This window comes from Streptomyces sp. NPDC002156, from assembly GCF_053593675.1.
Window position 1 is genome coordinate 1 of the sequence record NZ_JBSFDA010000043.1, and the last position, 57671, is coordinate 57671.

The window sequence follows — 57671 nt, forward strand, 5'->3', positions numbered from 1 at the left end:
GTCCTCGAGGAGCGCCAGGCTCTTCGGCACCCGCACGAGCAGCACGTCGACGAGCTCCGGCGGCGGATCCTGGGTGGTGAGCAGCCGTACGGAGTGCCCCCTTCACACGTAGCGCTAGGCTCGCTGTCTCTTGCCGCGCATCGACGAGTACGCCATGTCCCCCAGGAACACGACCACGACGGCCGCCGCGAGCTGGAGCGCATGGCGGCCCCAGTCGATGCCGCTCGTCTCGTCGATGCCGAAGCCTCGTGCGATCGCGTTGCCGATGACGGCGCCGATGATGCCGAAGACGGTCGTCAGCCAGAGCGGGCAGTGCTGCTTGCCCGGGATGATCGCCTTGGCCAGCAGGCCCAGCACGAATCCCACGATGATCGCCCACAACCAGCCCATGGATGCCTCCTCGTACGGCTCTACGCGAGCATTACGCCCAGTGTCGGTCCGTTCGCGCTACGGCGCATGTCGGGGACCTCGGTACGCGGTACGGCGCAGATCGGTCACCCCGACGGAAGGTGCCCCGGTCTCGTAGGCGACGCAGGCGCGGCGTAACGTGGAAGCCGTCCGGATCCTGGTTTCCCGACCGGGTTCGGCGCGGGTACGGGCCGGGGCGTGTCCGATTCGGGTGGACGGTGGAACGTGATGCGGAAGCAGAGCAGCAGTGGCGGCGCCCAGGTCTTCCGGATCACCGGGGCCCGGCAGGGGCTCGCGGACGATGTGCGCGCCAGACAGCGCCGGTACATCATCTCCATGTCCGTGCGCACGGTGGCCGTGATCCTCGCGGCGGTGCTCTGGAACGTCGAACGGCACGTCGCGTTCGTGGCGTTGGTGCTGGGCATGGTTCTCCCCTATATCTCCGTGGTGATCGCCAACGCCGGCCGGGAGAACGCGCCGGGGCTGCCGTCGACGTTCGTGACGGCTCCGGTGCGGCCGATGATCGCGCCGCCCAGGCCGGATGAGGGGTTCGCGGAACCCTCAGCGGAAGACTCCGGGAGCGATCAGGGGGCCGACATGCGGGACAATCCGCGCGAGCGGGCCTGACCGAAAGTCAACGCCGACGGCTTCGCCAAGCTCAAGAAAAGCTCAGATCAATCATGTTGTTCCAGTGCCGGTCGGACGCTTACCCGTGACATACTTCGTACGCGCTCCGCATCCCCCGTCGGAGCGACAGACCGACGCCGGGCAGCTCCCCCCGTGGCTGCTCGGCGTCGCCTTTTGAGCGCTGTTTCCGCCGGGTTTTCGGCCGGGTTAGGGTCAACAGATGATCGGCCCTGACCCTGACTCCCCCATCTGTTCCGCCAAGGCATGCCGGGCGGACGCCGTGTGGGTCCTTGCCTGGAACAACCCGAAGCTGCATACGCCTGACCGGCGGAAGACGTGGCTGGCGTGCGAGGAGCATCGCGAGCACTTGTCGCAGTTTCTGGGGGTGCGGGGGTTTTTGAAGGACGTCGTACCGCTCAGGGAATGGGAATCCGGAGAGCGGGAAGACTGACCGCTCAGCCGCCGATCGCCGACATAGGCCTGTCCGGCTGGACGAAGGACGGGTCGTCCAAGCCTGCGCCTGCCTTCTTGCCCCACATCGCTTCGCGCCAGATGCGGGCTAGCTCCTCGTCGGGGGCGTCCGAGCGGAGGGCCGCGCGGAGGTCGGTTTCCTCGCGGGCGAAGAGACAGGTGCGGATCTGGCCGTCGGCTGTGAGGCGGGTGCGGTCGCAGGCCGCGCAGAACGGGCGGGTGACCGAGGCGATGACACCCACGACATGCGGGCCGCTGTCCACCAGCCAGCGCTCCGCCGGGGCCGAACCCCGCTTCTCCGACCCCTCCTCCGTCAGCTCGAAACGGGTGCGCAGGGACTGCAGGATGTCGCCCGCCGTCACCATGCCCTCGCGCTTCCAGCCGTGCTGGGCGTCCAGCGGCATCTGCTCGATGAAACGCAGCTCGTAGTCGTGCTCGACCGCCCAGGCCAGCAGGTCCGGGGCCTCGTCGGCGTTGAGGCCCGGCATCAGGACCGCGTTCACCTTCACCGGGGTCAGGCCGGCCTCACGAGCCGCTTCGAGGCCCGCGATGACGTCCTTGTGGCGGTCGCGGCGGGTGAGCGTCTTGAAGACGTCCGGGCGCAGGGTGTCCAGGGAGACGTTGACGCGGTCCAGGCCCGCCTCCTTCAGCGCCGCCGCCGTACGGACCAGGCCGATGCCGTTCGTCGTCAGGGACATCTGGGGGCGCGGGGCCAGGGCCGCGACCCGCTCCACGATGCCGACCAGACCCGGGCGCAGCAGGGGCTCGCCGCCGGTGAAGCGGACCTCTTCGATGCCCAGCAGGCGGACGGCTATGTCTATGAGGCGGACGATCTCGTCGTCCGTGAGCAGGTCAGGCTTGGCCAGCCACTGCAGGCCCTCCTCGGGCATGCAGTACGTGCACCGCAGGTTGCAGCGGTCGGTCAGCGAGACGCGCAGGTCGGTGGCCACTCGGTTGTAGGTGTCGATGAGCACGTGGGCCCCCTCCCTCGTAGCGGATCCCGTGCGGATCGCGTGACGGAGCACAGTTTCTCCGACACCTGCGAGCCTACGTGACCCCACTGACATCGAGACCGCCCCGATGCCACAAGACGTGGAGCGGGGCCGCCGTAGATCCCTACGACGGCCCCGCTCCGTGTGCGCGGCGGAACGCCTAGTGCGCGCCGGTTCCTGTGAGGGACCGGACCTCCAGTTCCGCGTACTTGCCGGTGTCGGGCTCCTCCTTGGAGAGGACCGTGCCGAGCCAGCCCATGAGGAAGCCGAACGGGATGGAGATGATGCCGGGGTTCTTCAGCGGGAACCAGTGGAAGTCGACGTCCGGGAACATCGCCTTCGGGTCGCCGGAGACGACCGGCGAGAACAGCACCAGGCCGACCGCCACGATCAGACCGCCGTAGATCGACCACAGGGCGCCCTGGGTGGTGAACCTCTTCCAGAACAGGCTGTAGAGGATCGTCGGGAGATTGGCCGAGGCGGCCACCGCGAACGCCAGTGCGACCAGGCCGGCCACGTTGAGGTCGCGGGCGAGGGCGCCCAGGGCGATGGAGACGACGCCGATGAGGACGGTGGCCCAGCGGACCGCCTTCATCTCCTCCTTCTCGGTGGCCTTCCCCTTGCGGATGACGTTGGCGTAGATGTCGTGCGCGAAGGACGACGACGAGGCCAGCGTGAGGCCGGCGACGACGGCGAGGATCGTCGCGAAGGCGACCGCCGAGATCGTCGCGAGCAGGACCGCGCCCCAGGCCGAGTCGACGCCGCCGAGGTGCAGGGCGAGCAGTGGCGCGGCCGTGTTGCCCGATGGGTTGGAGTCGGTGATCTCTTTCTGGTCGATCAGCGCGGCGGCGCCGAAGCCGAGCGCGATCGTCATCAGGTAGAAGCCGCCGATGATGCCGATCGCCCAGATCACGGACTTCCGCGCGGCCTGCGCCGTGGGCACCGTGTAGAAGCGGATCAGGATGTGCGGCAGACCGGCGGTGCCGAGGACCAGGGCGATGCCCAGGGAGATGAAGTCCAGCTTGGAGGTGCCGGTGGCGCCGTACTGGAGGCCCGGCTCCAGGAACGCGTCGCCCTTGCCGCTGCGTTCGGCGGCGGTGCCGAGCAGATCGGAGATGTTGAAGTTGAACTTCAGCAGCACCAGGAACGTAATCAGGATCGTGCCGCTGATGAGCAGCACGGCCTTGACCATCTGGACCCAGGTGGTGCCCTTCATGCCGCCGATGGAGACGTACACGATCATCAGGACGCCGACGAGGGCGACGATGGCTACCTTGCCCGCGTCGGAGGTGATGCCGAGGAGGAGCGAGACGAGGACGCCCGCGCCGGCCATCTGGGCCAGCAGGTAGAAGATCGAGACGACGATCGTCGACGTACCGGCGGCCGTGCGGACCGGGCGCTGGCGCATGCGGTACGCAAGGACGTCACCCATGGTGTAGCGGCCGGAGTTGCGCAGCGGTTCGGCCACCAGGAGCAAGGCGACCAGCCAGGCGACGAGGAAGCCGATGGAGTACAGGAAGCCGTCGTACCCGAAGAGGGCGATCGCGCCCGCGATGCCGAGGAAGGACGCGGCGGACATGTAGTCGCCCGAGACCGCGAGGCCGTTCTGGAAGGCGCTGAACTGGCGCCCGCCGGCGTAGAAGTCGGCGGCGCTCTTGGTCTGGCGGCCCGCCCAGACGGTGATGACGAGGGTCGCGACGACGAACACCGCGAACAGGGAGATGATCAGCGGCCGGTGCTCACTGGCCTCACCCGCCGCGAGAACACTCTGCTGTACGGGGCTCATGCGCCGCCCTCCATCCGGGACTTGATCGCCTCACCCTTGGGGTCGAGGTTCGCGGAGGAGTACCGCGCGTACCACCAGGCGATGAGGAACGTGGTGACGAACTGGGCGATGCCGAAGACGAAGGCGACGTTGATGTGGCCGAAGAGCTTGGTGCCCATGAAGCCGCCCGCGTAGTTCGACAGCAGGACGTACAGCAGGTACCAGGTGATGAAGCCGACGGTCAGCGGGAAGGCGAAGGAGCGGTGGGCACGGCGCAGTTCACCGAACTCGGCGCTCTCCTGCACCTCGACGAACTCCGCCGTGGACGGGGAATGGGGCTCTGTCTTCGAGGGGGGCGGTGCGTCGGTAGCCACGGAGTCTCCTCGCGTTGCGGGTGCGGTGACGACAGCGGACGGGGGTGAGTGGTCGTTCGGGGACGGGGTCGGGCTGGGTACGGACATGGCTCTTTTCTGACCTCGCGGTGATCTGGATCACGGGGTCGGCTCGCGATGGTAGGGCCCACACGCGTGATCCGACAGGGGGCTCGATGGTGCTCGTGCTCCCTGTCCAAGGTCACGGCGCCACGCGAGGGCCGGTTCAACTCCCCGCGCTTCTTTCCGAACTGGTCTCCGGAAGTCATTGCTGGCCAGCGACGACGCGGGATAGCTTCGGCCTGTACCACCCGTCATGTACCTGCAATATCGGCGGTGCGGGCCATGCGCCCGTGCCCGCTTTTTCGCGCGTACTCAATTGTTGTCCATCCCTGCTACGCGCCTGCCCGGCAACCATCCTTGTCCGGGCCGGCCTCGTTTCCGGATGATGTGGAGATCCCATGGCTCATCTGCGCTCCAGACGTCGGCTCGCTCTCGCGGTGCCGGTCGTGCTGTCCCTGACCGCTTCCCTCGGCTTCCTGCCCGTGGCCGCGTCGGCCGCCGAGCCGGCCGTCTCCGCCGCCACTGCCGCGGAGGGTCCGAACCTCGCGTATGTCGTCAACACGAAGAGCACCGACCGTCACACGATCGGGGCGGTGACGAAGGCGATCTCCGCGGCCGGCGGGACCGTCGTGGTCACGTTCAAGAAGATCGGTGTGATCGTCGTCCACTCCACCAATCCCTCCTTCGGGGCGGAGATCCGCGCGGTGCGCGGGGTGAAGTCCGCGGGTGCCACGCGGACCACGCCGCTGGTGGCCGCCGGGACGACCGACGAGGGCGCGGCGGACTATCTGACGGCCGCCGAGGCAGCCAAGGTCGAGGCCGCGTCGGCCACGGTCCCCGAGAGCGAGCCCCTCGAAGCCGACCAGTGGGACCTGCGGTCGATCGGCGCCGACAAGGCCGCGAAGATCAACCCGGGCAGCAGCAAGGTCACCGTCGCCGTGATCGACACCGGCGTCGACGACACCCACCCCGACCTCGCCCCGAACTTCTCCGCGGCCCAGTCGGCGAACTGCGTCGGCGGCGTCGCGGACACCAGCGCGGGTGCGTGGCGCCCGTACACCGCCGGCGACTACCACGGCACCCACGTGGCCGGTGAGATCGCCGCCGCCCGCAACGGCATCGGGGTGGCCGGTGTCGCGCCCGGTGTGAAGGTCTCCGGCATCAAGGTGAGCGACCCGGACAACGGGCTCTTCTACCCGGAGAGCGTCGTCTGCGCCTTCGTGTTCGCCGCCGACCACGGCGTCGAGATCACCAACAACAGCTACTACGTTGATCCATGGCTGTACAACTGCATGGACGACCCCGATCAGCGGGCCATTGTTGACGCGGTCAACAGGGCGCAGCTGTACGCGCAGAACAAGGGCACGCTCAACCTGGCGTCGGCGGGCAACTCCTCGCACGACCTGGCCTCCGACGCGATCGTCGACGACTCCAGCCCCGACGACTCGACGCCGGTCACGCGCACGATCGACCCGCACGAGTGCTTCGACGTACCGACCCAGCTCCCGGGTGTCGTCACGGTGAGCGCCACGGGCGTCGACAACGTCAAGTCGTACTACTCCACCTATGGCAACGGCGTCATCGACATCGCGGCGCCGGGCGGCGACCGCCGGTACCAGATACCGGACACGCCGTCGCGGGACGGCCGCATCCTGTCCACCATGCCGAACGGCGCGTACGCCTTCCTGCAGGGCACCTCGATGGCCTCGCCGCACGCCGCGGGCGTCGCGGCGCTGCTGAAGTCGAAGCACCCGTGGGCGACCCCGGCCCAGCTCCAGAGGCTGCTGAAGGTCCAGGCGGACAACCCGGGCTGCCCCGAGTCGTACGACCAGGACGGTGACGGCACGCAGGACGCGGTGTGCGAGGGCGGCGCACGGGTCAACGGATTCTTCGGGGCCGGGATCGTCAACGCGCTGCGCGCGGTCCAGTAGCCCGCGAGGCCCTCCGAGTCTTCCCGCACGGCCCGTATGTCCCACGAACGAAGGAACTGGAGACCCTTATGACAGCGCCTCACCCGCGCTCCCGTCGCGCCGTGGCGATCCCGGTCGGTATGGCCATGGCTACGGCGTTCGCCTTTCTGCCGAACATCGACGCCGTCGCGGCCGACGCCACGCCCGTGGCGGCCACCGCCGCCGACGCGACATCGCTCAGCTATGTCGTCAATGTGCTCCCCGGACTCGGCCATGCCCGGTACCTGAAGAAGGCCATCGCCGAGGCCGGCGGCACGATCGTGACGTCGTACGACCGGATCGGCGTGATCGTCGTCCACTCGGCGAACCCCGACTTCGCCAAGATCGTCCGCGAGGTGCCCGGCGTGCAGTCGGCCGGCAACACGCGCAACGCGCCGCTGCCCGCGCAGTCGACCACCGACATGGGCGCCCCGAAGGTGCTCTCCGCGGCTGAGGTCGCGAGCGCCACCGCCGACGCCACCGCCGCCCAGGATCCGCTGGAGCCGTTGCAGTGGGACCTGCCCGCCATCAAGGCGGACAAGGCGCACGAGAAGTCGCTCGGCAGCTCCAAGGTGACCGTCGCCGTGATCGACACCGGCGTCGACGACACCCACCCCGACATCGCGCCGAACTTCGACCGCGCGGCCTCCGTCAACTGTGTGACGGGCAAGCCCGACACGACCGACCGGGCCTGGCGGCCGACCACGGGCGAGAGCCCGCACGGCACGCACGTCGCCGGTGAGATCGCCGCCGCGAAGAACGGCGTCGGCGTCACGGGCGTCGCGCCGGGCGTCAAGGTGTCCGGCATCAAGGTGTCGACCACGGCCGGCTACTTCTACACGGAGGCCGTCGTCTGCGGCTTCGTGTGGGCGGCCGAGCACGGCGTGGACGTCACCAACAACAGCTATTACACGGACCCCTGGTACTTCAACTGCAAGAACGACCCGGACCAGAAGGCCCTGGTCGACGCCATCACGCGGGCCACGCAGTACGCGGAGCACAAGGGCGTCGTCAATGTCGCGGCGGCCGGCAACGAGAACTACGACCTCGCGGCCGACGAGATCACCGACCCGGTCTCCCCGAACGACGCGACGCCGTCGGACCGGGTCATCGACCCCTCCGAGTGCTACGACATCCCGACCCAGCTCCCGGGCGTCGTGACGGTCGCCTCGACGGGCGCCAAGGGCATCAAGTCGTCGTTCTCCAACCACGGTCTGGGCGTCATCGACATAGCTGCCCCGGGCGGCGACTCGACCCGCTACCAGACCCCGGCCCCGCCGGCCACCAGCGGTCTGATCCTCGGCCCGCTGCCCGGCGGTACGTGGGGCTACATGGCCGGTACGTCGATGGCGTCGCCGCATGTCGCGGGCGTGGCCGCCCTGATCAAGTCGACGCACCCGCACGCCTCCGCCCGCCTGGTGAAGGCGCTCCTGTACGCCGAGGCGGACGCCACGACGTGCACGGACCCGTACGACATCAACGGCGACGGCAAGGTCGACGCGGTGTGCGAGGGCCCGAAGAACTACAACGGCTTCTACGGCCACGGCATCGCGGACGCACTGGACGCGGTGACGAAGTAGCTCCTCGGTATTGATCCTCTGCGGCGGGCCGGACAGCGTTGAGCTGTCCGGCCCGCCGTGTTGATCCCGTACATATGTTGATCCAGTACACGCGGCATAGTGACCGTATGACTGTGTTGAGCACGGAGTACACCTGGGCCGCGCTGGGCGGTGATCCCGCCGCCCCCGCCCGGGTCTCGTCCGTCGCCCGCACCGGAGTGCTCGCATCCCGGCTGCCGGTACGGGAGTTGGCGCGGGCCTGCGTCGGCTGCTGCGCGCTGGCCGCTGCGGAACTGGGCGTCCTCCGGGCCGGACTGCCGGAGCTGCCCAAGGTCCGCGTGGACGACGGCGCGGTCGCCACCGCCCTCGTCAGCGAGCGGCATCTGCTGGTCGACGGACGCGCCCCGGTCACCTTCGCGCCGCTGTCGCGCTTCTGGCGGACGGCGGACGGCTGGGTGCGCACGCACGCCAACTACCCGCACCACCGGGCACGTCTGCTCACGGCCCTGGGCACGTCCGAGGATCCGGCGTCCGTCGCCGCCGCGTTCGCCGAACGCACCTCGGCGGAGGCCGAGGAGACCGTGTACGCGGCCGGAGGTCTCGCCGTCGCGCTGCGTACGGCGAAGGAGTGGGCCGCGCACGAGCAGGGCGCGACGGTGGCCGCGCGCCCTCTGGTCGAGCGCGGGCGGCTGGACTCGGCACCCGCGCGCGTGCTCGCGCCGATCGGCACCGCTCCCCTGCTGCCCGCCGCCGGAATCCGCGTCCTGGACCTGACCCGGGTCATCGCGGGCCCCGTCGCCACCCGCACCCTCGCCCTGCTCGGCGCGGACGTCCTGCGCCTGGACGCGCCCCAGCTGCCCGAACTCCCGGACCAGCACGCCGACACGGGCTTCGGCAAGCGGTCGGCGGTGCTGGATCTGGCGGCCGACCGGCGTGCCTTCGAGGAGCTCCTCGCCGGTGCGGACGTCGTCGTCACCGGGTACCGGCCCGGCGCCCTGGACCGGTTCGGGCTGTCACCGGAGGCACTGGCCGAGCGCAGGCCCGGGGTGGTCGTGGCCCAGTTGTCGGCGTGGGGCGCGTACGGGCCCTGGGGTGAACGGCGGGGCTTCGACAGCCTGGTGCAGGTCGCCACCGGCATCGCGGCGATCGAGGGGTCGGCGGCGGAGCCGGGTGCGCTGCCCGCGCAGGCGCTCGACCACGGCACGGGATATCTCCTGGCGGCGGGGGTCCTGCGGGCCCTGAGCGACCAGGTGCGGGAGGGCGGCAGCCGGTTCGTACGGCTGGCGCTGGCCCGGACGGCGGGGTGGCTGATGAGCGGGGCGGAGCAAGGGCAGCAGGCGCCTGTGAGCGGCTCCGCGTACGACGACGCGTACGACGGGCCGGAGGCATGGCTCGCCGAGCGGAACAGCGCGCTGGGGCGACTGCGGTATGCGCTGCCGCCGGTCTCCTTCGCGGGCGGACCGGTCGACTGGGCGCGGCCTCCCGGGGTTTGGGGGACGGATCGGCCGCACTGGGTGCATTGAGACAAACATTGGGATAAACACAGCGTGGGCCCTTGGGGAGGGGCGCCGGGGTGAGTCGCCGGGCGACCGGAGACGTACCTACGGCTGGTGAGGACCTTGGGGTGGGCTTGATACGACCGACTGACGGGGCGTCCGACGAGGGCGGGCCCGCGAGAAAGCCCGGTGCCGGGCAACCTGACAACGGACGACCCGGTACCGGGCGGGCCGTCGCCGTGCTCGTGCTGGTGGCGCTGGCCGCGCTGATACCGCTGCTCGGCCCGTCCGCCGCGCTGGACGGCACCGGGGAGGCCTCCGCGCCCGGCGTCGCCGGGATCGCGCTCCTGCGGACGGTGCTGTTCGCCGCGCTGTGCGTTCCGGTGGGCGAGCTGTTCGTGCGGCAGCTGGCCGGAAGGCTGCCGGGGGCGCCGCCGGAACGGGCGCGGAGTTGGGCGCCGTACGCGGCCGGTGTCGGTTTCGTCGCCGCGCTGGGGCTGGCCTCGGTGGTGTCGACCGGCAACCTCGTGCCGCACAGCCTCGCCGCGATCGATGTGGGCGGACTGTACGAGTCCCGGGACGGCAAGCTCGCGCTGCTGGAGGTCAACGGGTTCGCGGCGGCCGGCCTGTGCGCCCTCTCGGCCCGCCCGGCCCTGCAGGTCTGGCCGTTGGCCGCCGTGGCCGTGGCGGAGGCGCTGCGGGCCCATCCGGCGCCGGAGCTGGATCCACTGACCGGCTCGGCTCTGACGTTCGTGCACCTCACGTGCGCGGCACTGTGGGTGGGCGGACTGCTGTACGTCCTGCGGACGTTGCCCCTCTGGGGAGCGGCGAGTGAGGCGCGCGTGGCGTTGTTGGGCCTCTACGCGCGCGTGGCGGCCGTTCTGCTCGCCCTGATCACCGCGACGGGCGTCTGGAGCACGCTGCGCCGGATGCCGGCGGACACGGTCCTGGAGCAGCTGACGTCGACGGCGTACGGCCGCACCCTGCTCGCCAAGGTGATCGTCGTGGCCGCCGTCGCCGCACTCGCCCTGTGGGCGCGGCTGCGGCTGGGCCGGGCGGCCGACCCGCTGACGGCCTGCACCCCCGCGCGCGCGGAGGTCGTCGCGCTGGGGCTGGTGGTCACGGTGTCGGGGCTGCTCACCGCGCTGCCGGTGCCGATCCGCTGGACGTGACGGGTGGATGCGGCGCGGTTCTCGCCGCCGCCGCGAGTACGCCGCCGGTCAGGAGGCTCTGGGCCGCGAGATACGTGAGCATGATCCAGAGGTCGGGGTTCGGGAGCTGGGGCAGATCCGCGACTCCGGTCGCGATGAGCGTGTCGGAGAGCAGGAAGAGCGCGCCGCCAGTGCCGGCCAGAAGGCCGAGTGCGGTGGCCCGCCATGCCATCGCGGTCAACAGAAGGCTGTAACCGGCGACGGGGACGCCGAGTTCGGCGGGGAGGCCTGGCCAGAGGACGGCAAGGGTGACGGCCAGCGCCAGGGCGTAGGCGCCCGCGAGCCCGTTCCGGTTCCAGCTCCTGTTCCGTGCGGCACGCGCGCGTGGGGTGCCGTCCTGGGTGCGGTCCTCGTTGCCGTACGCCCTGAAGAGGGCGAGGTAGCAGACGTGACCGGCCGCGAAGGAGGCCATGCCTGCCAGGAACGCCGGGTCGGTGTCGGCGAGGAGCAGGACGTCGCCCGCCCAGCCGAGGAGGAGGGCGGCGGTGAGGAGTCGGGGAGCGCCGCGCAGTTGGGCGTGGGCGGCGAGGAGGGGCATCAGGAGGGGCTTGGCGAGGGCGTGGCCGGTGTCGGAGCCGACGGCGAGGGAGATCAGGTCGGCGGCTGCGGCGAGGGCGAAGGCGGCCAGGAGAACGCGGGCCGGCCTCACGCGACGACGGTCTCTTCGGCCGGCTGCTCCCGCCGCACGGACGCGGGCTGCCAGCCCGGCCCCCGGAACACCCGCCCGGCGCGCTCGCGCCAACTGCCCGCCGCCTTGATGTCCTTGACGATCGCGACGTACTCATGAGTGGCGACCTTGACCGGGTTGAACGTGTTGATGTTCTTCGTCAACCCGTAGACAGGCCGTTCGGTCTCCGCGACGAACGAGCCGAAGAGCCGGTCCCAGACGATGAGGATCCCGCCGAAGTTGCGGTCCAGATAGCCGCCTTGGGAGGCGTGGTGGACGCGGTGGTGGGAGGGCGTGTTGAAGACGTACTCGAACCAGCGGGGCATGCGGTTGATCCGCTCGGTGTGTATCCAGAACTGGTACACGAGGTTCGCAGAGGAGCAGAAGGCGAGCGCGGCCGGGTGCACACCGAGGGCGACGAGGGGGACGTAGAACGGCCAGACGGTGAGCGTGGTCCAGGGCTGGCGCAGGGCAGTCGTGAGGTTGAACTTGCGGCTGGAGTGGTGGACCACGTGACAGGCCCACAGGATGCGGACGACGTGGTGCCCTCGGTGCGACCAGTAGTAGAAGAAGTCCTGGCCGAGCAGCATCAGCGGGACGGTCCACCACAGCACCGGGACGCGGAGCGGGGTGAGTTCGTGGATGGCCGTGTAGACGGCGACGATCGGGATCTTCCAGAGGAAGTCGAAGGCCAGGCTCCCCAGTCCCATGCCGACACTGGTCGCGGCGTCCTTCGCCTCGTACCCGGCGGCGGCCCCCTCGGCGGCAGGGTGTATTCGGACACTGATCATCTCGATGACGGTGAGCAGTACGAAGGCGGGTATGGACCAGGCCACGACGTCGGGGAGGTTGGGCATGGCTGCACGTTAGGACGGCTCACGGGTGGCGCATAGACGTTGTTACTGACAAGTATTCAGGGCAGTACGCGCTTGCTTGTTGGTGGTCTCCACCAACCGGGCGGCCGACGGAGTGTCAGTCGCGGCCCGTATTCTCTGTGACCATGCTCGAAGACCTCACGCCGACGCCGTCCCCAGTACCGTGGCCGACCGCATATCCCCAGGGATACGCGGTCGTTGACGTCGAGACCACCGGTCTGTCCCGGGACGACCGGATAATCTCCGCAGCCGTCTACCGGCTCGACGCGCGCGGTGAGGTCGAGGACCACTGGTACACGACCGTCAATCCGGAGCGGGACCCCGGGCCGGTGTGGATCCACGGGTTGACGAGTGACGTGCTGGAGGGCGCGCCCCTCTTCGTCGAGATCGCCGAGGAGTTCGCGTCCCGGCTCGCCGACCGCGTGCTCGTCGCGCACAACGCGGTCTTCGACTGGTCGATGATCGCCCGGGAGTACGCGCGCGCGGAGCGCGAGGCGCCGGTGCGCCAGCGGCTGTGCACCATCGCGCTCTCCAAGGAGCTGGGGCTGCCGCTGCCCAACCACAAGCTGGAGACGCTCGCCGCGCACTACGGGGTCGTCCAGCAGCGCGCCCACCACGCCCTGGACGACGCGCGCGTGCTCGCCGAGGCGTTCCGGCCCAGTCTGCACGCGGCTGCCCGGGGCGGCGTACGGCTGCCGCTGCTGGAGTGCCGGCCGCTGACGGAGTGGTCGGCGTCCACGGCCGGTGCCGCGCGGCCCCAGATCGGACGGCAGGCCTCCGGGGGCTACGGCGGCTACCAGCCGACCAGTTGGCGGCCGTCCCGCAAGCGGCCCGCGTGTCCGTACCCGAACCCGGGGCGGTACGAGGACGGCAGGCCGCTGAAGCAGGGCATGCGGGTGGCGTTCTCCGGGGACACCTCGGTCGAGCGGGACCTGCTGGAGGACCGGGCAGTCGAGGCGGGCCTGCATGTCGCGACGAGCCTGTCCCGGCTGACCAGCCTGCTCGTCACCAACGACCCCGACTCCATGACCTCGAAGGTGGTCAAGGCCCGGCAGTACGGCACCCCGGTCGTCGACGAGGCGGCCTTCGGTCAGCTGCTGCGGGACGTGGAACCGGCGGCGGAGGGATGACCGTACGGACGGGTGATTGGCGCCCGACTCGCCCGGCACGGTCTCGCTCGGGCGCCACCGACGGCCCACCCTGTGGCGCATGGCGACCTGTGAAGTCTGCGGCAACAGTTACGGCATGACCTTCGAGGTGCACGCGCAGGGCGCGGTGCACGTCTTCGACTGCTTCTCCTGCGCGATCCACCGCATGGCACCCATCTGCGAGCACTGCCGTGTCCAGATCATCGGGCAGGGCGTGGAGGCCGACGGCCACTGGTACTGCGGGGCGCACTGCGCCCGCGCGGAGGGGAGGGTCGGGATCATCGACAAAGTCTGAGCCGAGTCCGTACCCCCCTCAATGCACCCCACGGGCGAGTTGTACCGTCAGTGGGGTGTACCGCTTCCTCTTGTCCCGGCAGTGGGTGATCCTCACGCTGGTCGCCCTCCTCCTCATCCCCACGATGATCAGGCTGGGCATCTGGCAGATGCACCGCTACGAAGAGCGCACCGCCCGCAACCAGCTGGTCGCCGACGCGCTGTCCGCCGACCCGGTGCCCGTGGAGAAGCTGACCTCCCCCGGACACACCGTCACCACCGGCGAGCGGTACCACACGGTGAGCGCGAAGGGCCGGTTCGACACCGACGACGAGGTCGTCGTCCGGCGCCGCACCAACTCCGACGACGAGGTCGGCTACCACGTCCTGACCCCCTTCGTCCTCGACGACGGCAAGGTCCTGCTGGTCAACCGCGGCTGGATCCCCGCGGACGGCCCGAGCCAGACCGCGTTCCCCAGCATCCCGGCGCCCCCCAAGGGTGAGATCACCGTCACCGGACGGCTGATGCCCGCCGAGACGACCGCGGCGAGCGGCATCAAGGACCTCAAGGGCCTGCCGGACCGCCAGATCATGCTGATCAACAGCGAGCAGGAGGCCCGCCGCCTCGGCGCCGAGGTGCTCGGCGGCTACATCGTGCTGACGACACCCGAACCGAAGGGCGACACGCCCGAACTGCTCGGCAAGCCGGGCGACGAGAACGCCGCGCTGAACTACGCCTACGCCATCCAATGGTGGCTGTTCTCCGCCGCCGTCCCCCTGGGCTGGGTGATCCTGGTGCGCCGGGAACGCCGCGACCTGGCGGAGGCCGCGGCCGAGTCGGCGGCGCGTGAGGCACAGGAGTCGCCGGACGGCGAACCCGCCGCCGTGTGACGTAATCGAGGACTCTCGGCGAGGGACGGGACGTTCACGCCCGAATGCACATGCCGTGTGCAGGGAACCCGCCCGACGTGCACCCTCACCGGAACCACCGCGATCCCCACATCCCTCGCATCGAGGACTACGCCCTCGTCGGCGACCACCAGACCGCCGCGCTCGTCGGCATGGACGGCAGCGTCGACTGGCTCTGTCTGCCCCGCTTCGACTCCGGCGCCTGTTTCGCCGCGCTGCTCGGCGACGAACGCAACGGGCACTGGCGGATCGCCCCCGAGGGCGCCGACCGATGCGTCCGGCGCGGCTACCGGCCGGGCACCCTCGTCCTCGACACCGAGTGGGAGACCGACGAGGGCGCGGTCCGCGTCACCGACCTGATGCCACAGCGCGACGTCGCCCCCGATCTCGTACGGATCGTCGAGGGCGTACGAGGCGAGGTGACCGTCCGCTCCACACTGCGACTGCGCTTCGACTACGGGTCGATCGTGCCGTGGATGCGCCGGAAGGACGGGCACCGGGTGGCCGTCGCCGGGCCGGACGCGGTGTGGCTGCGCACCGAGGAAGGGGTGCGCACCTGGGGGCGGGACTTCACCACGTACTCGGAATTCACGGTCTCGGAGGGCGAGCGGGTCGCCTTCGTGCTGACCTGGCATCCCTCGCACGAGGCACATCCGCCGTTCGTCGACCCGTACGAGGCGCTGGACACGGCCGTAGCCGACTGGGAGGCCTGGTCGGCGCGCTGTACGTACGACGGGCCGCACCGGGATGCCGTCGTGCGCTCGCTGATCACCCTGAAGGCGCTGACGTACGGGCCGACCGGCGGCATCGTGGCCGCCCCCACCACCTCGCTCCCCGAGGAACTGGGCGGCGTACGCAACTGGGACTACCGCTACTGCTGGCTGCGCGACTCCACGCTCACCCTGAACGCGCTGCTGTCGGTGGGCTATCACGAGGAGGCCGAGTGCTGGCGCGACTGGCTACTGCGCGCGGTCGCGGGCGACCCGGCGGACCTCCAGATCATGTACGGGCTCGGCGGTGAACGCAGGCTGCCCGAGTTCGAGCTGGGCTGGCTGCCCGGGTTCGGCGGCTCGGCCCCGGTCCGGATCGGCAACGCGGCCGTACGCCAGCTCCAGCTCGACGTGTACGGCGAGGTCATCGACTCGCTGGCGCTGGCCCGGCGTTCGGGACTGCCGTCCAAGCCGCACATGTGGCGCGTGCAGGTCGCGCTCATGGAGTTCCTGCGGAAGACCTGGCGGCAGCCCGACGAAGGGCTGTGGGAGGTGCGCGGGCCGCGCCGGCACTTCGTGCACTCGAAGGTGATGGCCTGGGTGGCCGCCGACCGCGCGGTGCGTCAGCTCGAACTCAACCCGAAGCTCAGCGACGGCGACATCGACGGCTGGCGGGCCATGCGCGACGAGGTGCACCAGGAGGTGTGCGAACGCGGGTACGACCCGGAGCGCAACACGTTCACCCAGTTCTACGGCTCCCGCGAACTCGACGCCGCCGTCCTGCTCCTGCCGCGCGTCGGCTTCCTGCCGCCGGACGACCCGAGGATCGTCGGGACCGTCGACGCCGTCCGCGACGAGCTGGGGCAGAGCGGATTCGTACGCCGCTACAGCACGGAAGGTCCCGTGGTCGACGGGCTGCCCGGTGACGAGGGTGTCTTCCTGGCCTGCTCCTTCTGGCTGGCGGACGCACTGCACATGATCGGCCGTACGGAGGAGGCGCGCGAGCTGTTCGAACGCCTGGTCGGCCTCACCAACGACGTGGGGCTGCTCGCGGAGGAGTACGACCCGGTCGCCGGCCGGCAGCTCGGCAACTTCCCGCAGGCGTTCAGCCACATCGGCCTCGTCAACACGGCCCTCGCCCTGTACGGCGAGGACCGGGCAGGATAGGGACCATGGATCTTGGACTGAAGGACCGGGTGTACGTCGTCACCGGAGCCACCCGTGGACTGGGCAACGCCGCCGCACGCGAGCTGGTCGCCGACGGCGCGAAGGTGGTCATCACCGGACGGGACGAGAAGACGGTCGCGGAGGCGGCGGCTGCGCTGGGCCCCGGGGCGGTGGGTGTCGCCGCCGACAACTCCGACCCGGAGGTCGCGGAGCGGCTCGTCGCGGTGGCCCGTGAGCACTTCGGGCGGTTCGACGGCATCCTCGTCAGCGTGGGCGGACCCGCGCCCGGGTTCGTCGCCGACAGCACGGACGAGCAGTGGACGGCCGCGTTCGAGTCCGTGTTCCTGGGTGCGGTGCGGCTGGCTCGTACGGCCGTGGCGGAGCTGGAGGAGGGGGGAGTTGTCGGGTTCGTGCTGTCGGGGTCGGTGCACGAGCCGATTCCTGGGCTGACCATCTCCAATGGGCTGCGGCCCGGGCTTGCGGGGTTTGCGAAGTCGCTCGCGGATGAGGTGGGGCCTCGGGGGATTCGGGTGGTGGGGTTGTTGCCGGCGCGGATCGATACGGATCGCGTGCGCGAGCTGGACGGGTTGTCGGCGGATCCTGAGGCTACTCGGGTCGCCAATGAGTCGCGGATTCCGTTGCGGCGGTATGGGAGGCCGGAGGAGTTCGGGCGTACCGCCGCGTTTTTGCTTTCGCCTGCGGCCAGTTACTTGACCGGGGTGATGGTGCCTGTTGATGGGGGGATGCGGCACGGGTTCTGAATGGACCTGTAGTTATGCGTCTGCGGGTGCGTCGTGGCTTGTCGCGCAGTTCCCCGCGCCCCTAAAAGCCTCAGCTCACCCTTTCTGCCGAGTGTTTGACCGCCCTCAAGCTGACCTCTGTCGGGAGTGACTTGAGGCCTGCCGAGTCGCGGGCGTTGGTCAGGGCCTCGGCTGTGAGGCGGACTACCGCGTCGCCTGGGGACGCGTGGGGCTGGAGGAGGAGTTGGACTCGGGCCTCGGGGGCCGTGCGGCGGCCCGTGAGGGTTACCTGGGCCCGTGCCACGCCCTCCAGGCGGGCCGCTTCTCCTGCCACCGCACTCTCCATGGCCCGGCCTCGCAGGAGGGCCCCCTCGCCGTCGCCCGTGTCGACCAGGACCTCGGTCAGGCGGCGTCGGCGCAGGACCGCAGCCAGCCACCACAGGGACAGCAGGACCAGCGCGGCCAGGATCGCGAGTACCGTCGGCCACCACCAGCCGGCGTCCCGGTAGTGGGTGCGTTCCGCGCTGCTCAGCAGGACGTCCTTCTTGTCGTCGTGGATCCACCAGGTCGGCCAGCTGCCGCCCAGGCCGATCGCGAGGACCGAGCCGCCCGTCACCATCAGGGCCAGGCCCGCCAGCCCCAGCAGGACGCGGTTGACGATGCGCTGCATCCGTCCTCACCCCTTCTTCCGGCCGGGGCGGCCGACATGCACCGACAGGGCGGGCGGCCGGGACAGGCCGAGGCCCCTGATCGCGTCGGCGAGCACGTCGTCCAGGTCGGCCCGTACGTCGTCGAGTTCGCGGAAGTGGGAGACCGCGCGGACGTCGGCCCTGGTGCGGGTCATCCGGACCTGGACCGACTGCACGCCGGACACCTCCACGGCCCGGTCCCGCAGCACCATCGCGGCGGCGGCACGGTGCAGGCCGGCCCGGACGTCCACGTGGGTGCGCCGCATCGGCAGGACACCGCGCAGGCCCGGCGTGGCCGCGAGGATCAGCAGCCAGGCGCCGAGGGCGACGGCGATCCCGGCACCGACCAGGACCCAGGTGTCGTCGAGGGGACGTTCCGCGAGCTGCCTGGCCAGCGATTTCCGCCAGCTCATGGCCGGGCGGTCGGCCCGTACCGCGGTGATGTCGTAGAGGAACGCGCCCGCGCCGACGAGCAGGAGCAGTGCGAGGACTGTCGCGGGGACTCTGCGCGCCGACCAGAAGCGGCCGTTCCTGTCCTCCCCGTCGGCGAGGGTGGGCAAGGGGTCATAAGCGGCGGCGGACGAGGACTGGCCCAGTCCGGTGGTGTCGGCCGCCGTGTCGCTCTCTTTCTCCAGTACTGGCAGTCGCTGGGTGCTCTCGGAGCCGTCGGAGCCCTGGGGCTCGCTCATCGCGTCCTCCCCTGTGCCTTCCCCGGTGTCACGCCGTGCGTCTGTGCCAGGTGCAGCCGCTCGATCTCGACGGCGACCTCCGGCACCTCCATTCCCGCCAATGCCTCTACCCGCGAAGCGACCCGACGACGCACCGTCGCGCACTGGCCACCGATGTCGGAGGGGTACTGGAGTTCGAGGCTCACTCGGACGCGGGCCCTGTCGTGGTGGACGACGACCGTGGCGTGCGGGGGTACCGCGTCCGGGGGCAGCCCGGCCAGCGCCTCGCGGGCCGCCTGCGTGGCGATCTTCGCGACGACCCGGTCGGCGATCCGGGTGGCGCCGCGCTCGCCCGGCGGCACCGCCATCGTGGCCGTACCGGGCGTACGTGGCTGCCCGGGCTGCTCATCGGTCACAGGACCTCACCGCCGTTTGTCGTTACGGGTGCGGAAGAAGTCGCCGAGGTCCAGGTCGCCCTCCAGGAACCGGCCGATGACGAAGCCGAGGGCGCCCAGGGCGGCCACCAGCAGAAACGCGCCGAAGCCGCCGAAGTATCCGGCGAATCCCAGCGCCATTCCGGCGATCATGCCGATGACGGCGATGCTCATGCTGCCTGCCTTCCCGGTTCCTTCCCGGTCCTTTTGCCGATGCCCCGAATCCGTCATTGCAGACGGAGCTCGGACTCTTCTTCCTCTTCCTCGGGCAGCTTCACGTCGGTCACCGCGATGTTGACCTCGACGACTTCGAGGCCGGTCATGCGTTCGACAGCCGCGATGACGTTCTCGCGTACGGCCCGGGCGACGTCGCCGATCGAGACGCCGTACTCGACGACGATCTCCAGGTCGAGAGCGGTCTGCACCTCGCCGACCTCGGCCTTCACTCCTCTGGTGACGGATTTGGAGCCGCCGCCGGGCACCCGGTCGCGGACCGCGCCGAAGGTCCGGGAGAAGCCGCTGCCCATGGCGTGCACGCCGAGGACGTCGCGGGCGGCGAGCCCGGCGATCTTCTCGACGACACCGTCGGCGATCGTGGTGCGTCCCCGGTCGGCGGGGTCGCCGCCGCCGCGTTTGGTGACGTTCGTCTTACGGAGCTGGGTGGGCGTCGGGTCGTTGCCCTCGCTCTCGGGCCGCTCCGGCCGTTTCCTCGGGGTCGTGTCGGTCATCGCCGTACATCCCTTTCGGTCGTCCTCCACAATCCACAGTAGGCGGGGTCCGACGGACGCGCGCCGGGGATGTGGCAGGCAGGCGAAGCGCGCGGGGGGCCGGGCAGTGCTCCGGCGTCCGTCACATTCCCTTGAGGCCGTGAGCCGTCGCGACCGCCACCACCAGTGAGCCGGGCTCGATCGCCCCGGAGACGCGCGCGTCGGCGACCGCCACCAGGGCCGCCGCGCTGCTCGGTTCGAGTGGCAGACCTGTGCGCCACAGCCGGTGGGTCTCGGCGGTCACCGTGTCGTCGTCCACCACCTGCGCGCGCCCGCCGGAACGCCGTACGGCCTCCACCGCCTGGAGCGCCACGGAGTTGCCCCCGAGGGACGGCATCACGGCGGTCGCGCCCGGGAAGTCGCCGTACGGATCGGCGCCGTCGAGGACGGCCGACACCCTCGGGTACGGCTCGACCAGGCACAGCCGGGGCACCGGACGCTCCCCGCACACCTCGCGGAAGCCCAGATACATGCCCCAGGCCAGATCCCCGCGCGAGGTCGGGACGACCACCCAGTCCGGCCAGGCGCCCGCCAGATCGGTGAGGATCTCGGCGGCGAGCGTCTTGTAGCCCTCGATGCCGAACGCACTGCTGCCGACGGGCGGCAGCTGGAAGTTGGTGACCGGCAGCACGGTCGGCGAACCCACGTGCGCGGCGAGATGCCGCCACCGTGCCGCCGCCCGGGGAAAGGAGACGACATGGGCGCCGAGGTCACGCATCAGTGTGGCGACGCGCTCGGGGATGTCGTCCGTGACGGCGATCTCGCAGCCGAGACCGGCGCGTCCGCAGTAGGCGGCCAGGGACACGCCCGCGTTGCCGGAGGAGGCCGCGGCGACGGCCCGGTAGCCGGCGTACAGGGCCCGGGCGACGGCGAGCGCGCTGAAGCGGTCCTTGTGCGAGCCGGTCGGGTTGGCGCCCTCCCACTTGAGCCGCAGATCGACGTCCAGGTCGTTGTCGGCGCGCAGCAACGGGGTCCGGCCCTCGCCGAGGGTGAAGGGCACGGTGTACGGCAGTTGTACGCCGGACGAGCCCTTGGCGGGTTCGTACACGCAGGCCACGTTGGCGGGAGTGCCGCCCGCGAGACAGGCCGGGCAGCCGCGCGGGAGATCCGCCACGCGGTGGCGGGCGCCGCAGCGGAGGCAGACGAGGGAGCGCAGGGCGGGGTTCTGGGCGACGGTCACCGTGCCGACGGTAGTGCGGTACGCCCATCTCGCGGGCCGCTTCCACGGCCGGAGCACAGTGAGCGCGGGCGCTACCCCGCTACCGCGGACACCGACTGGTGTCCCGGGTAGACGCTGGTCGAACCCCTCCCCCGCGCGCGTGCCGAAGGCCCGGTCAACGTCCTCGGCACCGGCGGCATGTCCCTCTCTCACCCGCACGCGCGCCGAAGGCTCGGCAGTGCGGATGCCGCGGCGGCCCGGTGACGGCACTCACCCGCGCGCGTGTCGAAGGCTCAGCGCGCCCGTGCCCGCCTTCACGTCCAGGACCAGCCCTCACGCGCGCGTGCCGGAGGCTCAGTCGCCGACGCCCGCCAGGTCCCGAAGTCGGCGCGCCTGTGCGGCACGCTCGGCGGTGCGCTGTTCGTCGTACGTCCGGCCCTGGACGCCCCGCAGCAGCGCCTTCGTCTCGATGAGGGCGTCGCGGGGCGCGGCGAGCAGCGCGGTCGACAGGTCGCGTACGGCGTCGTCGAGCCGCTCGGCCGGTACGGCGATGTTGGCGAGGCCCGTGTTCACGGCCTCCTCGGCCGCGACGAAGCGGCCGGTCGCGCAGATCTCCAGGGCGCGGGCGTAGCCGACGAGGCCGACGAGCGGATGGGTGCCCGTCAGGTCGGGGACCAGGCCCAGGCTGGTCTCGCGCATGGCGAACTGCACGTCGTCGGCGACGACGCGCAGGTCACAGGCGAGCGCGAGCTGGAAGCCCGCGCCGACGGCATGCCCCTGCACGACGGCGATGGACACGAGGTCGCTCCGTCGCCACCAGGTGAAACCCTCCTGGTACTCGGCGATAGTGCCGTCGAGCGTGGCGTCGTCGCTGCGCGCGAGATCGATGAACGACGGCTCGCCGTCGAACCCCTCGGGCGTGAACGCCTGCCGGTCAAGGCCGGCCGAGAACGACTTGCCCTCGGCACGCAGCACGACGACACGCACGGTGCCCGGCAGTGACCGCCCGGCCTCCGCCAACGCCCGCCACAGCGCGGGACTTTGGGCGTTGCGCTTGGCCGGGTTGGTCAGCGTCACCGTGGCGATCGAGTCGTCGACGGTGAGCCGGACGCCGTCCTTGTCGAGTACGGGACCGAGGGGGTCCTTTTCGGGCGAAGCCATGGGGGCGCCTCCGATGTGTGCGGTCAGCAGAGCCGAGTAGAGCTAAGTGACTGCACAGTAACCACCCGGCCGGTCAGCCGACCGACCGGGTGGCCACCATCGAAGCCGACGAGTCGCCGGGGTCAGGCCGAAGCGGCCTTCTTGCCCCTGGTCGCCCCGCCCCGCCCACGGAGCGTGACGCCCGACTCGCTGAGCATCCGGTGTACGAAGCCATACGAGCGACCGGTTTCCTCGGCCAGCGCTCGAATGCTCGCACCGGAGTCGTACTTCTTCTTCAGGTCTGCCGCGAGCTTGTCGCGCGCGGCGCCGGTTACCCGGCTGCCCTTCTTCAGAGTCTCGGCCACCCGTGCCTCCTCGTGGGAAGTGCGCTCTGGTTCCTCTCATGATCACCCCTCAAGCGCCTCATGGCCACCCATTCGGCAAGGTCCGTGAGGCAAGGTTTTGACGACAGGAGCGCATCCCCACAAGCGGAATTAGTAATTCCGGAGCGTGTTGTCCGTACGGCCGAACGAGTTGTTTCGCGAATTGCCTGGTCAGGAACGTGCGACGGCCGGGCCCTTGTCGATGAAGGGCCCGGCCGTGAAATGGATGTAGGACACACCTCGGTATGAGGAGATCTCACACAGATGATGGATCACGGATCGGCCGAATGATCCATAGGGAGTGGATCAGCGATTCGATCACGTGATCGTGACCACTGGATCGTGGTCGCGCGGGGGTCAGGCGAGGGCCACCAGGTCGGCGTAGTCGGCTCCCCAGAGGTCCTCGACTCCGTCCGGGAGCAGGATGATCCGCTCCGGCTGGAGGGCCTCGACGGCGCCCTCGTCGTGGGTGACGAGGACGACGGCGCCCTTGTACGTGCGCAGTGCGCCGAGGATCTCCTCGCGGCTGGCCGGGTCGAGGTTGTTCGTCGGCTCGTCGAGGAGCAGGACGTTCGCGGAGGAGACCACGAGGGTCGCGAGCGCGAGGCGGGTCTTCTCGCCGCCGGAGAGGACGCCGGCGGGCTTGTCGACGTCGTCGCCGGAGAACAGGAACGAGCCGAGCGTCTTGCGGACCTCGACCAGGTCCAGGTCGGGGTTGGCGGAGCGCATGTTCTCCAGGACCGTGCGCTCGGGGTCGAGGGTCTCGTGCTCTTGGGCGTAGTAGCCGAGCTTGAGGCCGTGGCCCTCGATGACCTCGCCGGTGTCGGGCTTCTCGGCGCCACCGAGGAGCCGCAGAAGGGTGGTCTTGCCGGCGCCGTTCAGGCCGAGGATGACGACCCTCGACCCCTTGTCGATGGCCAGGTCGACGTCGGTGAAGATCTCCAGGGAGCCGTACGACTTCGACAGGCCCTCCGCCATGAGCGGGGTCTTGCCGCAGGGCGAGGGCTCCGGGAAGCGCAGCTTGGCGACCTTGTCGGAGACCCGGACCGCGTCGAGCCCGGCGAGCAGCCGGTCGGCGCGCTTGGCCATGTTCTGCGCGGCGACCGTCTTGGTGGCCTTGGCGCGCATCTTGTCGGCCTGCGAGTGCAGGGCGGCGGCCTTCTTCTCGGCGTTCTGCCGCTCGCGCTTGCGGCGCTTCTCGTCGGCCTCGCGCTGCTGCTGGTAGAGCTTCCAGCCCATGTTGTAGACGTCGATCTGGGAGCGGTTGGCGTCCAGATAGAACACCTTGTTCACGACCGTCTCGACGAGGTCGGCGTCGTGGGAGATCACGATGAAGCCGCCGCGGTACGTCTTCAGGTAGTCGCGCAGCCAGACGATCGAGTCGGCGTCGAGGTGGTTCGTGGGCTCGTCGAGCAGGAGCGTGTCCGCGTCGGAGAACAGGATGCGGGCCAGCTCGATACGGCGGCGCTGACCGCCGGAGAGCGTATGGAGCGGCTGGCCGAGCACGCGGTCGGGCAGGCTCAGCGCGGCGGCGATGGTGGCGGCCTCGGCCTCGGCGGAGTACCCGCCCTTGGTGAGGAACTCCGTCTCCTGGCGCTCGTACTGCCTGAGGGCCTTCTCGCGGGTGGCGCCGCTGCCGTTGGCGATGCGCTGCTCGTTCTCCCGCATCTTGCGGATCAGGATGTCCAGGCCACGGGCGGAGAGGATGCGGTCGCTGGCGAGCACGTCCAGGTCGCCGGTGCGGGGGTCCTGCGGGAGGTAGCCGACCTCGCCGGAGCGGGTGACGGTGCCGCCGGCGGGCTGTCCTTCGCCCGCCAGGACCTTGGTGAGGGTGGTCTTGCCGGCGCCGTTGCGGCCGACCAGGCCGATGCGGTCGCCCTTGGCGACACGGAAGGTGGCGGACTCGATGAGGACACGGGCGCCGGCGCGCAGCTCGATACCGGAGGCGGAGATCACGGACAGACTCCAGGGCAGGGTTGTTGGCGGGGTGGACGACTGAGGGCGTTCCCGCCGTCTAATGCGCGAGGAGACAGGCCATGGGGGCCAGTCTAACGGGGTCGTGCAAGCACTTTTCCTGCGCTCTGGCGTTCGAGCCGGGAGCGATCTTCGCCGTGGGCTTCCCGACGGGGCGTTGTCAGTGGTCGGTGCCAGACTGGGCGCAGACGATTTTTCCGGATTCCGGCTTCCCGGTCTCCGGTTCCGGTGCGAGGGAGTGATGGGCATGGCAGGCGCGGGCGGCGGGCGTCCCAGCATCTATCCGACGCTGGTGTACGCGGACGCGAAAGCAGCGATCAAGCAGCTCACGGAGGCCTTCGGCTTCACCGAGGCGTCGGTGTACGAGGGGGAGGACGGCTCGGTGCTGCACGCCGAGCTGGTGCAGGGGAACGGCGCGGTGATGCTCGGCTCGAAGGGCACCGGCAGTGTCTTCGACAAGGCGATGAAGGGCGCGGGCCCGTGCGGGGTGTACGTCGTCGTGGACGACGTCGACGCACACCACCAGCAGGCCGTGGAGCACGGCGCGGAGATCCTGATGCCCCCGACGGACCAGGACTACGGCTCGCGCGACTACATGGCCCGCGACGCCGAGGGCAACATCTGGAGCTTCGGCACGTACGCGCCCGAGATACAGGCCTGATCCCGTCCGTCCGCCCCTGACACCTCCTAGCCTCCCGTGTGCACCTGGAAGGCGGCCCTGCGTACGGCCTTGGCGAGGGCCGGGTCGGGGTGGGCGGCGGCGAGGGCGACCAGGACCTGGACGGTGCGGGGGTGGCCGACCGCGCGCACCTCGTCGAGGAGCGCCGGGATGGTGGGCTGCACCGCGGACTCCAGGTGACGTACGAGCAGCGGCGCCTCCCCGTGGTCGGCGACGGCCGCGGCGGTGTCGACCCACATCCAGGTGGCCTCCTCGCGGGTGAGCACCTCGTGGGCGTCCTCCGGGTCGATCCCGTCGTGCTCGGCCAGCCACAGCAGGGCGTACGGCCGCAGCGGGGTCTTCCCCGCGACGGCACGCACATCCGGCTCGGCGGGGCCGCCGACCACGCGGAGCGCCTCGAAGGCGAGACCGCGCAGCAGGGCGTCCTCGCCCCGGGCGGCGTCGAGGAGTTCGGCGACGGCGCTGCCGACGGGGCGGGCGGCGAGCCAGGCGCGGTACTCGGCGCGGGCCGCGTTGGGCCGCAGCTGGGAGCAGCCGCGCAGCATGTCCTCGGCGTTCTGCTCGATGTTGCCGGCCGGGCTCTGCGCGGCGACGCAGATCTGCTCCAGCTTGACCCACACCGCCCAGCTGCCGAGCGGGGTGAGCGTGGCATGGCCGTCGCCGTAGGTGAGGGCGCCGACGGAGGCCAGGGCGTGCAGCGCCCAGTCGAGGAGGGGGGCGAGCGGGGTGTCGACGGCGCCGGCCTCCGGCTGCTGCGGCAGCGGCTCGGGCTGGGGGCCGTACGGGATCTCGCAGCGCTCGGTGCGCAGTTCCGTGACCCGCTGCTCCAGGAGGTCGAGGAGCTGCTCCATGGGGACGGGCCCCGCGGACAGCTGGAGGAAGGAGAGCACCTGGGGCATCGCGGAGACGACCTCGGCGACAGCGGCGGGCTCGTGGTCGGCGGCCTCCGGGTGGGCAAGCGACCAGGCGTCGAAGAGGGCGACCCAGCCGCGCAGTACGGCGCTGTCGTCGCGGTTCCAGGCGCGCAGTCGCCAGCCGGGGCGCGCGGTGTCGCCGTGCACCTCGACGAGGCCGGCGAGCCTGGCGGTGTCCCAGTCGTGGCGGACCTGATCCGGGGTCAACCCCAGTTCGGCGGCGGCCCGTTCGGCGGTGGCGTCGGACAGGGTGCCCCTGCCGTCGGAGGCCTCGCCGTCATGGCCGGGCCGCAGGGCGGGGTCGGCCCAGCGGGCGACGCGGGCCGCGCCGGCCAGACCGGAACGAGCCATTCGGGCCAGTTCCGACGGTGCCGGTGTGCCCTCGGGCGGACGTGGGGCGGGGCGGCGCGAGCGCCGCTGGTTCATCGCTCGTGGGGCGGCGGCCAGGGGTCGCGGGCGGACGAGTCGAAGCCTGGAGTCGCGCGGGATACGGGACGTCACGGGTGCAGTCTTCCGGTTGACGGTCCGAAAACCCAAACGGAATGTCACGGCGGGCCACAGGGCTGGCCAAGGGAGGGGGTTCGGGCGGGGGCCGAGGGGGGTGTTCAAGCCAGTGGTCCAGCCTTAAACGGAATCAGGTTCACGATCGGGCGGCGCATGGGCGAGGCGCTGCGGACCAGGTGTTTCACGGGGCGGATGGCGGTCGGGTCCGCCCGCCGCCCCGGTAACCGGACCGCCCGCGCGGGCGGCGTCGGTTACATCAGCGGGGTGAGAAAACGGCGCAGGGCTTCCTCGTACGTCGCCGGGTCCGCGTTCCACATCGCGCCGTGCGGGGCGTGCGGGACCGGGTGCAGGGTGATCAGGTCGGGGCGGCCGGCCGCGAGGCGCCGGGAGGGGGCCCAGGGGGCGATCGTGTCGGCGGGGCCGTGCAGGATCAGGGTCGGGACGGTGAGCCGGGCGGGGTCGGCGGCCTCGTCGATGCGGTCGCCGTGCAGCCCGGTGCGACCCTGGGCGGCGCGCACCGCCAGCGGCAGCAGCGCGCCCGGGGTGCGGCGGGCCGTGGCGAGGGCGCGCAGGGTGGTCTCCCAGCTGAGCACCGGCGAGTCCAGGACCAGCCCGGAGACCCGGCCGCGCAGCGCGGAGTGGGCGGCGGCCCGCAGGGCCATGGTGGCGCCGGTGGACCAGCCGTACAGGACGACGTGCTCGGCGCCATGGCTCAGGGCGTGCCGCATGGCCGCGTCCAGGTCGCGCCACTCGGTCTCCCCGAGGTGCCCCAGGCCGTCCTGGGGCCGGGGAGCGCCCGGGTCGCCCCGGTAGGCGAGGTCGATGACCGGGAAGCGCTGGCGGTGCAGGAACGGCAGGACGTTCAGGGGGTGCTCGCGGGTGGCGCCGAGCCCGTGCACGGTGATCACCCAGGTGGTGCGCACCCCGGGCACGAACCACGCGGGCAGGGCGCCGAGTTCGCCGGGGATCTCGATGTCCTGGTGGTCGAGTCCGAGGGCGGTACCGGGGTCGCCGACGTGCACGTTCGGGGTGAGCCAGACCTTGTCGCGGGGCTCCAGGGAGCCGAGGGAGACCCGTTCGAGGCGGCGTACGACGGTGTCGGCGGAGTGGGCCGCGTGGTTCAGGACGGCGCCGACGACCGCGTGGGAGCCGTCGCCGGCGAGGCCGTAGGTGCCGGGGCGCTGGGAGGCCAGGGCGCGGGTGAGGGTGACGCGGCCGGCCGCGATGGAGTGCACGGTGAGCCGGGGTTCGGTGGGCAGGGGTTTGCCCGGCGGCGCCTTGAGGGCGGCGTCGCTGGCGTAGCGGCCTGCGGCGACGCTGGCGGCGCCGACCGCCAGAGCTGCGATGACGGCAGCGGCCGTCGCGGTGACTGGGCGCACGGGTCCAGTCTCGGGGTGGAGCGCTTCGGGGGCCAGCGGGAGGACGGGGCGGGCCGGGTGTGGGCGGCAGGGGGTTTTTTCGCCCCCGCCGCCCCTACCCGTCCCATCCCGTTCCTGGGGGCTGCGCCCCCAGACCCCCCTTCGGCCTGAACGGCCTCGTCCTCAAACGCCGGACGGGCTGGGGGGTATTTACTTGGACGTCCTAGTATCCTGATTGCTAGGACGTCCAAGTAAATGGGAAGGCATGACCGTGAACGATCTCCACCGTCCCGTGCACCCCGTCCGGCTGGTCACCGCCTCGGCGCTGTTCGACGGGCATGACGCCTCGATCAACATCATGCGGCGGATCTTCCAGTCCCAGGGCGCCGAGGTGATCCACCTGGGGCACAACCGATCGGTGCGGGAGGTCGTGGACGCGGCGCTCGAAGAGGATGCGCACGGTGTCGCTGTGTCGTCCTACCAGGGCGGGCATGTGGAGTACTTCGAGTATCTGGTCGAGTCGCTGCGAGGGCAGGGTGCCGAACACATCCAGGTGGTGGGCGGCGGGGGTGGTGTCATCGTGCCCGACGAGATCGCCCGGCTGCGGCGGAGCGGGGTCACCATCTTCTCGCCCGAGGACGGGCAGCGGATGGGCCTCGCCGGGATGGTCAACTCGGTCGTGAAGGACTGCGATTTCGATCTCTGGGACAGTAAGGCTGTTGATGCCGCCGCCGTGCTCACCGGTGATCGGTTCGCCATCGCCCGTGCCATCACCGGCGCCGAGCTGGGCAAGCTGCCCGCCGAGCTGCTGGAGCAGGTGCGTACCGCCGCTGCGGCGCGCGTGACGCCCGTTCTCGGAATTACCGGCACCGGTGGTTCCGGGAAGTCCTCGCTGACCGATGAGCTGGTACGGCGATTCCGTGTCGACCAGCAGGACAAGCTGCGGATCGCCGTGATCGCCGTCGACCCGACCCGGCGCCGGGGTGGCGGGGCGCTGCTCGGCGACCGGATCCGGATGAACTCCCTGGACGGCAGTCGGGTCTTCTTCCGGAGTCTGGCTACGCGTGGGAGTCGTGAGCTGCCCCAGCATCTGTCCGATGTCATTGATGTGATCAAGGCTGCCGGGTTCGATCTCGTCATCGTGGAGACGCCCGGTATCGGCCAGGGCGACGCGGCGATCGTGCCGTACGTCGACACCTCGATGTATGTGATGACGCCGGAGTTCGGCGCCGCCTCGCAGCTGGAGAAGATCGACATGCTCGACTTCGCCGATGTCGTGGCGATCAACAAGTTCGAGCGGCGCGGGGCCAAGGACGCGCTGCGGGACGTGGGCCGGCAGCTTGTGCGCAACCGGGAGGCGTTCGGGAAGAAGCCCGAGGACATGCCGGTGTTCGGCACCTCCGCCGCCACCTTCAACGACGACGGTGTCACCGCGCTCTACCAGTATCTGAAGGCTGATCTGGCCGAGCGGGGGCTGCCCCTGTCCGACGGTGCCCTGGCGCCGGTCGCCGTGCGGCACTCCTCCGGTATCCGGCGGGTCGTGCCCGCCGAGCGGGTGCGCTACCTCGCCGAGATCACCGAGGCGGTGCGGGCCTATCACACCCGGACCGAGACGCTCGCCGACGCGGCTCGGCGGGTGCAGCGGCTGGACGCCGTCATGGGTGAGTTGGTCGAGGCCGGCGCCGACGGGGAGGGCGTCGGGGCGCTGCTCGCCGACGCCCGCCGGGCCCTTCCGCCCGACATCGGGGACCAGATCCGGAACTGGCCCGCGGTCGTGGCGTCGTACTCCGGGGACGAGCAGGTGGTGAAGGTACGGGACCGGGAGATCCGTACGCAGCTGAACCGTGAGTCCCTGTCCGGCAACAAGATCCCCCGGGTCGCGCTGCCCGCCTTCATCGATCACGGCGAGCTGGTGCGGTTCTGGCGGCGGGAGAACCTGCCCGGCCTCTTCCCGTTCACGGCCGGGGTGTTCCCCTTCAAGCGGGACGGCGAGGACCCGGCGCGGATGTTCGCCGGGGAGGGCGATCCGTTCCGTACGAACCGGCGCTTCAAGCTGCTGTCCGAGGGGCAGCCGGCCACCCGGCTGTCCACCGCGTTCGACTCCGTCACCCTCTACGGCCGTGACCCCGACGAACGCCCCGACATCTACGGCAAGGTCGGCACGTCCGGGGTCTCCGTGGCCACCCTCGACGACATGAAGGCGCTCTACGACGGGTTCGACCTCGTCGCTCCCACCACCTCCGTGTCCATGACGATCAACGGGCCCGCGCCGACCGTCCTCGCCTTCTTCCTCAACACCGTCATCGATCAGCAGATCGAGAAGTTCCACGCGGCCGAAGGGCGCGATCCGTCGGGCGAGGAGGCCGCCGAGTTGCGGGCGTATGCCCTCGCGAATGTGCGCGGCACCGTCCAGGCCGACATCCTCAAGGAGGACCAGGGGCAGAACACCTGTCTCTTCTCCACCGAGTTCTCGCTGCGGATGATGGCCGACATCCAGGAGTGGTTCATCGAGCAGAAGGTCCGCAACTTCTACTCCGTGTCCATCTCCGGCTACCACATCGCCGAGGCCGGGGCGAACCCGATCAGCCAGCTCGCCTTCACCCTCGCGAATGGGTTCACGTACGTCGAGGCCTATCTGGCACGGGGCATGCGCATCGACGACTTCGCGCCCAATCTCTCCTTCTTCTTCTCCAACGGGATGGATCCGGAGTACTCCGTGCTGGGGCGGGTGGCGCGGCGGATCTGGGCCGTCGCGATGAAGGAGCGGTACGGGGCCAACGAGCGCAGCCAGAAGCTGAAGTACCACGTCCAGACCTCGGGCCGTTCCCTGCACGCCCAGGAGATGGACTTCAACGACATCCGCACCACCCTGCAGGGGCTCATTGCCATTTACGACAACGCCAACTCCCTGCACACCAACGCCTATGACGAGGCCGTCACCACGCCGTCGGAGGAGTCGGTGCGGCGGGCGCTGGCCATCCAGCTGATCATCAACCGGGAGTGGGGGCTCGCCATGAACGAGAACCCGCTCCAGGGGTCGTTCATCATCGACCAACTCACCGATCTGGTCGAGGAGGCCGTGCTCGCCGAGTTCGATCGCATCAATGAGCGGGGTGGCGTACTCGGGGCCATGGAGACCGGGTACCAGCGCGGGCGCATCCAGGACGAGTCGATGCTGTACGAGCAGCGCAAGCACGACGGCACGCTGCCGATCATCGGGGTCAACACCTTCCGTCGGCCCGGTGGGGAAGGGGCGCCCCACGAGGTCGAGCTGGCCCGGGCCACGGAGACCGAGAAGGAGTCCCAGCTCACGCGCGTCCGCGACTTCCAGAACGCCCACGGCGCGGAGGCCGCGCAGGCGCTCGCCCGGCTGAAGGAGGCCGCGGTGGGCGGCGAGAACGCCTTCGAGGCGCTGATGGCCGCCGCCAGGGTGTGCACGCTGCGCCAGGTCACCGAGGCGTTCTTCGAGATCGGCGGGCAGTACCGGAGGAACGTCTGAGGAAGCTCCAGAATTCTTGACCGCTGCTTGGTGCTCCACGATGCTGTGTTGCGGCACATGAGATGTGTGCCGCAATGAGCAACATCCAGGTTGTACCAGCCGAGGAGTGGCCATGACTCATCAGGTCCGTGCTGTCGTCGCCCGGGGGAAGGGCGCCCCCGTCAGCCTGGAGACGATCCTCGTGCCCGATCCCGGTCCGGGCGAGGCGCTGGTGAAGATCCAGGCCTGCGGGGTCTGTCACACCGACCTGCACTACCGCGAGGGCGGGATCAACGACGACTTCCCCTTCCTGCTCGGGCATGAGGCGGCGGGCGTAGTGGAGTCGGTCGGGGAGGGCGTCACGGACGTGGCCCCCGGTGACTTCGTGATCCTCAACTGGCGTGCCGTGTGCGGGAACTGTCGTGCGTGTCTGCGCGGGCGGCCCTGGTACTGCTTCAACACGCACAACGCCAAGCAGAAGATGACGCTCACCGACGGCACCGAGCTGTCTCCGGCGCTCGGTATCGGCGCCTTCGCCGAGAAGACCCTCGTCGCGGCCGGGCAGTGCACCAAGGTCGACCCGGCCGCCTCGGCCGCTGTCGCCGGGCTGCTGGGGTGCGGGGTGATGGCCGGCATCGGTGCCGCCATCAACACCGGCAACGTGGGGCGTGGTGACACGGTCGCCGTCATCGGCTGCGGGGGCGTGGGCGACGCGGCGGTCGTCGGGGCCAACCTCGCCGGTGCCGCGAAGATCATCGCCGTCGACATCGACGACCGGAAGCTCGCCACCGCCCGCACACTGGGCGCCACCCACACGGTCAACTCCAAGGAGGCCGACGCCGTCGAGGCGATCCGCGAGCTGACCGGCGGCCACGGCGCCGACGTCGTCATCGAGGCGGTCGGCCGCCCGGAGACGTACAAGCAGGCCTTCTACGCCCGTGACCTCGCGGGCACGGTGGTGCTGGTCGGCGTACCGACACCGGAGATGAAGCTGGAGCTTCCGCTGATCGACGTCTTCGGACGCGGCGGCTCGCTGAAGTCGTCCTGGTACGGGGACTGCCTGCCGAGCCGTGACTTCCCGATGCTCATCGACCTCCACCTCCAGGGCCGCCTCCCGCTGGACGCCTTCGTGACCGAGACCATCGCGCTCGACGACGTCGAGAAGGCGTTCGAGCGCATGCACGGTGGCGATGTGCTGCGTTCGGTGGTGGTGCTGTGATGGGCGTTCGCATCGAACACCTCGTCACCTCGGGCACGTTCTCGCTCGACGGCGGCACCTGGGACGTCGACAACAACGTGTGGATCGTCGGTGACGACGACGAGGCGGTCGTCATCGACGCCGCCCATGACGCCGACGCCATCGCGGCGGCTCTCGGCGGCCGTACGCTCCGGGCTGTCGTGTGTACGCACGCCCACAACGACCACATCGACGCGGCCCCCGCACTCGCCGCGCGCACCGGCGCCCCGATCCTGCTCCACGGCGACGACCTGCCGCTGTGGAAGCAGACCCACCCGGAGCGCGCGCCCGACGGCGAGCTGGCCGACGGTCAGGTCCTCACCGTGGCCGGGGTCGAACTGACCGTGCTGCACACGCCCGGTCATGCCCCGGGCGCGGTCTGCCTGTACGCGCCCGACCTGACCGCCCTCTTCAGCGGTGACACGCTGTTCGCGGGCGGTCCGGGGGCGACGGGACGGTCGTACAGCCATTTCCCGACCATCGTCGACTCGATCCGCGACCGGCTGCTGACCCTGCCGGGCGACACGGTCGTATACACCGGGCACGGTGATGCGACCACCGTCGCGGCCGAGGCGCCGCACCTCCAGGAGTGGATCGACCGCGGTTTCTGACCGTCCGGCCCGTCCGGCGATCCGGTATACCCCGTCCCCTGGGGTCCATTGCTGCCCGATGTCCGTCTGAGCTGCGCCGAAGCGCTCATTCCGGCATCGGGCTCGCTTGGTTTCAGGTTGTGCAATGTGATGTGTGTTGTCCATTGCGCAACTCGCGAGTTGGCTCATCCCGGTCCCTGGACTTCTTGACAAGGGTTCTGGACGCCCTCAAACTGACGTTGCGCTTACCGCAATCCGTTTCGCTATACGCACCGAGGTGTCATGATGATTCCCGCGTGCCGTCTCGCGGATCTCCCGCGAGGTGAGGCCTTCCGGCTCGACATCGACCCGCCCGTCTCGGTGTTCCACACCGACGACGGCGAGGTCTTCGCCATCGACGACACCTGCACCCACCAGGATGCCTCGCTCGCCGACGGCTGGCTGGAGGGCTGCGAGGTGGAATGCCCGCTGCACGCCTCCAAGTTCGACCTGCGCACCGGCGCGGTCGACTCGCCGCCGGCCAAGCTGCCGGTGCGGACCCACGAGGTCGTCGTCGAGGACGGCATGATCTACGTACGGGTGTCCACGGACGCCCCCAACCTCCCGCCCTGCGTCGCCGCCCGGCTCGCCGGGGGTCCCGCGTGAGGACAGTGGCCGTGGTGGGCGCCTCGCTGGCCGGACTGTCGGCGGCGCGCTCCCTCCGGAAGCAGGGCTACGACGGACGGCTGGTCGTCATCGGCGACGAGACGCACCGCCCGTACGACAGACCGCCGTTGTCCAAGGAGTTCCTGGCCGGAACCCTCGGCGAGGCGGACCTCGGGCTGGAGACGGACGGCGAGGACCTCGGCGCGGAGTGGCTGCTCGGCACCCGCGCCACCGGCCTCGACCGCACCGACCGGTCCGTCCGCCTCGCCGACGGCCAGGTGGTGCGCGCCGACGGCATCGTCATCGCGACCGGCGCCGCCGCCCGCACCCTGCCGGGCGCCGAGGGCCTCACCGGCGTGCACACCCTGCGCACCCTCGACGACGCCCGCGCCCTGCGCGACGAACTCGCCCGCGGTGGACGCCTGGTGGTGATCGGCGGCGGCTTCATCGGCGCCGAGGTCGCCTCCACGGCGTACGCCCTCGGCCTCGACGTCACGGTCATCGAGGCCGCCCCGACACCGCTGGCCGGTCCCCTGGGCGAGACCATGGGCGCCGTCGTCTCCGGACTGCACGCCGACCATGGCGTACGGCTGTTGTGCGGGGTCGGGGTGAAGGGGCTGAGTGGGGAGCGGCAGGTGGACGCTGTTCTGCTGGACGACGGGCGCAGTGTTCCCGCCGACATCGTCGTCGTCGGGGTGGGGGCGCGGCCCTGCGTCGAGTGGCTGGACGGGTCCGGGGTCGTTCTCGACAACGGGGTCAAGTGCGGGGCGGACGGGCGTAGCAGCCTGGCCGGGGTCGTCGCGGTTGGTGACTGCGCCAACTGGTACGACCCTCGGGCGGGCGTTCATCGTCGCGTCGAGCACTGGACCGGGGCGGTGGAGCGGCCTGCTGCGGCGGTGGCTGCGCTGCTGGCGGGCGGGGCGGTTGAGCCGGGGGTGCCCCGGCCGCCCTACTTCTGGTCGGATCAGTACGGGGTGAAGATTCAGTTCGCCGGGTTCGCGGGTGTCGCTGACAGTGTGACGGTCGAGGAAGGTGCTGTTGGTGACCGTAATGTCCTTGCCGTTTATCGGCGGGGTGGAGAGCCGGTTGCCGTTCTTGGGATGAATCAGCCACGGCTTTTTGTGCGCTGGCGCAAGCAGTTGGCTCTGCCGGGTTCGCGGTGAGTCTGGCTGCGGGCCGGTGGGGGCTTGTCGCGCAGTTCCCCGCGCCCCTAGCGGGCGCGCCCCTGCGGGGCGCTGCCCGCTGTCAACTGGGGCGCTGCCCGACATCACGTCTACCGATCTTTGATCACTACGTTTCTCCGAGGAGTGCCCTGTGACCTCGACCAGTCTGCCCGACAGTCTGATCGCCACCCTCCCCGGCTCCTCCTATACGGACGCGGGGATCTTCGCCCAGGAGCAGGAGCGCATATTCGAGACCATGTGGTTCTGTGTCGCGCGTGCGTCCGAGCTGGCGAAGCCCGGTGCCTTCCGGACCGTCGACGTGGGCCGCGAGAGCATCCTCGTGACGCGGGCGCGGGACAACTCGATCCGCGCCTACTTCAATGTGTGCCGGCATCGCGGCGCCAAGCTCTGCACCGAGGAGACCGGCGAGGTCAAGCGGGCCTTCCAGTGTCCGTACCACGCCTGGACCTACGGGCTTGACGGCAAGCTCGTCGCCGCGCCCAACCTCACGAAGATGCCGGATGTCGGGCGTACCGAGTACGGCCTGGTGAGCGTGGCCGTGCGGGAGTGGCTCGGCTATGTCTGGGTGTGCCTCGCGGAGAACCCGCCCTCCTTCGAGGAGGACGTCATCGGCGAGGTCATCGGCCGGCTCGGTGACGTCGAGTCGATCGAGCACTACGACATCGACAACCTCTCGGTCGGTAAACGGATCGTCTATGACGTGAAGGCCAACTGGAAGCTCATCATCGAGAACTTCATGGAGTGCTACCACTGCGCCACGATCCACCCCGAACTCACCGAGGTGCTCCCCGAGTTCGCCGACGGCTACGCCGCCCAGTACTACGTCGGCCACGGCGCCGAGTTCGGCGGGGAGGTCCAGGGGTTCACGATCGACGGCTCCGAGGGGCTCGACCGCATCCCGGGCGTCGCCGAGGACCAGGACCGCCGCTACTACGCGATCACCGTCAAACCGCAGGTGTTCATCAACCTCGTACCCGACCATGTGATCTTCCACCGCATGTACCCGGTGGCCGCCGACCGCACGGTCGTCGAGTGCGACTGGCTCTACCTCCCGCACGTCGTCGAGAGCGGCAAGGACGTCAGCCGGTCCGTGGAGCTGTTCGACCGGGTCAACCGGCAGGATTTCGAGGCCTGCGAGCGCACTCAGCCCGGGATGAGTTCCCGCTTGTACGCGAAGGGCGGCGTCCTCGTCCCGAGCGAGCACCACATCGGCGAGTTCCACGACTGGGTGAACGAAAGGCTGGGCATCCGGCAGCTTTAGAAGACGGGGCGGGCGTGGCGGAGGCGCACCTGGGGGCTGGTGCTACGCCGATGCCTCGTCCCCGTCTTGAGGGGGCGTCAGTGCGCCGTCGAGCCAGGCCGTCGTCAGCTCGACGCGGGAGCGGCGGCCGGTGCGCCGGAAGAGCCGGGTGAGGCGTTGTTCCACGGTCTTCTCGCTGCAGGCCAGGCGGGCGGCGATCTGGCGGTTGGTCGCGCCCTCGCCGATCATCGTGATCAGCCGGACGTCCTGCTCGCTCAGGCCCGGCCCGGCCGGGCGGCGGCGGGGCCGGGGCATGCCGTTGCGGTGGGTCGTACCGGACAGGTGGGCGCGGGCCGGGCCCGCAATGCCCAGCCGGGCCGTCTCCCGCGCGATGCCGGCGAGCCAGGGCTTGGGGTCGGTGTCCAGCTCCGCGAGGACGCGGGAGCAGTCCAGGGCCAGCGGGAGGTCACCGCGCCCGCGCGCGGACGCGTGGGCCGCCCGCGCGCTCTCCGCGTCCCGGTGCACCACGGCCCGTGCCAGGAGCAGCGCCTCGTACACCAGGGGGGAGCCCGTCTCGTCATGCAGAGCGGCCAGTTCCCGTACGACGCGTCGGGCCTGCGGTCGGTCGACGTCGGGGCGGTCGTCCGACGCGCGGTCCAGGGTGAAGCGCAGGATGCGCAGCAGAAGCCGTTCCGTGCCTGCCGCCGGGCCCGTCTCCGCTTCCCGGACCCGGGCCAGATCCTGCCAGGCGACTTCCATGGCCTCGTCCGCGCGACCCGACCAGGAGCGGACCGTCAGGCGGGCGCGGGCGGCGAGCGGGTGGGTGACGGTGTCGGGGATCAGCTCCAGCCAGCTGCGGGCCCGCACCAAGTCGCCCCGGAAGCAGTGGATTTCGGCTGCCAGGGCGCGTACGGCCGGGTGGCCGGTGGTTGAGGTGCGGGCGCGGGCTTCGATACGTCGGGCCGTGGCCAGGGCGGTGTCCCAGTCGCCCGCGTGGTAGGCGAGGACCATGGCGTGGTGGCGGGCGGCGGAGCTGTCACCGGTGGCGAGGTAGCGGTCGCCGAGCACAGCCCGGAGACCGCCCGCCAGATCACCGTACGACGCGGCCACCCGCAGCCGGAGTTCGGCCGCCGGATCCGGTGCGGCCGGGCGCAGGGCGCGGCGGGCGCGGTCCCAGGCGGCGCGGTCGCCGGTGGCCGCCCCGAGCAGGCGCAGTTCGGGCGGGGTGGGCAAGGGGGGCGCGGTCGCGGCCGGATCGGGGGCGGGGCTGTTCTCCGGGCCGATTCCGTACCTGCCCGCCACCGCGAGCAGTTCGGCGGTCAGCGCGCCGGGGCCGGGGGGATCGGCCGGGAGGGTGTGCTCGTGGAGGGCGGCCAGGGTCCAGGCCTGGGCGGCGAAGTGCAGGGACTCGGTGGACTCCGGGTGGCTTTTCGGGGTCGTGGCCAGGGCCGCGCGCAGGGGTTCCTCCAGTGCGAGGACCTCGGCGTGGGCCGCGTGGGCCAGACCCAGTGCGGCGGCCCGGCGCAGTACGTCGGGGGTGCGGGGGTCGTCCGGGGGCAGGCGGTGGAGCGCCGACGTGTAGGCGCGCAGGGCGCGGGGCTGGTCCGCGCGGGCGTCCTTGCGGGCGGCGGAGAGGAGCAGCGGGACGGCGGTGGCGTCCTCCAGGGTCCGGCCCGCCGCTGCCACGTGGTCGGCGAGCCGGGGGTGGCTCGTTCCCGCGCCGGCCGGCCCGAGGCGGTCGGCCTGCGAACGCACCACGGCCGCGTGGAGGGCGGGGACGGGGTGACCGGGTGGGGGCAGGGTCATCAGCGCGGTGGCCAGTGCGGGCACCGCGAAGGCGACCCGTCCGCCCCGGTCGTGGTCCAGGGTCAGTACGCCGCTCCGGAACAGGGCGTCCACGGCCTGGGGGGCCGGTGTCCCGGTGGCTGTCAGGCCGTGCAGGTCGGGCAGGAGCAGTTCGGCACGTTGGGTGAGATGGGCCAGGGCGGCTGCGGACGCCGTCAGGGCGGGGGCGGGGTGCGGGTGGTCCCGCAGGCCGAGACGGATCAGTGCGGCGGCGTTCGTGGTGACCGGGAGGGGTCCGGTGCCGGTGCCGGTGCCGGTGGCCACGGGCTCCGGGGGGCCGAGCCGGCCGTCGACTTCCGGCAGGTGGGTGAGGTCGGCGAGGAGGGCCAGGAGGGCTTGGGGGTTGCCCGCCAGGGTGCCGAGGTCATGGGTCACCGCCTCGCCCAGTTCCCGTTCCGCCGGTCGGCCCAGGCGACGCTCGACGAGTGCCGCCACCGCTCGGGGAGTCAGCGGCGCCAGGTCGAGAACCTGGTCGACCGCCGCGAGCAGGGGTGTGCCGCCGTCCTCGTGGTGGGCCGGCAGGTGGCCCGGCGCGTACGGTGGCCCGGCGGCCAGCACCACCGGCAGGTCCGCCGGGCGGAACACCCGCAGCAGCAGCGCGAGGGCGGCGACCGTCGAGGGCGAGAGCCGTTCCACGCCGTCGACGACCAGGGCGAGCGGGGACCGATGGGCGGCCGTGGCCAGGGCTTCGCCCAGCGCGGCCAGCACGGCGAGCGCGGCGGGTGAGGTCCTGGAGTTCGCGCCGGGCGCCGGGCGGTCCTCGGCGAGTCGCGCCCGGGCGCGGCGTACGGCGTTCACCCGGGCCGGAATACGGGGGCCACGGATCGTGGCGAGCAGCCCGCACACCGCGTCGGCGAGCGGTCCGGCGGCGACCGCCGTCCCTTCGCCGTCGGTGGGGCCCCGGAAGGCGGCGGCGGGCGCGGGCAGTCGCAGTACGCGCACACCGTCGCGTACCGCCGCCGACCGGGCCGCCTCCAGCACGGTGGTCTTCCCGGAGCCGGCCCCGCCGGTGACGAGCAGGGTGCCGGACTCGCCGGTGGCGCACAGGACTTGGGCGACCGTGGCGATCTCGGTGTCCCGGCCGATCGGAACGGGATGGGCCACGGGCACCGGGGGCGTCGGCACTGCGACTCCTCGTCTCGTACGTCGCTTCGTTCGCCGCGGCCCGCGTCGGGACGATTGCGCCTTGCTGGGGGCGCCTCCGGCAAGGGCACTTGGCGCGGCGATAATTGCAGTTGCCCTTACGGCCAGGTCGACCGGGCCGTAAGGGCAGGTCGACCGGGTTCACCCCGGCACGGGGAATCGGCCTGTCAGGCACCTTACTTGGCTAGGAGAGCACGGACTGTGGCAGGTCGGCGAGACACCGAGCTGGTCCCCGGCGGCACCGCTGCCCGGTTGGACCCGTCGTACGGGCAACTGGTGGGCCGGGAGGAGGAACTGGCGGAGGTCCACGCGCGGTTGCGGGATCCTGGCGGGCCGCGGCTGGTCGTCGTCCGGGGTGAACGGGGGGTGGGACGGAGCGCGTTCGTGCGGGGGCTCGGCCAGCGGCTGCGGGGGGAGGGGGGTGCGGTGGTGGTGCGGGTGGGGTGTGCGGCCGGGGACGCGGAGCGTTCGCTCTTGTTGGCGCTGCGGGTGGTGCGGGTGCTGGGCGGGTCACGGGGCGGGGCCGAGGCCGGGTGCGGCCGGGGCGGCGCACGGTTCGACGCGGAAGCGCTGGCCGCGGTCGAGGCGGAGGACGCGGTCGCGATGGGGCGGGTGCTGGTTGCGGCGGCGGCAGCGGGGCCGGGGGGCGGGAGGAAGCCCGCCGCAGGCGCACCGGGCGCACCGGGGCGGACAGGGCGCGCGGGCCCGACGGTCGTGGTGATCGAGGACGCCCACCATGCCGACGCCGACTCTCTCGGCCTGCTGGGCAGGCTCGGCGGGCACGGCCTCCTCCCGCCCGAGGTCCGCCTGCTGGTCACCGCCGTCGAGCGCGGGGTCGTGCCCGACGCCGACGCCGACGCCGACGCAGGGAACGGGTTCGGTGCCGCGGTCGGCAACGGGCCTGGTGATCGGCTGCCTGTGGAGCGGCTGGTGGACGCGTGGCCCGCGTACCCCCTCGTGCTGCGCCGCCTCGGCGAGGCTGAGGTCACCGAGATGGTGGCCGGCCGGTTGCAGGCGACCCCGCAGCCGGATCTGGTGCGGCGCGTGCACCGGCTCGGCCGTGGTGTGCCGGCGGCGGTCGAAGCCCTGCTGACCGGGTGGGTGCGGGAGGGCGCGATCCGGGTGGCCGACGGTCACGCCTTCCTGAGCGTCCGGGTACCGGTGCCGCTGCTGCCGTACGACCATCCGCTCGTGGCGGAGCTGCGGGCGCTCGGTGAGCCGTACGGGACGGTGGCCGGCGCCCTGAGCATCCTGTGGCAGCTGGGCCGTGCCGCCCCGGCCCGGATGGCGGCGGTGACCGGGCTGCCGGCCGAGGAGATACGGGCCGCGCTGCGGGCACTCGGCCGGGCGGGGATCGTGGAGGAACTGACGGGGCCGGAGCAGCCCGACGACCCAGGAGCGCCGTCCGACGGCGATCGTGGTGTCCGGGGATGGACGTTCCGCCTGCCGCTGGTGGAGCACACGGTCCGGGAACGGCTCGGGCCACTGGAACGGGCACGGCTGTCGGCCGCGGCGGTGTCCGAGCTGTGGGGCGAGGGGGGCGCCGGCACCGGCATGGCCGACGGCACCCGCACCCCCGGCCTGCTGCCCGAGGCGGCGGACGTGATCTACGAGGCCGACCGGATCGCCGACGCCGGCGTGCTCGTCGACCGGCGGGGGGCCGTCGAGGAGTTGGTACGGGCCGCCGATCTGCTGCTCCCCGATACCGACGAGCCGGGCACGCTGCGCTACCTGCGGGCGGCCCTCGACCTGATCGAGGATCCCGGGACGCGCGAACACGTGCTGCTGCGGTACGCGAAGGCCGCCTACGCGGCCGGCGACTACCCGCGCGCGCGGGCCACGGGCGAGGAGATCCTGCGGGACCCCGCCGACAGTCTCTCCGACGACCTGCGGCAGGACGTCGCCCTCCTGCTGGTCGCCTCGACGGCCGCCTCGGAGGACTGGGCGCAGCTGTCCCGGATGACGTCCGCGCACTGGTGGCGGGACCTGCCGCTGCCCCCGACAGCGGCCCTGACCGGCCGGGCGCTGGCGCTGTGCGGCCTGGAGCGATGGGGCGAGGCGCTCGAAGTGCTGCTGCGGACCGAGTCGTTGTGGCGGACCGGTACCCGCGAGCAGTGGAACCCCGAGTGGTTCCGGGTCTGTGCCGAGTGGGTGCTCGGACGGCCGGAGCGGTTCCGGCAGTTGCTGAGCACCCCGTACGGCGCCGACATGACGCCCGACTCCATGTACGCGCTCAGCATGGCCGCCGCCGATCAGCTCCTCGGCGTCCGGGATCTGTCCGGTGCGGAGCGGCTGCTGGAGTTCCGGGGCCTGTCGAAGGAGTGGCTGCCGCCGTACACCCGCTTCCTGTGGCGGCACCTGCGCGGCAGCTGGGACGAGGCGCTGGCCGACGCGCGCTGGATGCTGGCCAACCGCCAGGCGTACAACCCGGCCCCGAGCCACCACCTGCTCCCCGCCCGGACAGCCGCCATGCTCCTGGCCAGGGGCCGCGTCACCAGCGCGCGCCGCCTGCTGGACAGCGCGCGCACCCTCCGTGAGGGGCCGCTGGAGCTGTTCCTTGACCACGCCGAGGCCGAGGTGCTGCGCGCTCTCGGCGAGCCGCGCGAGGCCGAACGGATGCTGCGCCGTGGGCTGGTGGTGGCGGGCGAGCGCGGGCACGCCTACGGCGCCGACGAGTTGTGGGCCCTGCTGGCCGAACTCCACGCGGAGGCGGGGCGGTTCGCGGAGGCGGCCGAAGCGGTGACCCGACTGGAGGAGCTGCTGGAGCGCACCGGGGGCGAACGGACCCGGCTGTTGTGGTTGTCGACGTCGGCGGTGGTCGCGGCCGCCGCCGACGCGGGTGGCCCGGACCTCGTACGGGAACGGCTGGCCGCCGCCGTGGAGTTGGCCCGCGCGCGGGCACAGCCGTTCGAGACGGCGGTCGTCCTGGTGTCCGCCGCCCGTGCCGGGGCCGGCCACGAGGAGCTGCTGTACGAGGCGTACGACCTGTTCGGCGGGGTCGGTGCGGCGCTGTGGCGGTTCCATACCCGTACGGCGATGCGCGAGGCCGGGCTGCCCGTGCCGGACCGCCGCCAAGTGACCGCCGAGAACGAGCGGTTGCTCGCCACCCTGATCACGGAGGGCCTCAGCAACCGCCGGATCGCCTCGGTGCTGCGGCTGAGCGAGGACGCGGTCGCCAACCGGCTGACGCGGCTGCTGAACCGTACCGGGCTGCGGTCCCGTACGGAGGTGGCCACGGCCGTGCTGACGGGGGCGTACCGACTGGCGGTGCACTGACCGGCAGTTCTCCGATCTGCAGTTCTTCGATCGGCGGCGGTACTCGCGCCAGGTTTCCCTACTCCTAGGAATACGGGGGGTGTTCGCCTACCGGGTAGGAAACGGGAGCGTGGCAGCATCGGCCTCCTGTTGCCCTGAATCCCCAACCGTGACATCCGCGACTTCCGCACGCCTGAAGTCGCTCCGTCACTCTGGTACCCAGTGGAGGGCGAATGCCCCAGCCGGCGCTCACACTCACCGTTCGGGTGGCGATCCACGCCACTGATCCCGTCATACGTGCCGGACTGGCCAACCACCTCCAGTTCGACCGGCGGATCACCGAGGTCCCGCCCGGCAGGACGAGCGAGGCCGACGTGACGGTGGTGGCCGTGGACTCCGCCGACGCCGGCACCCTGGAGGTGCTCGCCGCGCTGTCGGACCGCCGGGAGACGCGCTTCGTGCTCGTCGTCGGCCGACAGTGGCGGGCCGACATCTCCGCCGCCGTGGACCGGGGGGTACGAGCCGTGATGTGGCGGGACACCTTCACCTCGGCCGCCTTCGTGCGGGCGCTGATCACCGTCGCGGAGGGCGGCGGCAGCTTCCCGCCGGCCCTGCAGGGCGTACTCATGGAGCAGGTCCAGTGGACCCACCGGGAGGTCCTCACCCCGCACGGCCTGACGGCGTCGGGTGTCACACCGCGTGAGGCGGACGTGCTGCGGCTGATCGCGGACGGCAAGGAGCTGTCGGAGATCGCGGAGCTGCTCTCGTACTCCGAGCGCACCATCAAGTACATCCTGTCCGGTCTGATGAAGCGGCTGGAACTGCGCAACCGCGCGCACGCCGTGGCCCACGCCATACGCTCCGGCCTGATCTGACCGGGAGCGATGGGGTCAGGTCAGTTGATGATCCACTCGTGGTCGTCGGTGGGGCTGCACGGATAGACGCCCAGCCGGGCGTCGGGGCCACCGGAGCCGTCGGCGCCCCACGTCTCCAGGCACATGCCGTTGCTGGCCTTGTTGTGGATCCAGTACCGGCCGTTGCCCCGGCTCTCCAGCCACCACAGCTGGTTGTCGGCGGTGGTCCCGGTGCAGGTGCCCTCCCTGACATGGTTACGGATGGAGACCGCGCCGGTTCCCGGGAGGTCCATGCACAGGCGGTCCTTGACGTTGCGGATCTGGAAGACGTCGGCCCCGTCCGCGCCCGCACCCTTGTAGCGCACCTCGAAGTCCCACATCTGGTTGTCGACGGTGCCCCGGTAGCAGTACTCCTGGAAGACCCCGGCGCCGAGTTTCCCCTTGGCCGAGCCGCCCAGGTCGGCGCACATGCCCGTGACCGAGTTCTTCAGCATGATGTTCTTGCTGTTGGCGAGGCTGACGACGGGCTGCGCCTTCGCCGTGGGCGACTTGGACGCCTTCGGGGTCGCTGACGCCGTGGTCATCGTCGTGCCTGTCGAGACCTCCTTCACCTCCTTCACCGTTCCGGAGGTGCCGGTGCCGGTGCCGGTGCCGGTGCCGGTGCCACCGGTGTTCGTGCTCTTGGCGCCGGCCTTGGCGTCCGGGGCCGCGGTGCCCGTGCCGTCGGCGCTCGCGTCCGTCGTCGGAGTGGGGCTCGCGGACGGTGACGCGGTGCCATAGGCGCCGGTGGGCGCACCCAGCTGGACCTCCTTCGGCAGCATCACCCCGGAGGCCGGTTCGGTCGGCCCGGCGGACCGCTCGTCGTCGTCCCCGCCGATGAAGAGCAGCGGTACGGCGAGCAGCAGCGCGCCCACGATGCCCGCGCCCGCCAGCAGGGCCTTGGCCGGGCGCCCGGAGGGCGGTTGACCGTCGTCACTGTCGGCCCCGGTGCCGGCGACGACCGGGGAGTCGTCGTCAGCGGCTGCGGCGGCCGCTGCGGTGTCAGGGGCGGCTGTCGACGCTGCGGGGGCGGCTGCCGTTGCCCCGGACGTCTCGGAGTGACCGCGCTCCAGGGTGGTCGGCGCGGTCGGCGCGGATGCCGCCCCCGCCGGAGCCGGCGTCGTCCGGGACACCTCCCCCGGGGAGGCGGCGGAAGGGGAACCGGCGGCCCCCGGCGGCAAGAGGGACGCGTCCGGCTCCCCCGGTGCGGCGGGCACCGCGATGGCATGGCGTACCGACGGGACACCGGGTCCCGTGCGCTCCTGACGAGGCATGTCGTCTCCGTTCTCGGATCTTCAGTCGGCGTACGGCGCCGTACGGGGCGCCTGCGGGGCGGTGTGCGCCGGGCCGATCGGCCCGTGGCACAGGCCCGGCCAGGGGTAGGCACCGGGCACGGGGGACCGGCCGCGCAGCGTGTCGTCCAGCCGGACGAGCACGGCGCGGTCGGTGTCGTCGAGTTCGGGGTGCGGCGCGAGCGGGGTGCCAGGGGTGCCCGCGGGCAGCTCGCGGAGCATGATCAGTGGTGTCGGGCCGGACGGCCGTACGTCGAGCACGCGCAGCCGGGTGCCCGGCGCGAACAGCACCTGCTCGACGGCCGCCCCGTCGCTCGGGCGGTCGGTCAGCTGGCGGACCCGCCGCCCGGTCGCGGACCAGATGACGTACTGCGGTCCACCGGGACGCGGCCCCCCGGCCCCGACGGGCACGGCCCCCAGCGGGGCCGGGTCGCACAGCAGTGCGCCGACGGCCGAACTGTCGAGGGCCGCGCCCTCGGCGCCGCGTATGGCGACACCCCGGTAGGAGGGCATGCGGCGGAGGGCCGACGCGAGGCAGGCGACATAGGGCAGGAGGCGCTCGTCACCGCTGTCACCGGACCGCAGACCCCGGACGACCGCTTCGGGGGCGAGCGGGCCGTCCGGGGAGTTCAGGTAGATGTGCAGCGCGATCACATCGGCGAGGGCGGCCTCCTGCTCCTGCGCGCGCAGGGCGGGCATCCGGATGAGCGCCCGGGCCACGGCGGCCCCGTGCCGCTCCCACACGTCCTCAGCCAACTCCCGGAACGCCCGCCGCTCGTCCTCGGTGCTGACGTGGCCGGGGCGGAAGGGGACGGGGGGCCCTTCGGGCGTGGGGAGGTGGGGCGTGGGCGGTGACTCGGGTGTGGGGAGGTGGGGCGTGGGCGGCGACTCGGGCGTGGGTAGGTCGGGCGGGGGCGGCAACTCGGACTCGGTGAGCGGGCGTTGGGGCTCGGCAAAACTTCTCGGCTGCGGCTGCGGCTCGGGTTCGGGTTCCGGTTCGGGCTGCGGTCCGGGTTCGGGCTGCGGTTCGGGCTGCGGTCCGGGTTCGGGTTCGGACTGCGGTCCGGGCACGGGCTGAGGCGCGGGTTCCGGGGATGACGGGACGGGTGTATCCGGCGACTTCCCGGTCGTGGGCGGGTGCTGGGGCTCGGCACTCCTTCTCGGCTGGGGCTGCAGTTGTGGTTCGGGCTGGGGCTCGGGCTGGAGCTGCAGTTCGGGCTTGGGCTCGGGTTGCGGGGATGACGGGGCGGGTGTGTCCGGCGACTTCCCGGTCGTGGGCGGGTGCTGGGGCTCCGACGGCTCCCCGGGCGTCGGCGTGTGCGGCTGCGTGGACGCGGCGGGCCGGTGTCGGGCTTCCGGCGGGTTGCTCGGCTCCGACCGCACCGGGGAGGAGCTTGGCCCGACCGGCGGCTCCGGCGCCTCGGCGGGGGCCGGGGCGGGCGAGGGCCCCTGCGGCGGGCCTTCTCCCTGGCCCGCCCCTTCCCGAAATGACGTAACGCGGCTCCGCAGCCTCGAGCGCCGGGCCAACAGCCAGTCCGATGCGCCGGATTCGGAAGATTCGCCGGACTGCGGCTCGGCCGGTGTGACCCGGATGGGCGGGAGCTGAGCCTCCGGCGTGGTGGCGCGGGTGGGGGAGCCCGGCGCCGTCACAGGGGCGGTGGGGCCTGCAGGCTGGCCGAGGCCGCCCAACGGCCCGTCGGCTGAGCCGGGATCGGTGGGTGAGGTGCCGGCCGGGGCGGGTCGGAGCCCCGGCTCCGGCGCCGGCGCGGCCGAGGGGCTCGGTGTCGACGGGGGTGCCGGTGTGGCGGAGGGGTCCGGCGTCGACCGGGGTGCCGGGCGCTCCGGCGGTACGGGGGCGGCCGGCCGCATGGGAGCTTCGGCCTCGGCCGACGGCCCGTCCGCTGCGGCGAGTTCGGCGAGCACCTGACGCGCGGCGCCGGCGAGTGGGGGCTGGGCTGGTGCCGTCGCCCTCGGGGCGGCCGGAGTCGCGCCGGGCGGCGTTCCCTTGTCCGGTGCCGGGGTGCCGTGCCGCGGATCTGCCGGTGTCGCCGCCGGGCGGGGTGTGGGTCCGGTAGGTGCCGCTGCCGGGCCGGGCGTGGGTCCGGTCGGTGTCGCTGTCCCGTGCGGGTCCCCCATCGGTGCTGCCGGGCCGCCCTGCCGGGCGCCCGCCGGTGCTGCCGCGCCACTCCGATGAGCCGCCCCCGGCGGCACAGCCACCGGCACCGGCACCCCCGCCACCCTGCGTGCCGCCGGGCGGGGCGGGGCCGTGAAGCGGACGGCGCGGATGCCGTGCTCGGCGGCCATACGGCGGAGTTCGGCGCCCCCGTCGAGGCAGGTGCCCCGGGTGTAGAGCCGTACCCGGCGGCGGACATCGGGCCACAGCGAGGTCAGTACGCGGGACAGCACGGGCCAGAGCGAGGCGTCGAGTTCCTCCCTGGGGCGGCCGATCTCGATGGTCGGGCTCTCGGCGTCCACCGACCGGTGCACCGGCGGTGGCTCGCCCTCCGTCCCGGAGATGTACAGCCCCGCCCGGGTCACCGTCACCTGCCAGCGCTCCGAGAGCCGTACGACGCCCGTCTCCGCGCCCGTCGCCTCGCCGGTCACCGGCGACTCCCAGCGCAGCAGCCGGGGGGCGGGGAGGGTACCGTCGGCCGCCGGGGGCAGGCACATCACCGAGTCCACGAACGGCCGCCACTTCGGCTCCCCGTCGGCACCCACCAGCACCGACCGCACCGGTGTGGGCCCGTCGCCGGCCCCGGGGCCGAGCAACGGCAGCCCGGTGTACACCACCACGTCCGCGCCGAGCCGCTCGGCCACGGCCTGCCCGGTGCGCAGCACGTCCCGTGGGCCGCCCGGTGCCAGCCGTACGGTGGACCGTACCGCCGTGGGCAGTTCGCCGAGGAGATCGCTCACCTCCCGGCCGAGGATGTCCTCGTCCTCCGGCATGCCCAGCAGCACCAACGGCCCCCGGGGGTCCACCGGGACGGCGTAGCAGAGGTCGCCGGGGCGCGGGGCGCCGGCCTGCTCGGAGCGTGCCAGCACACCGGCCGGGATCGGGTCGACCAGATAGCCGCCGCCGGTGCGTGCGGGCAGCGCCTCCACGGCCGGCTGCCAGCCGGGCGCCGGCTGGCGGGCGCCGAGTCGGTCCGGCTCGGCGTCCGGCGCGAACCGCCACCAGTTGCCGTGCACGAAGAGCGTGCCGCCGGGTACCACGAACACCGGGCCGTCCGGCGCGATCACCGTCAGCTTCCAGCCGTCCGCGAGCCGGCGGCCCAGCGCCGGACGGTCCGAACTTCCGGCCCCCGTACCGGACATGACGAGCCGGACCGTCTCCACACGGTCGTCCCGCAGCGCCGCGAGAACAGTGCCCAGCCGGGCCCACAGCCCAGGGGCCCGCGTCGCGCCCGCCCCGGCGACGACGGTCACGGTGTGCTCGGTCTCACCGGCCAGCGCGCGCACCAGGTCGGCCAGGTCGGTGGGGTCCAGCGTGTCGTCGTCGGGGGTGCGGAGCAGCCGCAGGCCGTCGTACTCCTCCACCAGCAGCCCGTCCCCGGCCGCCCGTGTCGGCTCCGCCTCGGGTGCGTCGGGTGCCTCGGAGCGGCGCTCCCTGCCCTGCCCGAACCAGCGCGACCGGCGCCCGCTCCGCGTCACCGGCGCACGGCCCGGAACCGGGACAAGGGTGCGGTCTCACTCATGATGGCTCGTCACCTTGCGGGGTCGCGGGGGTGTTGTGAGGTACGGGAGCCTCGGCGTCGTCGCCGACGGACGTGGGCGGACTGAGGCGGACGGGCATGAACACCGGCAGCCTAGGGACGCCTGCGGCGGAACACCGGGGTGCCGCCGGGCGATTGCACCTTGGGCCAGCCAACTCTGCCCGCCTCGGCCGTGGCCACCGGTTGATCACGGATCAGGCGCCAAGGGCAGCTTCCGCCAAGAACGGCTTCCCGAGCCGCGCGCGCCCGGATGGCCTGCTGCCGAACGGCGAACCTCACGCGGTTCCCACCGCGCGGCTTGGGGCCCGCCCCACCCCCCTCCGACGGACGGCGTCAGTGCTCCACGCCCCGACCGTCCTCGGCGTGGACGCCGTTCACGGTTGCGGGGGCGGACTCGGCTGGAGGCCAGGCACCGTCCTCCTCGGTGTCGAAGCCGAGGCCGAGGCCGAGGCCGAGGCCGAGGTCGGCGACGGCCTCGCCGGCCGAGGGGGTCGTCCAGCTGGTGAAGGAGCCGCCTTCCGTCGGCACCCTCGGGGCGGCTGGGGCCGCAGCCTCTGTCTCGGCCTTCGTGACCGCCGCCCGGAGGGCGTCCGTGTCGACGACCATGCTCACCGTTGCCGACGGGTTGACGCACAGGCTGTGGTCGGTGGGCAGGCGGTCCAGCAGGTCGGGGGTCTTCATCAGCTCGAAGGACAGTTGGCCGTAGCGGTGCAGGAAGGTGGGGGAGCTGAACGCCAGGATGACGGCGGTGCCGTCGGGCTTCGCGGCGGAGACCGGGGTGCCGTCGAGGGTGACGAGGACGGCCAGCTCGGCGGTGGCCAGTTCGCGGGTGACGGTCTCGGCGGGGGCGTAGCCGGTCGTGGCCAGTTGGATGGCCGCGTCGATCACGTCCTCGGGCTCCGGCCAGCCGTGCGCGTCCGGGGACGGCTTGTAGGCCTCGTTGTCCTGCCACTCGATGATCTCGCCGTCCAGGTCGGTGCGCCACTGCCCGACCACCGCCCACTCCGGCGGCTGTCCCTCGCCACGCCAGGTCGGGTCGACGAAGTAGAGCCAGTGGTCGGGGAGCAGTTTTGCCGCCTTGACGAACTCCTCGGGCGGGGCGGGGTCGATGGCGGTGGTCGTGTCGGTGCCGGCGTGGATGCTGGTCGTGTCGGTGGTCGTTGTGTCAGTGGTGGTCGTGTCGGTGGTGGGCTCGCTCATGGGTCCTTGGGTCCTCGGGTCGTCGCTGGTCCGACTGGTCAACGGGATCGGGTCGTCGCGGCTGGTTCACTCCCGTCCGTCTCCTGCGCCGGAGCGCTCTCCGCCTCCGCCAGTGCCGCCGCCAGCCCGTCCATGGCGAGTACCATGCTCACCGCGGCCGAGCTGTTGAGGCACAGGCTGTGTCCCTCGGGAATCCGGCCGAGGACATCGGCGATCCGCACCAGCTCGAACCCCAGCGGCCCGGTCCGGTGGAGGTGTTGCGGCGAGGTGTAGACCGGGACCACCGCCGTGCCGTCGGGTGCCGAGGCGCGTACCGGCTCGCCGTCCGCCGTGACCAGCATCGACACCTCGGCCCCGGCCAGGGCGGCGGTGACGTCCGACGCCGGGCCGTAGCCGGTGGTGGCGAGCTGGATGGCACGGTCCACGTCGTCGGTGGGCTCGGGCCACCCCCGGGCTCCCGGCGACGGCCGGTAGGCCTCGTTGTCCTGCCACTCGACGATCTCGCCGTCGGCGTCGGAGCGCCACTGCCCGACTACCGCCCACTCGGGCGGCGGGGCCTCACCGCGCCAGGTGGGGTCGGTCAGGTAGAGCCAGTGGTTCGGCGCCGCCTTGGCGGCCCGGACGAAATCCTCCGGCGGTACGGGGTCGATCGCGGGGTCGATCGCGGGGTCGATCGCGGGGTCGGCCACGGTGCCGGCCACCGGGTCGACCGGGGTGGGGGCTGCGCCGCTGGACTCACTCATGTTGTCCTCGCTCGATGTGCTTGCTGTGCTTGTTGTGCTTCCGTCGGGAACACCACGGGACGTCATCCTCCGACCACGGCAGGCCCGGGCCACGGCCGCGGCACGTGGGGCGGGGCGTCCTCGGCGAACCGTGGCGCGCCGGGCAGCGCCTTCCGCCAGCCTCCGTCACGAGCGGATCCGGGGTGCGCGGTGAGCACCGTACGTCCGTTCCCGCCCTGCTCGGACAGGTGCGTCGGGACATCGGTCCACCACACGGGACGGCCCAGGTGCAGCGCCAGCCACTCCGCCAGCTCACCCATGCCGGGCCCCCGCCCGTAGATGGCGAGGGGAACGTCCGGGTCGAGGCGCATCAGGGCGCGGTCGTTCCTCATCACCTCCAGGTACTCGCGGCCCGGGATGCTCAGCGTCCCGCCTTCGAAGGTCACTTCGACACGGTTCGGGTCGTCCTCGTCCACCTCGACGCCCACCGGATACGGGATCCAGGCATCCCGATGCCACGGCGCGTCCACCAGGCCGGCGGACGTGTGGATCTGAGCCATGTTCACCGGCTTCCGCTCCGCACCCGTGAAGTCACGGCCGAGCCCTGTGTTCGTGGCCAGTTCCGTGGTGACGGCGGTGGACTCGAGGATCCCGTTCCGCTCCAGGTGGTAGGCGGCCGCCGCGTCCGGCTCGGAGGCGTCCCGCCCCGCCGCGAACGCGTGGGTGAGCAGCAGCCGCAGGTTGTCGAGTTCCCACTGGTCGATGTGGGCGTTCGGGCCCAGATGGAGCACCTGTACGGCGAGTTCGTTCGTGTCCACACCGGGCTCGTCCAGCACCTCCCCGGCCTTGACCCGCGCCCAGAACATCCGCGACCGCTCCGCCTCCTGCACCGCATCCTGGCCGGAGAGCCCCAGGGCGTGGACGGTCTCGCCCACCATGCCGGGCGAATCCAGCCACTCGGCAGCCTCCAGCACCGCGTCGGGCAGCGTCACGAACTCGGACTCGCTCATCCGGGCGGCGGGTAGTCCGGCCGCGCGCCATGCGGCCCGCTCCGCCGCCGCGGCGGCCAGCACCTGTACGGCGACCTCCTGGTCCAACCCGAACCCACCGGCTTCCGGACGCGCCGCCACCACCCGTTCCAGCAGGTCCAGCGTCAGCGGCCCCGCCTGCGCGAACGCCGGGTCGGCCCGCCACATCTCCTCCACCGCCGCCATCCCGGACAGCAGGTCCCCGAAGTCGGCACGGTCCTGCACCCGGACGCCGAACACCGACTTCAGCGCCCGCACCAGACGCAGCGTCCGCGCCCGCACCCGCGCCCGCTCCTCCTCCGTCAACGGGCCGTGTTCCTCGTGTTCCTCGTGCAGCTCGGCCAGCCGTGCCCGCGCGTCCAGTTCGGCGTCCAGTGGCTCCGGCCGGAACAGCACCCACACCCGGTACCGCCCACTGGCATCGGTGTCCAGGTACCGCACGTACCTGCCGTCGCGCTCGTCCATCCGCTGCGGGCCCTCGGAAGCACGCACCCAGCGCTTCGCCTCGTTCGCGATGTCCTGCCCCACCGCGACCTCAGCCAGCGGATCGGGCACGAACACGCCGGTCAGGGCCAGGCTTGCGGTGTCGGGGTCCGGCAGGGCGCGGTTCCTGGGGGTCCCGGACCAGCAGATGCCGAGGTCGATCCAGTGGTTCTTGGACAGATGGGACGTCTTCCAGGCCACCCACCGGGCCACCTCCCTCCTGGGGACGCTGAGTACGCGGAGGTCGCCGGTGGCCCTGTCCCGTACCACCAGGTCGACGTAGTCCGGTCCGCCGTGCGCGGTCAGGTGGTGCGCCGTCTCCTCGGAGAGCGGTTGGTCCTCAGGACCCGGACGCGGCAGCGGGTGCTCCGGGGACACCTTGTCCAGGGCGCTGTTGTAGTGGAAGAACGTCGTCGCCCGGCCGGCATGTTCCTTCTCGTAGTGCTTCTCGTACTCGGCGGGCGGGTACGAGGCGTCGCCGATCAGCCTGTCCGTCGACTCGTCGACGACGGGGAAGGACACCACATCGGCCCACCAGCCGGGCATGCTGTCGTCGAGAACGGGCCCCTGGCCCGGCCGGATCGGGGCCCAGGCGCCCTTGGGGACTCCCGGCCGTCCGGTGACCGTGTCGATGCCGGCCGTCGTGTTCGGCCCGCCGGTCCCGCCGTTCCCGCCGGGCCGCCGGGTGATCCGTACCTCGCCGCTGTGCACCTGCAACTCCAGACCGGAACGGTCCGCGAGCCGCTGGAGCAGCTCGCGGTGGCGGCCCAGGAAGGGGATGGCCAGCACGACCTTGGTGCCCGCCTTCGGACGCGCCCGCGCCAGGTCCGCCGCCACCAGCTCGATGAACTCCTCCAGTTCCACGTCCTCCGTCGTACCGTCCGGCAGCCGCACCACCACCCTGCCGTTGCGCTCGTCGCCCCCGACGACGTACAGATCCTTGTCCTTCGGCCATGGCGTCGCCCGCCGGGGACCGGCGAGGACGGCCAGCGAGCCGTCCGCAGTCGGTACGAGGACATCGCTTCCGGCGGTGTCCAGTTCCAGGGCCCCGATGGCCTCCATGACGTCCGGACCCAGCCAGTTGAGACCGTCGATCCGGCGTCCCCCCACCGTGAACCAGGTGCGCCGGGCCCGCCCGGTCGCCCCCAGCCCTTCGAGGCGGTACGCCCCCAGCTCCGCCAGGCTTCCCGCCCGTCCGGCCTGCTCGGCCGCCTGCACCAGCTCGAACAGCCGTGTGCGTGCGGCTTCGTCCACCCGCGCGCCGGCCGGCAGACCCAGGACGTGGCGGGCCACCACGTCCACCCGGAGCGGACCGCTCCGGAACCGCCGGTCGCGACCGCGCAGCACGTCCAGCGTCTGGAGCGCCGCCGCGTCCCCGGGCAGGGTGACCGCCACCGTCGCCCACCGCGCCAGGTCCGCCTGCGGCACGCCGGCGAGTCGGGCCGCCGCCTCGGACGGCCATCCGGAGGGCTGCTGGGTGATCGTGAAGTCCTCTACGCCCAGGCGCCGTTCACCTGCGGGCAGGTCCTGCTGAAGCGTGTCCAGCTCCTGGCCCAGGAGGCCGGTGAACTCCTGGTACGCGTTCCGCGCACGCTTGGCGCCCTCGGCGTCGGTGCCGTACCCGGCGATGTGGGCCGTCGGGAGCGCGACGTTTGCCCGCCGGTTCCGCAGACCGGCCAGCGCCACTTCGTGCGCCAGTTCCCGTACGGTCTGCCGCGGCTCCCCGAGCAGATGCTCCGTGCCCTGGGCCCAGAACACCACGGGGGTCAGCGCCGGCAGCGCCCGCAGCGGCCTGTCCCCGGGCGGCTCGGCCGGTGGCGGCTCGACCGGCTCCACGGGCGCGATGAAGATCCGTGGAGCGGCCCCCTCCAGGCCGGGCATCTCCAGCCCGGGCATCCCCTGCCCCGACGACGCCCGGGGCGCCGGCCGTCCCGACGACGGCCCCGCCACCGGCCCCTGCGGACGGCGAGGTCCACCCGGGATCCCAAGCCGGGAGGCGATCGCCCCGCGCCTGTCCTTCTGGGCGAGCCCGTTGAGCTCCAACTTGCGGTACACCTCGGCGATGTGCCGCTTCACGCTACTGGGCCCGAGGTTCATTCTGGCGCCGATCGCCCGGTTGGTGAGCCCCTCGGCGGCGAGTTCGGCGACCATCCTTTCTGACTGCGAGAGCCCGTACTCGTCGCTGTGCGCGAGCCCCCGCCCGGGTCCCGACGACGCCTCCGCCACCGTCCCCTCCGGGACGGACCGCGGCTCCGTCGGAACCGCCTCCTGCCAGCCCTCCGCGGCGACCGCCGCATCCCGCACCAGCCCGAACAGCTCCGTCCGCGCGGCCTCGCCCACCGGCGTGCCCTCCGGCAGCCGCAGAAAACGACGGGCCACCGCGTCCAGGTCGAACGGACCGACACGCAGCTCCTCGTCACTCCCGCGCAGCGCGTCCAGCCTCGCCACCGCCGCCGCATCCGGGAAGAGGGCGAACCCGACTGTCGCCCCCAGCATCAACTTCTCACGCGGCACACCGGTGAGCGCAACCACATCATCGGAGGGCAGGACACCACCCGACTTCGGGAGGATCGTGAAGTCGCTCGTGTGCAGCCGGTCCGCATCCTCGGGAAGACCTTGCTGAAGAGTGTTCAGCGCATTGCCCAGAAGGCCCTTGAACCGCTCGGACACGTGCCCCGCACGCGTCATACCACCATCACCATGACTCCCTATGCCGCCGTACCCGGTGATGTGGATCGTCGGCAGCGCGACACCCGCCCCCCGGTTCCGCAGACCGGCCAACGCCGCCTCGAACGCCAACCCCTCAAGGGTGCTGATCCCCTCCCAGGCCGGTCGCTCCCCGCGATAGCCGAACGCCACGGAGGTCAGCCCCGACAGCGCCGGAAGCGGCACAGCGCGTCGCGGATGAACCGGATCCGCCGCCGCGTCCGGGGGGAAGGAGGCCTCGACCGTCGCCCACTGCGTCAACTCGCCGAACGGCACATTGGCGAGCTCATCCACATCACCGGAGGGTCGTCCGTCAACCGGCTGCTCGCGTATCGTGAAGTTCCACGTGTGCAGCCGGTCCGCATCCTCGGGAAGACCCTGCTGAAGAGTGTGCAGCGCCTCGTCCAGACAGCCGGTGAACATCTGGGACATGCGCTCCGCACGCAACGCAGCGGAACGGTCGTCGCCGTACGCGGTGATACGAACCTCCGGCGGTTGACCCCGCAAGCCGGCCAACGCCACTTCGAGCGCAAACCTCATGACGTCAGGCTGCGCCTTCTGCAATGGCTCCTTTTTGCCAGTCAGCGTGAACTGCACCGCGATCAGCCGCCGGGCCGGAAGCGGCCCGGCCGTTGGCGGACCGACCGGCGCGGTGAACACCTGACCTGCGGCAGCGTCCCCCGCAGCAGACTCCCCCGGACCGGGCATCGATGGCCCCTGCGGCACCTGCGCCACCGGTTGTACGGCCCCCCCGGCGGCGGGTACGGAATCGGGGCGACCGCTCACCGACCACTCGTCGTCCGCGCCGAGAGCCCCGAACGCGTCCAGGTCCGCGCCCAGGTCCAGGTCAGGCAGGTCCAGGTCCGCGTCCAGGTCCATGTCCGCGCCGCCCACCTCATCGGGACCGGACAGCGGCAGGGCGCCGACGGCCTGGGCCTGCGCACCGCCCCCAGGAAGCCGTTCGGCAGCCGCTGCCGAGGCTGCCTCCAAGGCCGCCAGACTTTCCACAGGCCCGGCGGCCTCGGTATCCCCTACCAGTTCCAGCAGCTTCCTCCGCGCGGCCTCGTCCACCGGCGTGCCCTCCGGCAGCCGCAGAACACGACGGGCCACCGCGTCCAGGTCGAACGGACCGTCACGCAGCTCCCGGACACTCCCGCGCAGCACATCCAGCTTCGCTACCGCCGCCGCGTCCGGGGAGAGGGTGAACCCGACCGTCGCCTGGTCTATCAACTTCTCAAGCGGTACGCCGGCGAGCGCAACGGCATCATTGGAGGGCCACTCCCCCCCCGGCCACTCGGAGATCGTGAATTGATCCGGGCGCAGCGGTGGCGCATCGTCGGCAAGACCCTGCTGAAGAGTGTTCAGCGCATCGCCCAGAAGGCGCTTGAACACCTCGGACGCGCGCTCCGCACGCGTCATTCCACCATCACCATGCAGCCTTGTGCTGCCGTACCCGGTGATGTGGGTCGTTGGCAGCGCGACATTCGCCTTCCGGTTCCGCAGACCGACCAACGCCAGTTCGAACGCCAACTCCTTGAGGGTGCTGTCCCCCTGCAGGGGCAGTCCCCGGGTGCGGGTCAACGCCACAGGGGTCAGCGCCGGCAGCGCCCGAAGCGGCACAGCCCTTCGCGGAACCGGATGCGGCGCCGCATCCGCGGAGAAGGTGACCTCGACCGCCGCCCGCGGCTCCGACTCCTCGGGCGGCACGAGTCCGGCCACCTCAGGGGAGGGGCGCGTGCCACCCGGAGACGGGTCGATCGTGAATTGATCCGGGCGCAGCGGTGGCGCATCGTCGGCAAGACCCTGCTGAAGAGTGTTCAGCGCACCGCCCAGAAAGCCCCTGAACAAATCGGTCACGCGCCTCGTACGCGACCCGTTGTATCCGTTGGTGCCGTACCCGCGGACAAGAGTCTTCGGCAGCGCACCCCGCAAACCGGCCGACGCCACCTCGAACGCCAAGGCCTCGAGGTCGTTCTTCGCCCTCAGCAACGGCTCCTTTCTGTTGTGCCGCAAGAACTGCACCGCGATCAGCCGCCGCACCGGAAGCGGGTCGTCCGGTGGCGGGCCGGCCGGCGTGCCACCGGGAGTCCCGAACGCGTCCGGGCTCAGGTCCGGGGCCGGGGGGGCCATGTCCGGGTCGGGGTCCGGGTCCAGGTCCGCCGGATCCGGGTCCAGGTCCATGTCCAGGTCCGGGTCCATGTACGGGGCCGGGGGGGCTATGTCCGGGTCCGAGTCCGAGTCCAGGTCCGCCGGGTCCAGGTCCAGGTCCGCCAGCTCCGGGGCCAGCTCCAGACGCACCCTCATGTCCAGGCCCTGGTCCTCCTCCGCGTCCCGACGCAGGGCGGAGTCCAGCTCCAGGTCCAGACCCAGGCCCAGGACCGCGTACTCGCCGACGAGCCCGGTCGCCTCCGGGGCCGGTACAACAGGCACGTCGGCCCCGGTGGCGGGCACGTTCCAGCGCTCCCGCAGGCCCAGCCCGAGCCGTAGTCCGTCGGCCAGACCCGTCGCCGACCGCAGCACGGTCTCCGATTCCGGTCCGCCCGCCAGCAGGAGACCGGCGACCTCGCGCACCGCGTCACGGAAGTCGCTCCCGGCGTACCGGGAGTCGGCCAGCACCGCGTGCGGCTCCCGTGGCAGCACCAGGAAAACGGCGGTGGCCCAGGCCCGGGTGACGTCCGCCTCCACGGCACCGGCGGGTGCCGAGCCCCGGAAGGCGTCGTACGCCGACGCCCACAGCCGCCGGGCCGCGTTGGCCGCCGCGCTGTCCAGCGTCTCCGTCCAGGCGTCGGACCGCGCCATCCGTACCCGGGCCAGGTCCAGCGGCGACAGTGCCGCCTCCGACAGCCGGCCGCCGAGCATCGTCAGCTCGACCTGCTGTTCGTCGGACGGAGTGAAGTCGCGAACCACCTTGTCCAGCTGGTCCAGGCGGACGGTCGCGCCCGCTTCCG

General features: G+C 71.8%; 43 protein-coding genes and 1 pseudogene (1 of these 44 running past the window's edge). 21 read left to right on the top strand and 23 right to left on the bottom strand.

Annotated features, from left to right (window positions below; translation table 11 throughout):
* Window positions 1-114: 114 nt before the first annotated feature.
* Window positions 115-390, bottom strand: a complete 276-nt coding sequence (locus tag ACWCRB_RS19415) for a GlsB/YeaQ/YmgE family stress response membrane protein (RefSeq protein WP_450997218.1) — start codon at window positions 388-390, stop codon at window positions 115-117.
* A 246-nt stretch (window positions 391-636) separates the two neighbouring features.
* Between ACWCRB_RS19415 and ACWCRB_RS19420 the strand changes: the two genes are divergently transcribed.
* Together ACWCRB_RS19420 and ACWCRB_RS19425 are read left to right on the top strand one after the other, a co-directional pair.
* Window positions 637-1035 carry a DUF3099 domain-containing protein gene (locus ACWCRB_RS19420; RefSeq protein WP_450997219.1) on the top strand — a complete coding sequence of 133 codons (399 nt, stop codon included), beginning with the start codon at window positions 637-639 and terminating at the stop codon, window positions 1033-1035.
* A gap of 220 nt (window positions 1036-1255) precedes the next feature.
* The gene (locus ACWCRB_RS19425; RefSeq protein WP_450997220.1) at window positions 1256-1486 is read left to right on the top strand and encodes a hypothetical protein; all 231 of its coding nucleotides are present in this window, start codon (window positions 1256-1258) and stop codon (window positions 1484-1486) included.
* A 4-nt stretch (window positions 1487-1490) separates the two neighbouring features.
* On the opposite strand, the gene moaA is transcribed toward ACWCRB_RS19425, so the two are convergent.
* From moaA to ACWCRB_RS19440, 3 genes are all read right to left on the bottom strand, one after another.
* Window positions 1491-2480, bottom strand: coding sequence for a GTP 3',8-cyclase MoaA (gene moaA / locus ACWCRB_RS19430; RefSeq protein WP_450997221.1), 990 nt, complete (start codon window positions 2478-2480; stop codon window positions 1491-1493).
* A gap of 178 nt (window positions 2481-2658) precedes the next feature.
* Window positions 2659-4284 carry a solute symporter family protein gene (locus ACWCRB_RS19435; RefSeq protein ID WP_450997222.1) on the bottom strand — a complete coding sequence of 542 codons (1626 nt, stop codon included), beginning with the start codon at window positions 4282-4284 and terminating at the stop codon, window positions 2659-2661.
* Window positions 4281-4637 carry a DUF485 domain-containing protein gene (locus tag ACWCRB_RS19440; protein WP_450997223.1) on the bottom strand — a complete coding sequence of 119 codons (357 nt, stop codon included), beginning with the start codon at window positions 4635-4637 and terminating at the stop codon, window positions 4281-4283. The genes ACWCRB_RS19435 and ACWCRB_RS19440 overlap by 4 nt, the downstream gene beginning before the upstream one ends.
* A 458-nt stretch (window positions 4638-5095) precedes the next feature.
* On the opposite strand from ACWCRB_RS19440, the gene ACWCRB_RS19445 reads away from it, so the two are divergent.
* The 4 genes from ACWCRB_RS19445 to ACWCRB_RS19460 all read left to right on the top strand — a co-directional run bounded on the left by ACWCRB_RS19445 (window position 5096) and on the right by ACWCRB_RS19460 (window position 10873).
* Window positions 5096-6628 carry a S8 family serine peptidase gene (locus ACWCRB_RS19445; RefSeq protein ID WP_450997224.1) on the top strand — a complete coding sequence of 511 codons (1533 nt, stop codon included), beginning with the start codon at window positions 5096-5098 and terminating at the stop codon, window positions 6626-6628.
* Window positions 6629-6696: 68 nt separating this feature from the next.
* The gene (locus ACWCRB_RS19450; protein WP_450997225.1) at window positions 6697-8226 is read left to right on the top strand and encodes a S8 family peptidase; all 1530 of its coding nucleotides are present in this window, start codon (window positions 6697-6699) and stop codon (window positions 8224-8226) included.
* 107 nt (window positions 8227-8333) lie between these two features.
* Entirely contained in the window at window positions 8334-9728 is a 1395-nt protein-coding gene (locus ACWCRB_RS19455) for a CoA transferase (protein ID WP_450997226.1), read from the top strand.
* Window positions 9729-9829: 101 nt separating this feature from the next.
* Window positions 9830-10873, top strand: coding sequence for a CopD family protein (locus ACWCRB_RS19460; RefSeq protein ID WP_450997227.1), 1044 nt, complete (start codon window positions 9830-9832; stop codon window positions 10871-10873).
* Here the strand turns inward: ACWCRB_RS19460 and ACWCRB_RS19465 are convergent.
* Both ACWCRB_RS19465 and ACWCRB_RS19470 read right to left on the bottom strand, forming a co-directional pair.
* On the bottom strand, window positions 10839-11561 hold the full coding sequence (locus ACWCRB_RS19465; RefSeq protein WP_450997228.1) for a lysoplasmalogenase: 723 nt from the start codon (window positions 11559-11561) through the stop codon (window positions 10839-10841). The genes ACWCRB_RS19460 and ACWCRB_RS19465 overlap by 35 nt on opposite strands.
* Window positions 11558-12436, bottom strand: a complete 879-nt coding sequence (locus ACWCRB_RS19470) for a sterol desaturase family protein (protein WP_450997229.1) — start codon at window positions 12434-12436, stop codon at window positions 11558-11560. Before ACWCRB_RS19470 ends, ACWCRB_RS19465 begins: the two co-directional genes overlap by 4 nt.
* A 143-nt stretch (window positions 12437-12579) precedes the next feature.
* Here ACWCRB_RS19470 and ACWCRB_RS19475 point away from each other — a divergent pair, with 143 nt between their 5' ends.
* From ACWCRB_RS19475 to ACWCRB_RS19495, 5 genes are all read left to right on the top strand, one after another.
* Window positions 12580-13584: a DEDDh family exonuclease gene (locus ACWCRB_RS19475; RefSeq protein ID WP_450997230.1), complete on the top strand. Its 1005-nt coding sequence runs from the start codon at window positions 12580-12582 to the stop codon at window positions 13582-13584.
* Between the two features lie 79 nt (window positions 13585-13663).
* Window positions 13664-13897 (top strand): hypothetical protein, encoded by a 234-nt coding sequence (locus ACWCRB_RS19480; protein ID WP_369033760.1) that lies wholly within the window; start codon window positions 13664-13666, stop codon window positions 13895-13897.
* 55 nt (window positions 13898-13952) lie between these two features.
* Window positions 13953-14765, top strand: coding sequence for an SURF1 family cytochrome oxidase biogenesis protein (locus tag ACWCRB_RS19485; RefSeq protein WP_450997231.1), 813 nt, complete (start codon window positions 13953-13955; stop codon window positions 14763-14765).
* Window positions 14766-14809: 44 nt separating this feature from the next.
* Window positions 14810-16660, top strand: coding sequence for a glycoside hydrolase family 15 protein (locus ACWCRB_RS19490; protein WP_450997232.1), 1851 nt, complete (start codon window positions 14810-14812; stop codon window positions 16658-16660).
* Between the two features lie 5 nt (window positions 16661-16665).
* On the top strand, window positions 16666-17421 hold the full coding sequence (locus ACWCRB_RS19495) for an SDR family oxidoreductase (protein WP_450997233.1): 756 nt from the start codon (window positions 16666-16668) through the stop codon (window positions 17419-17421).
* Window positions 17422-17491: 70 nt separating this feature from the next.
* Here ACWCRB_RS19495 and amaP read toward each other — a convergent pair whose 3' ends face one another.
* The 9 genes from amaP to ACWCRB_RS19540 all read right to left on the bottom strand — a co-directional run bounded on the left by amaP (window position 17492) and on the right by ACWCRB_RS19540 (window position 24596).
* Window positions 17492-18070, bottom strand: coding sequence for an alkaline shock response membrane anchor protein AmaP (gene amaP, locus ACWCRB_RS19500; protein ID WP_450997234.1), 579 nt, complete (start codon window positions 18068-18070; stop codon window positions 17492-17494).
* Between the two features lie 6 nt (window positions 18071-18076).
* The gene (locus ACWCRB_RS19505; protein WP_450997235.1) at window positions 18077-18778 is read right to left on the bottom strand and encodes a DUF6286 domain-containing protein; all 702 of its coding nucleotides are present in this window, start codon (window positions 18776-18778) and stop codon (window positions 18077-18079) included.
* On the bottom strand, window positions 18775-19125 hold the full coding sequence (locus ACWCRB_RS19510; RefSeq protein ID WP_450997254.1) for an Asp23/Gls24 family envelope stress response protein: 351 nt from the start codon (window positions 19123-19125) through the stop codon (window positions 18775-18777). Before ACWCRB_RS19510 ends, ACWCRB_RS19505 begins: the two co-directional genes overlap by 4 nt.
* 54 nt (window positions 19126-19179) lie before the next feature.
* Entirely contained in the window at window positions 19180-19365 is a 186-nt protein-coding gene (locus ACWCRB_RS19515) for a hypothetical protein (protein ID WP_450997236.1), read from the bottom strand.
* A 53-nt stretch (window positions 19366-19418) separates the two neighbouring features.
* Window positions 19419-19919, bottom strand: coding sequence for an Asp23/Gls24 family envelope stress response protein (locus ACWCRB_RS19520; RefSeq protein WP_450997237.1), 501 nt, complete (start codon window positions 19917-19919; stop codon window positions 19419-19421).
* Between the two features lie 121 nt (window positions 19920-20040).
* Complete coding sequence (locus ACWCRB_RS19525; protein WP_450997238.1) at window positions 20041-21138, bottom strand: threonine synthase; 1098 nt, start codon at window positions 21136-21138, stop codon at window positions 20041-20043.
* A 333-nt stretch (window positions 21139-21471) separates the two neighbouring features.
* Entirely contained in the window at window positions 21472-22278 is an 807-nt protein-coding gene (locus ACWCRB_RS19530; RefSeq protein ID WP_369033769.1) for an enoyl-CoA hydratase/isomerase family protein, read from the bottom strand.
* A 122-nt stretch (window positions 22279-22400) separates the two neighbouring features.
* The gene (locus ACWCRB_RS19535) at window positions 22401-22622 is read right to left on the bottom strand and encodes a helix-turn-helix domain-containing protein (protein ID WP_006123601.1); all 222 of its coding nucleotides are present in this window, start codon (window positions 22620-22622) and stop codon (window positions 22401-22403) included.
* Between the two features lie 375 nt (window positions 22623-22997).
* A complete protein-coding gene (locus ACWCRB_RS19540; protein WP_450997239.1) occupies window positions 22998-24596 on the bottom strand; it encodes an ABC-F family ATP-binding cassette domain-containing protein in 1599 nt (532 codons plus the stop codon).
* A 265-nt stretch (window positions 24597-24861) separates the two neighbouring features.
* Between ACWCRB_RS19540 and ACWCRB_RS19545 the strand changes: the two genes are divergently transcribed.
* Entirely contained in the window at window positions 24862-25275 is a 414-nt protein-coding gene (locus ACWCRB_RS19545; RefSeq protein WP_450997240.1) for a VOC family protein, read from the top strand.
* A 26-nt stretch (window positions 25276-25301) separates the two neighbouring features.
* On the opposite strand, the gene ACWCRB_RS19550 is transcribed toward ACWCRB_RS19545, so the two are convergent.
* Both ACWCRB_RS19550 and ACWCRB_RS19555 read right to left on the bottom strand, forming a co-directional pair.
* On the bottom strand, window positions 25302-26708 hold the full coding sequence (locus ACWCRB_RS19550) for a hypothetical protein (RefSeq protein WP_450997241.1): 1407 nt from the start codon (window positions 26706-26708) through the stop codon (window positions 25302-25304).
* Window positions 26709-26962: 254 nt separating this feature from the next.
* Window positions 26963-28090 carry an alpha/beta hydrolase family protein gene (locus tag ACWCRB_RS19555; protein ID WP_450997242.1) on the bottom strand — a complete coding sequence of 376 codons (1128 nt, stop codon included), beginning with the start codon at window positions 28088-28090 and terminating at the stop codon, window positions 26963-26965.
* Between the two features lie 28 nt (window positions 28091-28118).
* Here ACWCRB_RS19555 and ACWCRB_RS19560 point away from each other — a divergent pair.
* From ACWCRB_RS19560 to ACWCRB_RS19590, 7 genes and pseudogenes are all read left to right on the top strand, one after another.
* A pseudogene (locus ACWCRB_RS19560) lies at window positions 28119-28271 on the top strand (cobyrinate a,c-diamide synthase); the annotation flags it as partial.
* Between the two features lie 69 nt (window positions 28272-28340).
* Window positions 28341-31568 (top strand): fused isobutyryl-CoA mutase/GTPase IcmF, encoded by a 3228-nt coding sequence (gene icmF / locus ACWCRB_RS19565; RefSeq protein ID WP_450997255.1) that lies wholly within the window; start codon window positions 28341-28343, stop codon window positions 31566-31568.
* A 112-nt stretch (window positions 31569-31680) separates the two neighbouring features.
* Window positions 31681-32766, top strand: a complete 1086-nt coding sequence (locus ACWCRB_RS19570; RefSeq protein ID WP_235478575.1) for an S-(hydroxymethyl)mycothiol dehydrogenase — start codon at window positions 31681-31683, stop codon at window positions 32764-32766.
* Window positions 32766-33395: an MBL fold metallo-hydrolase gene (locus tag ACWCRB_RS19575; RefSeq protein ID WP_450997243.1), complete on the top strand. Its 630-nt coding sequence runs from the start codon at window positions 32766-32768 to the stop codon at window positions 33393-33395. The genes ACWCRB_RS19570 and ACWCRB_RS19575 overlap by 1 nt, the downstream gene beginning before the upstream one ends.
* Window positions 33396-33656: 261 nt before the next feature.
* The gene (locus ACWCRB_RS19580; RefSeq protein ID WP_319207347.1) at window positions 33657-34019 is read left to right on the top strand and encodes a bifunctional 3-phenylpropionate/cinnamic acid dioxygenase ferredoxin subunit; all 363 of its coding nucleotides are present in this window, start codon (window positions 33657-33659) and stop codon (window positions 34017-34019) included.
* Window positions 34016-35182 carry an NAD(P)/FAD-dependent oxidoreductase gene (locus ACWCRB_RS19585; RefSeq protein ID WP_450997244.1) on the top strand — a complete coding sequence of 389 codons (1167 nt, stop codon included), beginning with the start codon at window positions 34016-34018 and terminating at the stop codon, window positions 35180-35182. The genes ACWCRB_RS19580 and ACWCRB_RS19585 overlap by 4 nt, the downstream gene beginning before the upstream one ends.
* A gap of 151 nt (window positions 35183-35333) precedes the next feature.
* The gene (locus ACWCRB_RS19590; protein ID WP_450997245.1) at window positions 35334-36464 is read left to right on the top strand and encodes an aromatic ring-hydroxylating oxygenase subunit alpha; all 1131 of its coding nucleotides are present in this window, start codon (window positions 35334-35336) and stop codon (window positions 36462-36464) included.
* Window positions 36465-36506: 42 nt separating this feature from the next.
* Here the strand turns inward: ACWCRB_RS19590 and ACWCRB_RS19595 are convergent, their stop codons facing one another.
* On the bottom strand, window positions 36507-39413 hold the full coding sequence (locus ACWCRB_RS19595; protein ID WP_450997246.1) for an AAA family ATPase: 2907 nt from the start codon (window positions 39411-39413) through the stop codon (window positions 36507-36509).
* A 219-nt stretch (window positions 39414-39632) separates the two neighbouring features.
* Here ACWCRB_RS19595 and ACWCRB_RS19600 point away from each other — a divergent pair, with 219 nt between their 5' ends.
* Complete coding sequence (locus ACWCRB_RS19600) at window positions 39633-42707, top strand: AAA family ATPase (protein WP_450997247.1); 3075 nt, start codon at window positions 39633-39635, stop codon at window positions 42705-42707.
* 212 nt (window positions 42708-42919) lie between these two features.
* Window positions 42920-43561 (top strand): response regulator transcription factor, encoded by a 642-nt coding sequence (locus ACWCRB_RS19605; protein WP_450997248.1) that lies wholly within the window; start codon window positions 42920-42922, stop codon window positions 43559-43561.
* Window positions 43562-43581: 20 nt separating this feature from the next.
* Here ACWCRB_RS19605 and ACWCRB_RS19610 read toward each other — a convergent pair whose 3' ends face one another.
* The 5 genes from ACWCRB_RS19610 to ACWCRB_RS19630 form a co-directional block, all read right to left on the bottom strand.
* Window positions 43582-44853: an RICIN domain-containing protein gene (locus ACWCRB_RS19610; RefSeq protein WP_450997249.1), complete on the bottom strand. Its 1272-nt coding sequence runs from the start codon at window positions 44851-44853 to the stop codon at window positions 43582-43584.
* A 21-nt stretch (window positions 44854-44874) separates the two neighbouring features.
* Complete coding sequence (locus ACWCRB_RS19615; RefSeq protein ID WP_450997250.1) at window positions 44875-48522, bottom strand: hypothetical protein; 3648 nt, start codon at window positions 48520-48522, stop codon at window positions 44875-44877.
* A 395-nt stretch (window positions 48523-48917) separates the two neighbouring features.
* A complete protein-coding gene (locus ACWCRB_RS19620) occupies window positions 48918-49784 on the bottom strand; it encodes a type VII secretion system-associated protein (RefSeq protein ID WP_450997251.1) in 867 nt (288 codons plus the stop codon).
* 38 nt (window positions 49785-49822) lie between these two features.
* Window positions 49823-50527, bottom strand: coding sequence for a type VII secretion system-associated protein (locus ACWCRB_RS19625; RefSeq protein ID WP_450997252.1), 705 nt, complete (start codon window positions 50525-50527; stop codon window positions 49823-49825).
* Between the two features lie 62 nt (window positions 50528-50589).
* Window positions 50590-57671: the 3' portion of a lonely Cys domain-containing protein gene (locus ACWCRB_RS19630; RefSeq protein WP_450997253.1), read on the bottom strand. Its footprint extends 7750 nt past the window's final position; only the last 7082 of its 14832 coding nucleotides appear in the window; its start codon lies beyond the right edge, outside the window; the stop codon is at window positions 50590-50592.

Bases quoted from the DNA above. Each gene is read 5' to 3' on its own strand.
- ACWCRB_RS19415 (WP_450997218.1), bottom strand. From the start codon at position 390: ATGGGCTGGTTGTGGGCGATCATCGTGGGATTCGTGCTGGGCCTGCTG.
- ACWCRB_RS19420 (WP_450997219.1), top strand. From the start codon at position 637: ATGCGGAAGCAGAGCAGCAGTGGCGGCGCCCAGGTCTTCCGGATCACC.
- ACWCRB_RS19425 (WP_450997220.1), top strand. From the start codon at position 1,256: ATGATCGGCCCTGACCCTGACTCCCCCATCTGTTCCGCCAAGGCATGC.
- ACWCRB_RS19435 (WP_450997222.1), bottom strand. From the start codon at position 4,284: ATGAGCCCCGTACAGCAGAGTGTTCTCGCGGCGGGTGAGGCCAGTGAG.
- ACWCRB_RS19445 (WP_450997224.1), top strand. From the start codon at position 5,096: ATGGCTCATCTGCGCTCCAGACGTCGGCTCGCTCTCGCGGTGCCGGTC.
- ACWCRB_RS19450 (WP_450997225.1), top strand. From the start codon at position 6,697: ATGACAGCGCCTCACCCGCGCTCCCGTCGCGCCGTGGCGATCCCGGTC.
- ACWCRB_RS19455 (WP_450997226.1), top strand. From the start codon at position 8,334: ATGACTGTGTTGAGCACGGAGTACACCTGGGCCGCGCTGGGCGGTGAT.
- ACWCRB_RS19470 (WP_450997229.1), bottom strand. From the start codon at position 12,436: ATGCCCAACCTCCCCGACGTCGTGGCCTGGTCCATACCCGCCTTCGTA.
- ACWCRB_RS19475 (WP_450997230.1), top strand. From the start codon at position 12,580: ATGCTCGAAGACCTCACGCCGACGCCGTCCCCAGTACCGTGGCCGACC.
- ACWCRB_RS19480 (WP_369033760.1), top strand. From the start codon at position 13,664: ATGGCGACCTGTGAAGTCTGCGGCAACAGTTACGGCATGACCTTCGAG.
- ACWCRB_RS19490 (WP_450997232.1), top strand. From the start codon at position 14,810: ATGCACATGCCGTGTGCAGGGAACCCGCCCGACGTGCACCCTCACCGG.
- ACWCRB_RS19495 (WP_450997233.1), top strand. From the start codon at position 16,666: ATGGATCTTGGACTGAAGGACCGGGTGTACGTCGTCACCGGAGCCACC.
- amaP (WP_450997234.1), bottom strand. From the start codon at position 18,070: ATGCAGCGCATCGTCAACCGCGTCCTGCTGGGGCTGGCGGGCCTGGCC.
- ACWCRB_RS19505 (WP_450997235.1), bottom strand. From the start codon at position 18,778: ATGAGCGAGCCCCAGGGCTCCGACGGCTCCGAGAGCACCCAGCGACTG.
- ACWCRB_RS19510 (WP_450997254.1), bottom strand. From the start codon at position 19,125: ATGGCGGTGCCGCCGGGCGAGCGCGGCGCCACCCGGATCGCCGACCGG.
- ACWCRB_RS19515 (WP_450997236.1), bottom strand. From the start codon at position 19,365: ATGAGCATCGCCGTCATCGGCATGATCGCCGGAATGGCGCTGGGATTC.
- ACWCRB_RS19520 (WP_450997237.1), bottom strand. From the start codon at position 19,919: ATGACCGACACGACCCCGAGGAAACGGCCGGAGCGGCCCGAGAGCGAG.
- ACWCRB_RS19530 (WP_369033769.1), bottom strand. From the start codon at position 22,278: ATGGCTTCGCCCGAAAAGGACCCCCTCGGTCCCGTACTCGACAAGGAC.
- ACWCRB_RS19545 (WP_450997240.1), top strand. From the start codon at position 24,862: ATGGCAGGCGCGGGCGGCGGGCGTCCCAGCATCTATCCGACGCTGGTG.
- ACWCRB_RS19570 (WP_235478575.1), top strand. From the start codon at position 31,681: ATGACTCATCAGGTCCGTGCTGTCGTCGCCCGGGGGAAGGGCGCCCCC.
- ACWCRB_RS19575 (WP_450997243.1), top strand. From the start codon at position 32,766: ATGGGCGTTCGCATCGAACACCTCGTCACCTCGGGCACGTTCTCGCTC.
- ACWCRB_RS19580 (WP_319207347.1), top strand. From the start codon at position 33,657: ATGATGATTCCCGCGTGCCGTCTCGCGGATCTCCCGCGAGGTGAGGCC.
- ACWCRB_RS19605 (WP_450997248.1), top strand. From the start codon at position 42,920: ATGCCCCAGCCGGCGCTCACACTCACCGTTCGGGTGGCGATCCACGCC.
- ACWCRB_RS19610 (WP_450997249.1), bottom strand. From the start codon at position 44,853: ATGCCTCGTCAGGAGCGCACGGGACCCGGTGTCCCGTCGGTACGCCAT.
- ACWCRB_RS19620 (WP_450997251.1), bottom strand. From the start codon at position 49,784: ATGAGCGAGCCCACCACCGACACGACCACCACTGACACAACGACCACC.
- ACWCRB_RS19625 (WP_450997252.1), bottom strand. From the start codon at position 50,527: ATGAGTGAGTCCAGCGGCGCAGCCCCCACCCCGGTCGACCCGGTGGCC.